Source organism: Streptomyces sp. NPDC058008 (assembly GCF_042886395.1).
Lineage (GTDB): Bacteria > Actinomycetota > Actinomycetes > Streptomycetales > Streptomycetaceae > Streptomyces.
On sequence record NZ_JBHVQX010000014.1, the window covers coordinates 57672 to 115342 of the forward strand.

Below are 57671 nucleotides of genomic sequence, written 5' to 3' on the forward strand. Positions count from 1 at the left end.
GGGCACCGTGGCCTCCGCCGCCGGCAGCCACGGAATCACCCTGAGCCTGGTCGACTCCAAGGGCGCCACGGTGAAGACCCTCACCGGCGCGTACAGCGGCACCATCGCGGCCGGTGCCACGACCGCTCCCGTCTCCCTCGGCACCTGGACGGCCGCCAACGGTTCCTACACGGTGAAGGTGGTGCTCGCCGACGACGCCAACGAACTGCCGGTGAAGCGCGCGAACAACACCAGCACCCAGTCGCTCTTCGTCGGGCGCGGCGCGAACATGCCGTACGACATGTACGAGGCCGAGGACGGCGTCACGGGCGGCGGGGCACAGGTCGTGGGCCCCAACCGGACCGTCGGTGACATCGCGGGCGAGGCGTCCGGCCGTAAGGCCGTCACCCTCAACAACACAGGAAACTACGTCGAGTTCACCACCCGGGCGGCCACCAACACCCTGGTCACCCGCTTCTCCGTCCCGGACGCGCCGGGCGGCGGCGGAATCGACTCCAAACTCAACGTCTACGTGGACGGCACCTTCCTCAAGGCCATCGACCTCACCTCGAAGTACGCCTGGCTGTACGGGAACGAGACCGGTCCGGGCAACGACCCCTCCGCCGGAGCGCCCCGGCACATCTACGACGAGGCGAACGTCATGCTGGGCCGGACCGTCCCGGCGGGGAGCAGGATACGGCTCCAGAAGGACGCGGCCAACACCAGCACCTACGCGATCGACTTCGTCAGCCTGGAGCAGGTCTCCCAGGTGGCCAACCCGGACCCGGCCACCTACACGGTGCCGGCCGGCTTCACCCACCAGGACGTCCAGAACGCCCTGGACAAGGTCCGGATGGACACCACGGGGAAGCTCGTGGGCGTCTACCTGCCGGCCGGTGACTACTCCACCTCGAGCAAGTTCCAGGTCTACGGCAAGGCCGTGAAGGTCGTCGGCGCGGGTCCCTGGTTCACCAGGTTCCGGGCCCCGTCCACGCAGGACAACACCGACATCGGGTTCCGCGCGGAGGCCAGTGCGAAGGGCTCGTCGTTCTCGGACTTCGCGTACTTCGGCAACTACACGTCCCGCATCGACGGACCGGGCAAGGTGTTCGACTTCTCGAACGTCTCCGACATCGTCATCGACAACATCTGGAACGAGCACATGGTGTGCCTGTACTGGGGCGCGAACACCGACAACGTCACGATCAGGAACTCCCGGATCCGGAACATGTTCGCCGACGGCATCAACATGACCAACGGCTCCACGGACAACCACGTGACCAACAACGAGGCACGGGCCACCGGGGACGACAGCTTCGCGCTGTTCTCGGCGATCGACTCCGGGGGCTCGGACATGAAGAACAACGTGTACGAGAACCTGACCTCCCTCCTGACCTGGAGGGCCGCGGGCGTGGCCGTGTACGGCGGCTACGACAACACCTTCCGCAACATCCTCATCGCCGACACCCTGGTGTACGCCGGGATCACGGTCAGCTCGCTCGACTTCGGCTATCCGATGAACGGGTTCGGGACCGGCCCGACAGCGATCGAGAACGTGTCGGTCCTGCGGTCCGGCGGTCACTTCTGGGGGACGCAGACCTTCCCCGGGATCTGGCTGTTCTCGGCCTCCAAGGTCTTCCAGGGCATCAGGATCTCGCACGTGGACATCGTCGACCCGACGTACAGCGGGATCATGTTCCAGACGAACTACGTGGGAGGGCAGCCGCAGTTCCCGATCAAGGACACGGTGCTCACCGACATCTCGGTGACGGGCGCGCGCAGGAGCGGCGACGCCTTCGACGCGAAGTCGGGCTTCGGGCTCTGGGCCAACGAGCTGCCGGAGGCGGGGCAGGGCCCCGCCGTGGGTGAGGTCACGTTCAACGGGCTGAAGCTCGGGGGCAACGCCCAGGACGTGAAGAACACCACCTCCACCTTCAAGATCAACATCAACCCGTAAGGGGGCGGGCGCGGTACCGGCGGGGTGTCTCCCGGGTTCCTGAAGGAGCCCGGGAGGCACCCCGCCGCGCGTAACCACTTGCACCGGGAAGTCTGTCTCTTGCATGCGGGGGGCCCGGCGATGGCGGGAAGCCGCAGGGGGCCGCCTGGGCCGTCCGCCGCCCCGACGGTCCCGCCGCGCGCCTGGATCGTCCCTGTACGGGCCGCGCAGGGGTGGTCCGTGGGGGTGCCTGGGTGGCCTTTTCGGGCGTCTCCTCGCCTGCGGAGTGCTGTCAAACATTTACCAAAACTGCGCGAGATATTGCGCTCGCTTGTTGCCGGTGGTTGAGTGTGGCCGCGCCCCGGCAGACAGTCGGCCGAGGCCTTCCATGCTCTTGCCCGAAGGGGACCACCGATGAGAAGTGCTGGGATCCGCCGTACCCGCCGTGCCTCCGCGGCCGCCGTCGTCACCGCGCTCGCCCTGACCGCCCTAGCCTCCTGCGGCACGAGCAGCAGCGGCGGCGGGAACGACGACTCCGGCAGCGGATCGTCCGATCCGTCGGCGCCGCTCGACCCGAAGGCCAAGGTGACGCTGTCGATCGACTGCATGCCGCCGGCCGCGAAGGCGGCGGAGCTGCGCGAGTGGAACGAGGACGTCAAGACGTTCAACAAGAAGTACCCGAACGTCAAGATCGACGGTAAGTCGACGCCCGGCCAGTGTCTGGAGCCGCCCCGCTTCACGGCCATGCTCAAGGGCAAGTCGCAGCCGGACGTCTTCTACGCCTACTTCACCGACCTCCAGCAGGTGCTGGACAACGACGGCGCCGAGGACATCTCCGCCTACGTCACCGACACCTCCGTCCCGTCGCTGAAGGACATCCAGCCCCAGGTGCTCGATGTCGCGCGCAAGGACGGCAAGCTCTACGCGCTGCCCACGAGCAACTACACCATGGGCCTCATCATCAACCGGAAGCTCTTCACCCAGGCCGGTCTGAACCCCGACACCCCGCCCGCGACCTGGGACGAGGTCCGCGCCGCGAGCAAGAAGATCGCGGCCCTGGGCAAGGGCATCGCCGGATTCGGCGAGTACAGCGCCGGGAACAACGGCGGCTGGCACTTCACCGCCACGCAGTACGCCCTGGGCGGCGACGTGGTGGACGCCGGCGGCAAGAAGGCCGCGTTCAACGACGACAAGGGCAAGCAGGTCCTCCAGCAGCTGCACGACATGCGCTGGGAGGACGACAGCATGGGCAAGACGCAGCTGCTGAAGTGGGGCGACCTCCAGAAGCAGATATCCACGGACAAGCTCGGCATGTTCCTGGCCGCGCCCGACGACATCGCGTACATGGTGCAGCAGCTCGGAGCGCAGTACGAGAACTTCGGGCTCGGCCCGATCCCCGGCGCCGAGGGCACCCTCTTCGGCGGGAACAACTACATGATCAAGAAGGGCAGCTCGCCCGACAAGATCAAGGCCGCCGTCGCCTGGCTGAACTTCAAGAACCTCACCCCCGGCACGGGGCAGTTCGAGTGGGCCCGCACCAAGGCGGACAAGCTTCCCGTGGGGCTGCCGCAGCCCAACTTCTTCACCGGCGAGAGCAAGACGAAGGACGACGCCGAACGCGCCGCCAACGCCACCATGCCCGTCCAGAACTTCAAGGCCTTCATGGACAACCCCGTCCAGGGCAAGGCCGAGCCGCCGAAGGCCCAGGAGATCTACAAGATCCTTGACAACGCGATGTCCGCGGTCCTGACCAACAGGAACGCCGACATCGACAAGCTGCTCGACACCGCCGAGCAGCAGGTCAACCAGGTCCTGGCCAACCAGTAACGGACGCGCGGAGGCCGGGCCGGGCGGGCCCGGCCCCGCATCCGCACCGTCCGTCTGCGAGCGACTGCACCGGCACCGAGGAGAGACCATGTCGGCCCCCACCCTGTCCACCGGGAAGGCGAGCGCACCGCCACCCGGGCACCACCCACGCCCCACCGGGCCGGACTCCGCCCGCGAGGAGTTCGTGCGCGCCCTGCGCCGCAACATCACGGCGCACGGCTTCCTGATCGGAGCCGTCCTCTGTTTCTCCTTCTTCTCCTGGTATCCGATGGTCAGGGAATTCATCCTGGCCTTCCAGAAGACCGAGGACGGCAGGACGACCTGGGCCGGCTGGTCCAACCTGAGCTACGTCTTCAACGACCCGGCGTTCTGGCAGGCCTGGCGCAACACCCTGCTCTTCACCGTCCTGGCACTCCTGCTGGGCTTCGTGGTCCCGTTCGTCGTCGCCGTCGTGCTCAACGAGTTCCGGCACGCGCAGGGCTACCTGCGCCTGCTGGTCTACCTCCCCGTCATGCTGCCGCCGGTCGCCTCCGTACTGCTCTTCAAGTACTTCTACGACCCCGGCTACGGGCTCTTCAACCGCATCCTGGAATTCCTCCATCTGCCCGCCCAGCAATGGCTCCAGGACACCAGCACCTCGATGCTCTCCGTCGTCATCGCGTCCACCTGGATGAACATGGGGGGCGCCACACTGATCTACCTCGCCGCCCTCCAGGGCATCCCGGGCGAGCTGTACGAGGCGGCCGAGCTCGACGGCGCGGGACTGCTCCGCAAGATCTGGCACGTCACCATCCCGCAGACCCGGCTCATCCTGTCGCTCCTGCTGCTCATGCAGATCATCGCGACGATGCAGGTCTTCACCGAACCGTTCCTGCTCACCAACGGCGCGGGCCCGGAAGGGTCCACCACCACCGTCGTCTACCTCATCTACCAGTACGCCTTCAACTTCAACAACTACGGCGGAGCGGCGGCCCTCGGCCTCCTCCTGCTGGTCGTCCTCGCGGGCTTCTCCGCGGTGTACGTACGCCTCAGCCGCAGCAGCGAAGACTAGGACGGGAGCACGACGATGGCATCGAACACGCTTGTCTCCCGGCGCGGAGCCGGCGGACGCAAGGCCCGCCGCCGGGAAGCGGACCTGGGCCGGCAGCGGACCCTGATCTCACCGGCCCAGCTCGGCCGGCCCCGGGGGAAGGCGGTCTACTGGATCGTCTTCGCCCTGGTGGTGGCCGGCTTCACCCTGGTGTTCCTCGGCCCGCTGTACTGGATGGTCACCGGCGGCCTCAAGACGACCCAGGAGGTCGTGCAGAGCCCGCCCACCGCCTTCCCCTCCTCGATCCACACGGAGAACTACTCCCAGGCGTGGACCGTGATGGACCTGGCCCAGCTGCTCTTCAACACCCTCTACTACGCGTTCGGGGCACTCGCCTTCCAGCTCGTCCTCGACGTGGCCGCCGCCTACTCGCTCTCCAAACTGCGGCCGGTCTTCGGCAAGGTCGTCCTCGGCATGATGCTCGCCACCCTCATGATCCCCGCGACCGTCCTGGTCGTACCGCAGTACCTCACGGTCCTCGACCTGCCGATCTTCGAGCGCAACCTGCTCAACTCGCCCTGGGCGATCTGGCTGCCCTCGGTCACCAACGCCTTCAACATCTTCCTGCTGAAGCGGTTCTTCGACTCCATCCCGGGGGAACTCCTCGACGCCGCCGCCATCGACGGTGCGTCGCCCCTGCGGACCCTGCGCTCCATCGTGCTGCCGATCTCACGGCCGATCCTCGGCGTGGTCTCCATCTTCGCGGTCGTCGGGGTCTGGAAGGACTTCCTCTGGCCGATGCTCACCCTGCCCGACCCGGCCCGGCAGACCCTCAACGTCGGTATCTACTCGCTGTCCAACGGGGTCCCGCAGAACGTCCTCATCGCCGCGCTCACCATCGCGTCCGTACCGACGCTGCTGATCTTCCTGCTCTTCCAGCGCAACATCATGAGCGGTCTCACCGCGGGCGGCCTGAAGGGCTGACCCCTTCCCCGGACCACCGCCTCCCACCAGCACTCCGCCGCCGGCCCTCCCACCGCACGCCCCGCGTCCGGGCCGGGGGCGGAGTACCACCTGCCCGAAAGGAACGTCACGTGGCAGCCAACCGTCCGACCGAGGCCACCGCACCGTGGTGGCGCGACGCCGCCATCTACCAGATCTACGTACGCAGCTTCGCCGACGGCGACGGAGACGGCACCGGGGATCTCGCGGGAGTGCGGGCCAGGCTGGCCTACCTCGTCGAACTGGGCGTCGACGCGCTGTGGTTCACCCCCTGGTACCTCTCACCGCTGGCCGACGGCGGATACGACGTGGCCGACTACCGCGTCATCGACCCGGCCTTCGGCCACCTCGCCGAGGCGGAGAAACTCATCGCCGAAGCCCGCGAGCTGGGCATCCGCACCATCATCGACATCGTCCCCAACCACGTCTCCGACCGGCACAGCTGGTTCCGGGCGGCACTGGCCGCCGCACCCGGCAGCCCCGAACGCGACCTCTTCCACTTCCGCGAGGGACGCGGCGACCACGGGGAGATCCCGCCCAACGACTGGGTCTCCGAATTCGGCGGCACCCCCTGGACCAGGATCGACGACGGCCAGTGGTACCTGCACCTGTTCGCCCCCGGGCAGCCCGACCTCAACTGGGCCCACCCCGCGGTCCGCCAGGAGCACGAAGACGTCCTGCGCTTCTGGTTCGAGCGGGGCGTCGCCGGCGTACGCATCGACTCGGCGGCCCTGCTCGCCAAGGACCCCGCCCTCCCCGACTTCACCAAGGACACCGACCCCCACCCGTACGTCGACCGCGACGAACTGCACGACATCTACCGCTCCTGGCGGGCCATCGCCGACGCGTACGACGGCATCTTCGTCGGCGAGGTCTGGCTCCCCGACTCCGAACGCTTCGCCCGCTACCTGCGCCCCGACGAACTGCACACCGCCTTCAACTTCAACTTCCTCGCCTGCCCCTGGGACGCCGGACTGCTGCGCTCCGCGATCGACGACACGCTCGCCGAGCACGCCCCGGTGGGCGCCCCCGCCACCTGGGTGCTGTGCAACCACGACGTGACCCGGACCGTCACCCGCTACGGCCGTGAGGCGACCGGCTTCGACTTCTCGGCCAAGGTCTTCGGCACGCCCACCGACCTGGAGCTCGGCACCCGCAGGGCACGCGCCGCCGCCCTGCTCTCCCTCGCACTCCCGGGCGCGGTCTACCTCTACCAGGGCGAGGAACTCGGGCTGCCGGAGGCGGACATCCCCCGGGAGCGCATCCAGGACCCGATGCACCTGCGCTCGGGCGGGATCGACCCCGGGCGGGACGGCTGCCGGGTGCCCCTGCCGTGGTCCGCCGCCGAGCCCCACGCCGGCTTCGGATCGACCGCCGAACCCTGGCTGCCGCAGCCGGAGACCTGGCCCTCCTACGCGGCCGACGAGCAGGGTGCCGACCCCGGCTCCATGCTCACCCTCTACCGTGAGGCCCTGCGGCTGCGCCGCTCCGAACCGGGCTTCGCCGCCGCCCCCGGCGAGACGGCCGACGGCCGCCTGGACTGGCTGCCGTCCGCGCCGGGCGTTCTTGCCTTCGCCCGGACCCACGGCCTGATCTGCGTCGTCAACCTGTCGGGGGGAGCGGTCCCGCTCCCCGACCACGACGAGATCCTGCTGACCAGCGGCCCGCTGGACGGCTCGGGTCTGCTGCCCGACGACACCGCGGCCTGGCTGCGCGGCAAGCGATAGCGGGGGAGAGGGGGCTGCGGCACAGTGGTCGTATGGACGATCTCAACGCCCTCGCAGACGAGCACCTGGCCGCGGCCCGGGCCAACGCGCACGGGCGCAGCGCGCATCTGCTGCTGCGCCAGGCACCCCTGCGGCAGACGGTGATCGCGCTCACCGCGGGATCCGCCCTGGACGAGCACAACGCGCCGCCCGCGGCATCGCTCCAGGTGCTGCGCGGCGCGGTGCGGCTCACGGCCGGGTCCGGGGACGTGGACCTCGCCGAGGGCGGACTGCACGCCGTCCCGCAGGAGCGCCACGGTCTCCTGGCCCTCCAGGACGCGGTGGTGCTGCTCACCGCCGTCAACGACTGAACCGGCCTGGAGTACACCCGCGGTATCGAGGCATGAGAGAAAGGGGGACAGCCGGGGCGCCGGGCACACCGGTGGCCGCGCCCCGTCCGTCCCCCTTCCTACGTCCCCCGGAGAATCCGCGTGCCCAGCAGGACCGACGACCCCGTCGCGGAACCCACCGCGCCCCCGGCAGGGTGTGCCGCGCGAAGCCGCTGGCGCACCGCACTGCGCAGGACCCCCGTGTCGCTGTGGAACGACGACGTCTCAGACTGGGCGGCGGCCCTGACCTACTACGCCATCCTCGCGCTGCTCCCCGCCCTCCTCGTCACGGTCTCCGTGATCGGTCTGGCCAACCCCGGGGCCACCAACGCCCTGATCGCCGACATCACCGCCTTCGCCCCGGCCGAGTCCGGGGCGGCGCTGCGCCGGCCGCTGGAGGCGGCGACCCAGGAGCGCGGCGCCGTCTGGCTCCTCGTCGTCACGGGCAGCGTGAGCGCCGTGTGGTCCGCCTCCAGCTATCTGGCGGTCTTCCGCAGGGCGATGCACGCCCTGCACCGGGTGAAGGACACCAGGCCCCCGCTGCGCCAGGCGCACATCATCGTGGCCTCGGCCGTCGGACTGCTCGTCCTGCTGATGGCCAGCGCCTTCGCCCTCGTGCTCACCGGCCCGCTGGCGCGCTGGCTCGGCCGCAGGCTGGGACTCGCGCAGGCGGGCGAGACGCTGTGGGCGGCCCTCAAGTGGCCCGTGCTGCTCTGCCTCGTCGCCTGCCTGATCGTGGTCCTCTTCAGCACCGGCCCCCGCTCCGCCCGGGGCCTGCGGCAGGGACTGGCCGGCGGAGTCCTCGCCGCGCTCCTCTGGCTGGTCGCCTCGGCCGGGTTCGCGCTCTACGCGACCCACATCGGCAGCTACAGCAGGCTGTACGGCTCCCTGGCGGGCCTGGTCGTCTTCCTGATCTGGATCTGGTTCACCAATCTGGCACTCCTGACCGGTGCCCAGTTCAACGTCGAACTGGCCCGCACGGACGAGCGGCACGAGAGCGAGGTTCCGTGAGGCCTCCGGGCCTTGTGGGAGCGCTCCCAAGGGAGAAGGACGGGCCGATGACCCCAACCGCGTCCGTGCGCCCCTACCGCCCCGCCGACCAGGAGGCCCTCGCGGAGATCTGCGTCCGCACGGCCGACAACGGCGGTGACAGCACGCACCTGTACCCCGACCCCGGGCTGATGCCCGCACTGTTCGCGGCCCCGTACGCCCACCTCGAACCGGAGCTCGCCTTCGTCCTGGACGACGGCGCGGGGCACGCGGTCGGCTACGTCCTGGGGACCGCGGACACCCGGCGGTTCGCCGACGCCTTCCGTCAGGTCTGGCTCCCCCTGGTGAGGGACCGCTTCCCCGAACCCGGAGGCGCGCCCGGCACGCTCACCGAGGCGATGACGTCCCTGCTGCACCGCCCCGAACGCATGGTCCTTCCGGAGCTGGAGGAGTATCCCGCACACCTGCACATCGACCTGCTGCCGCCGTGGCAGCGCCGCGGCCACGGCAGGGCGCTGATGGCGGCCTTCCTGGACGCCCTGCGCCGGAAGGGGGTCCGGGCCGTCCATCTGTCCATGCTGACGGCCAACACCCCGGCGAGGGCCTTCTACGACCGGCTCGGCTTCCAGGTGATCGGCGTACCCGACCCCGGCCCGCTCACCTATCTGGGGCGCTCCACCGAGGGTGTGGGGCCGACGGGCTGGGCAGGTAGTGGAGGGCGAGCCCGGGAGAGCGCCCGGGCCGCCGGTTCGGAAGGGTGAGCGGCATGACCGAGCAGAGCGCGTGGAGTTTCGCGGACGACCGGGGACGGCTGGCGGCGGCGGACCGCCCACCGTCCCGGGTGCTCGCGTACGTCCAGGCGGGAGCGACGCTGTGGGACTACGGCATACGGCCGGAGGGGATCTTCGGCTCCGGACACGACGGGCAGGAGCCCGACCCCGCGAAGACGGGCACCCTCCCGCTGGACGCCGTGGACTACCGGGGCGCGGGCGACGACCTGGACGTGGACACGCTGTTACGCGGCAGGCCCGACCTGGTCGTCGCCGTCAGCTACGGCCACGGCCAGCTCTACGGACTGGACGCGGACACCGCCAAGCACCTGGAGGAGCGCGTCCAGGTCGTCGTGATCGACGTGGGCCAGGCGCGCACCCTCGACCGCGTCGCCGAACGGTTCGCCGAGCTCGCCCGCTCGCTGGGCGGCGCCCCGGACGCCGAGGCGGCGGACGGCCTGCGCGCCGCCCGTGAACGCCTCCGCGCGGCGGCCCGCACCGCTTCCGGCGGCGGCAGGGTCCTCGCCCTCTCGCCCGCGAGCCAGGAGCAGGCGTACGCCGCCCGCCCCCAGATGTGGCCCGAGCTGCGGGTCCTCGCCGAGCTGGGCGTCGGCTTCGCGACCCCGCCCGCCGGTGCCGGCGTCAACTGGGCCACCGTCGACTGGGCGGACGCGGCGGCCCTGGAGCCCGGCATCGTCCTGACGGACATCCGCTCCAACGCGATCCCGCTCGACGAGGTCACCGCCCCGGCCTGGGGCCCCGCCGGGCTGCGCGCGCGCACGGTGCCGTGGAATCCGGAACCCCTGTGCAGCCCGCAGGCCCACGCGCGCTTCCTCGCCCTCGTGGCGGACGCGCTGGAAGGGCCCGCGGGCGGCTGATCCCCGCACGCCACGGGTACGCCCCCGCGCCGGGCCGGCCCGACGCGGGGGCACACCCTCCGACGGCGGCGGCCGGTCCCTCTGCTCCGTACGGACGCCCCCGGATCGCGCGGCGCCCCGCCCTTGGCGAGGCTGGCCGGAGCCGGGACACGAGATCCCCGTACCTCCAGGAGCAGAGATGCAACAGGACAAGCACCCGTCGTACCGTCCCGTGGTCTTCCGCGACCGCTCCGCCGGGTACGCCTTCCTGACCCGGTCCACCGCGTCGAGCGAGCAGACGATCGACTGGGACGACGGCAACAGCTACCCGGTCATCGACGTGGAGATCTCCGCCGAGAGCCACCCGTTCTTCACCGGCCGGGCCAGGGTCGTCGACACCGAGGGCCAGGTCGCCAAGTTCGAGCGCAGGTACGGCGACGAAGGGGGCAAGGGCACCCCCTGAGCCCCGGGCCGCCGCGCACCGGGCAGAATCGGCGGCAGGACGCCCCGTCAGAGCCGTGCTCCGCCCGGGCACCGCCCACGCCCCCAGGAGAGCGAACCGTGTCCGACAGCCCCGCCCTCCTGGTCATCGGCGAATGCGTCGCCGACATCGTCCGGCAGCCCGGCGCGCCGGACCGGATCCACCCCGGGGGCAGCCCCGCGAACGTGGCGTACGGGCTGGCCAGGCTCGGCCGGGACACCACCCTGGTCACCCAGCTCGGCCCCGACCCCGACGGGCGCCTGATCGGGGACCACCTGGCGTCGGCCGGGGTGCGGGTCCTCACGGACGGCGCCGACGCCCCCACCCCGGCCGCCACGGTGGACCTCGACGGGGAGGGCCGGGCCACCTACGGCTTCGAGATCACCTGGACGCTCGGCCCGGCGGCCCGGCCTCGGGCGGAGCCCCGGCACGTCCACACCGGTTCCCTCGCCACCGCCCTGGACCCCGGCGCCGGCACCGTCCTCGACCTCGTCCGCACGCTCCGGGCGGCGGCGACCGTCAGTTACGACCCCAACGTGCGCCCCGCACTGATGGGGGACCGCGCCCGGGCCGTGGCCCGGGCGGAGCGCTTCGTGGAGCTGAGCGACATCGTCAAGGCCAGCGACGAGGACCTGCGGTGGCTGTACCCGGACGAGGACCCGGAGGAGGCCGCCGCGCGGTGGCTGCGGTCCGGGCCGTCGCTCGTGCTGCTCACCCGCGGAGCCGGCGGCGCGACGGCGTTCCCGCACGGCCCGGCCGTGCGCACCGGAGCCCCGCCCGTGCGCGTCGTGGACACGGTGGGGGCGGGCGACGCCTTCATGTCGGGCACGCTGCACGCCCTGGCCTCGTACGGACTGCTCGGGGCGCGGGGGCGGACCCGGCTGCGCCGCCCGGACCCCGCCGTCCTGGACGACGTGCTCCGGCACGCCGTGGCGTCGGCCGCGGTGACCGTCTCACGGGCCGGCGCCCTGCCTCCCGACGCGGGGGAGCTGGAGGCCGCCCTGACCGGTCCGCCCGCCCCGGAGCGGCAGGGGCGTCCAGGGTGTCCTCGCCCGTACCCCGGTCGTTGATTTCGTTATGACCGTGACCCTTACCGATACCGTCCCACCGTCCGCGACCGAACTGCTGACCGGTGTCCTCCTCGGTCCGGAATTCCGTCGTGAACACGGGTTCTGGCAGCGGCTGATCAGCACAGAACCGTTCCGCCGCCCGGTCGGCGGAACGCCCCAGGAGCGACTGGAACTCGCCTACGACCGGTTGCGGGTCCTCAACCGGTCCCTCGACAGCGGAGCACGGCTCGCCGCCGACCCGCGGGCACTGGCCGCCCTGCACACCTGGCTGGGCCCGGTGGACCCCGCCCTGACCACCGTGGCGGGCATCCACTACAACCTCTTCCTCGGCAGCCTCCTCGACCACGAGTGCGCCGGCCGCCGCGACCTGTCGGACTACCTGACACTGCGGCGCATCGGAACCTTCCTCTGCACGGAGGTGGCGCACGGCAACAACGCGGCGGCCATGGAGACCACCGCGACGTACGACCGTGAGCGGGACGGCTTCGTCCTGCACACCCCGAACGCGGGCGCGCAGAAGTTCATGCCCAACACCAGCCCGGCGGGCGGGGCGAAGTCGGGCCTGGTCGCCGCGCGTCTGATGGCCGACGGGTCGGACCACGGGGTGCGCCTCTTCCTGGTGCCGCTCACCGACGAGGTGGAGGCGCTGCCCGGGATCCGGGTGAGGCCGCTCCCCGCCCGCATGGGCAGCCCGGTGGACCACTGCCTCACCTCGTTCGACCGGCTCTTCGTCGCGCGGGACGCCCTCCTCGGATCCGCGGTCGGCGCCCACGAGGAGTTCAGGACCGGCCCCGGGGACAGGCGGCGGCGGTTCATGACCTCGATCGGGCGGGTCACCCCCGGCCGGATCTCCATGAGCGCCTGCGCGGCCGGCTCCGCCCGCGCGACCCTGGCGGTCGCCGTGCGCTACGGCGGCCACCGCATGATCTCCGGGGGCCGGGGCACGCCGCCCGTACCCGTCAACGCCCACCGGACCCACCACGGACCGCTGGCCTCGGCCATGGCCACGGTCTTCGCGATGAGCCTCCTCTACCGCAGGGCACAGGAGCGCTGGGAGGCCTGTACGGACGAGGAGGGCCGGGCCGACGCGGCGCGGCTCGTCGACGTCGCCAAGGCGTGGATCACCTGGCGGGCCCGTGAAGTCATCGTCGAGAGCCGTGAACGCTGCGGCGCACAGGCCCTGCTGGAGAACAACGGCATGACCGAACTGGTCACGGGGGTCGAGGGGGCCATCACGGCGGAGGGCGACAACATCGCCCTGTACGCCAAGGCGGCGGGCGACATGCTCTTCGCCGCCGAGCCGGGCCGGGAGGACACCCCGGTGCCGTACACCGGTGACCTGGCCGACCCCCGCCACCTCCGCGCGCTCCTGGCCTCCGTGCAGGACATCTGGTTCGCCCGGGCCAGGGAACGCGCACTGCGGGCACCGGACGCCGACGCCCGGGGGCGGTGGAACGCGGCCGCCGGACACGCCCTGCGCGGGGTCGAGGCCTACGCCTACCGGCAGGCCGCCGAAGCCTACGCCGAGGCGCGCGCCGCGCTGCCCGAAGGGGCCGCCAGGGACCGGCTGGGAGAGCTGGAGCGGCTGTTCGCCGTCGAGTGGCTGGCCCGCAACAGCGGTGATCTGCTGGCCGCCGGCCTCCTGAACGGCGCCCAGGTCGAGGCCCTGGCGGAGACCTCCGAGGAGCTGATCGCCGCGGTCGCCGGGCACGCCCCCCAACTGGCCGACGCCTTCGCCCTGCCCGAGGCGCTGCTCGCCGACTGGCCGATCGCCGGACCCGGTTACGCGGACGCCTACGACGATCCCGAGGGCTCCTGGAACACCGCCCCGGCGGACGCCCGGTGAGCGCGCCGAGGGAACAGGCGGTGTGCGGCAGGCTGGGCGAGCGCCTGGAGATCCTGGGCCTGCGCGCGGTCCTGCTGGCCTACTGGGGTACGACGTCCGTGCTCGCCCGCCGCTGCGGGAAGCCCCGGACCGACTGCGGCGAATCGGTTCACCACAAGCGCTGAACCACCCGACGGCCGCCGCCGGTACGGCGGGGCAGGTCCCGCCCCCTCGTACCGGCGACGGCCCCGGGAGCCGCCGACACGCCGCGTGATAGCTTGCAGGCGCCAGTCACACTCCACGTGGAGTCAGGGAATCCGGTGCGAATCCGGAGCTGACGCGCAGCGGTGAGGGGGACGGGCGGGGCCACGGCCACTGGGACACCCTCGGGTGCACCGGGAAGGCGCTCCGTCCGGACGAACCCGAGTCCGAAGACCTGCTGGCACCCGCTTCCGCACCGGGAGCGGAACACCGTAGCGGGCTCCGCGCATGGGCCCAGAGACGCCGAGGGACTCCGTGCCGCCCATAGCCAGCACCGTACGCCGAACCGCCCCGCTCGTCGCGGGACTCCTCCTCCTGACCGCGTGCGGCACGGACGGGGGCACATCCGGGCGGGCCGAGGGGGCGGGGTCCGCCGCCGGCTTCCCCGTGACGCTGGAGAACTGCGGCCGCACGGTCACCGTCGACGCGCCTCCGCGCCATGCCGTCTCGCTGAACCAGGGATCGACGGAGATCCTCCTCTCCCTGGGCCTCGCCGACCGGCTCGCCGGGACCGCGACCTGGACCGACCCGGTGATGAAGGGCCTGGAGAAGGACGAGGCCGGGGTCCCCCGCATCGCGGAGAACCAGCCCTCCTCGGAGAAGGTCCTCGCCGAGGAACCCGACTTCGTCAGCGCCTCCTTCGAATCCACGCTCGGCAAGGGCGGTGTCGCGACCCGCGACCGGTTCGAGGAGCTGGGTGTCCCCACCTACCTCTCACCCACCGACTGCGCGGGCAAGGACAACACCGGCAGCAGCGACGGCTCCCGCACCGAGCGCCTGACCATGGACAGCGTCTACGGCGAAGTACGCGACCTCGCCGCGGTGTTCGGCGTACCCGAGCGCGGCGAGAAGCTCGTCACGAGCCTCCGGGACCGCGTCGACCGGGCCACCGCGGACATCGACGCGTCCGACGCCACCCTGCTCTACTGGTTCGCCAACGCGGAGGCCCCCTACCTGGCGGGATGCTGCGGCGCCCCCGGGATCATCACCGAGGAGATCGGCGCGAAGAACGTCTTCGACGACACCCACGAGGAGTGGCCCCAGATCAACTGGGAGACCGTCGCCGACCGCAACCCCGACGTGCTGGTCGTCGGCGACCTCACCCGCAAGTCGCAGACGGCCGAGAGCGCCGCCAGGAAGATCGCGTTCCTGGAGTCCAACCCCGCCACGAAGAACATGGACGCCGTCCGCGACAAGCGGTACGTGCTGCTCAGCGGCCAGGCCATGAACCCGACGATCCGGACCGTGGAGGGCGTGGAACGCGTCGCGGCGGCGCTGCGTTCGTTCGGGCTCGCGGGGTGACGCGGACCGAACAGGCCCCGGACGTACACGCGGAGCCGGTGCCCCCCGTCCAGGTGGCCGCCGGAGCCCGCATCGTGCGCGAAGGCCTCCTGTGGGGCGCCGGCCTCGCCCTGCTGCTCCTGTCCGTCGCGGTCGCCGTCACGATCGGCCCCGCCCGCATCTCCGTCCCCGACGTCTGGTCCGCGGTGGCCTCGCACCTCGGCCTCGGGGAGGGACGGCTGACCCCGATCCGCGACGGCATCATCTGGAACCTGCGCATGCCCCGCACCCTGCTGGCCGCCGTGTGCGGCGCCGGGCTCGCGGTGTGCGGCACCGTGATGCAGTCGCTGCTGCGCAACCCGCTCGCGGACCCCTTCGTCCTCGGCGTCTCGTCGGGTGCGTCCACCGGCGCCGTCGTGGTCGTCGTCCTGGGCGTCGGCGGGGGAGCGGTGTCGGTCTCCGGCGGCGCGTTCGCCGGAGCCCTGTGCTCCTTCGCCCTGGTGCTGCTGCTGAGCCACACACTCGGCGGATCCACCGACCGGGTCGTGCTCTCCGGGGTGGCGGCCATGCAGCTGTTCTCCGCGCTCACGTCCTTCGTCGTGATGACCGCCGCCGACGCCGAGCAGACCCGGGGCGTCCTCTTCTGGCTCCTCGGCTCGCTGAGCGGGGTCGGCTGGGGCGACGTGTGGATGAGCTCCGCCGTGCTGGCCGTGACCCTGCTGATCTGCCTCGGCCACGCCCGCACCCTCGACGCCTTCGCCTTCGGGCAGGACGCCGCGGCGGCCCTCGGGGTGCACGTCGCGCGCACCAGGATCGTGCTGCTCTGCACGACCGCGCTGCTCACCGCGGCCCTCGTCGCCTCGGCGGGCGCCATCGGCTTCGTCGGCCTCGTCCTGCCGCACGCCGCCAGGGCACTGGCGGGCTCGGGCCACCGCAGGCTGCTGCCGGTGACCGCGCTCGCCGGGGCCGTGTTCCTGGTCTGGGTCGACACCCTGGCCAGGACCGTCCTCGATCCGCAGGAGGTCCCGGTCGGGGTGGTCACCTCCCTCATCGGGGTGCCCGCGTTCGTCCTGGTCCTCTACCGCACCCGGAGGAGCGCATGATCCGGCCCACGTCCGCGACGGACGCCCCCGGCGACGGGCTGCGGGCCGAGCGCGTCAGCAGGGAGGCCGGCGGCAGGATCGTCCTCGACGGGGTCAGCGTCGCGCCGAGGCCCGGCAGCACGGTCGGGCTCCTGGGACCCAACGGGTCGGGCAAGACCACGCTGCTGCGGGTGATGTCGGGCGTGCTCGCCCCGGGCGCGGGCGTCGTGACCCTCGACGGCCGCACGCTCGCCGAGACCGGCCGCAGGGCTGTGGCCCGCCGCGTGGCGGTCGTCGACCAGCACGCGGCCACCCAGGTCGACCTGAGCGTCCTGGACGTCGTACGCCTCGGCCGCATCCCGCACCGGCGCGCCTGGTCCGCGTCCGGCCCCGAGGACGAGGACGCCGTGCGCGAGGCCCTCGCCCGCACCGGGCTCGCCGAGCGCGCCGCGCAGTCCTGGCACACCCTGTCCGGCGGTGAGCGCCAGCGGGTCCAGATCGCCCGCGCCCTCGCGCAGGAGCCACGTGAACTCCTCCTGGACGAGCCCACGAACCACCTCGACATCCAGCACCAGCTGGAACTGCTCTCCCTGGTCGCCGCACTGCCCGTGACCGCGGTGATCGCGCTGCACGACCTCAACCTGGCCGCCATGTTCTGCGACCGGGTGACGGTCATGAAGGAGGGCAGGGTGGTGGCCGGCGGAACGCCCTCGGAGGTCATCACCGAGGAACTCATCGCCGATGTCTACCGCGTACGCGCGGTGGTCACGCCGGACGGGCCGGGAGGGCGCCCCTCGGTGCGCTTCCTGCCCGGGCGACCCGCCCGCCCGGGACCGGCACCCGGCGGAGCGGAGGCCGTCCACGCGGCTCCGGCGGACGGCGGGAGGGCGGGCCCGTGAACCGCCCGGGTCCGCCCCTCGTCGGTGTCGCGCGGCCTCCCGCCGCTGTGTGAGGGGTCAGCGACGACGTCCCTCGCCGAACTCGCCGCCCATGTCCTTGCCGCTGCCCGTGTCCTTGCCGTCCGCGTAGTCGATCTTCTCCTTGCGGAGCTCCGCGGACACTTCCTTCTGCTCGGTGACCTTGCTGGTCTCGAGACGGACCCGCTCCACGGGGACCGCCTCCTTGCGGACGGTGGCCCGTTCGGCGTGCAGGGTGACTTCGACGTCCTGCTCGCCGAGTTCGCCGCCCCCCTTGACGCCCGCTCCCTTCTCGCCCGGCTTCAGGGGTTCGCGCACCACGCGGACCTCTTCGTGGGACACCGGCACCGTCCGGGTGACGTTCTCGGTCACCACGTACTTGTGCAGGCGGGCCCTGCCGCTCTCGTACTCCTCGGTCCCGACCTGGAGCTGCTCCTCGGACCGGACCATCTCCTCGCGGCCGGTACCCGTGGCGGACCGCTCGGCTCCGGCTCCGGCGAGCGGGCGCGACGTGGCGGAGGCGTCCGTGTCGCGGTGCCTCCCCATGCCGGCCGTGGTGCCGGCGGCCTGCGCCTGACCGGTCGTCCCGGTGCGCGCGGTGCCGGCCGCTCCCGCCGCCCCGGCCGCACCCGCGGCACCCATGGCACCCGTTCCGGTCCCGGACGTCGTGCGCGCGTCGCCGCCCGCCCCGGCGTGCCCGGTGCCCTTCCTGGTCATGCCGTAGTGCCGGTAGAGCTCCTCCTCCTCCGATACGGACAGGTGCGCGTCCGCGTCCACCCGGGGGGCTTCCTTGACGCGGTCCTTCGGGTGCGAGACGTGCAGGTCCGAGCCCACGCGGCGGGCCCCGGCCAGCGGAACGAAGCTCTCCTTCATGCCGAACATGCCGGTCTTGACCGTGATCCAGTCGGGCTTGCCGGTGTCGTCGTCGACGTACACCCGGCCCACCGTGCCGACCTTCTCGCCGTCGCTGTCGTAGACGGTCAGACCGTCGAGTTCTCCGGAATCCGTGAAACCGTCAGCGGCTCCCATGGCCGATACCTCCTCGCCCGGGCGCGTCCTGCGGTTGGGTCCAGCAGGGGAGGCGCGTCCGGCTTCCATCGCGCCTCACCCGGTTGACGGCTGCAACTTCCCGGCCCGGGCGGTGAGCGGCCGAGGAGACCGGGCCGGGGCCGTGGCCCCGTTCCACGCGGATATCGGGCCGCCACACGCGTTACGCCATTCGGGTGAGCACTCTCCCGGGTGCGCCGGGAGTGCGGTCCCGGCCCGCCCGTATGATCGACGCGCCGCTGCCGACCGTCGGCAGGCCTGTCAGGGGGTACGTCATCGGATCCGTGGGCATCCGCCTGCCCCGGCAGCGCGGCGAACTGCTCGCCAGGCGGGAGGACGGCGTCGCGCTGCACCACCTGGTCTGGCGGCTGGGACCCGGGTGGCGGGTCTGCGCCAGCGCCGTGCTCGGCGGCGGGATCGGCCCGCGGGCCTGGATCCTGAACGCCCAGGTGCCCGGCGGCTACCCCCGGCTCGACCCGGCCCTGCACCTGGCGGAGATCGCCGCGGCGGAGACGCTCGACGGCCCGGGGGCCGGGCTGATGACCGCGGCCGACGTGACCGCGTACACCGTCGCCGACGACGACGGGGTGACCGCGACCGTCACCAGCGGCCTCGGCGTGCGCGGATGGGCCGCCGTCCCCGCCGAGGGCCGCGACGGCCCGCTGCCGCCCGGCACCGTGAACATCGTCGTCACCCTCCCCGTGGCACTTTCCGACGCCGCCCTGGTCAACGCGGTCGCCACCGCCACCGAGGCGAAGGTGCAGGCGCTCCTCGACGCCGGACTCGACTGCTCCGGGACGCCGACGGACGCGGTGTGCGTCGCCGCGCCCGACCCCGGGGGGCAGCCGGGCGAACCGTTCGCCGGACCCCGCTCCCGCTGGGGCGCGCGACTCGCCAGAGCGGTGCACGGCGCCGTGCTGGAGGGTGCGCTGCGGCAGTCTTGGGACCCACCGGCCCCGCGCCCGTAGCACCCGTTCCGGGAGCGCGCCGCACCGACGAAGGGAACCTCCCCATGACCACCGCGTCCCCCGCCCCGGGCACACCGTCCGTAGCCGTCCTCGGTACCGGGATCATGGGATCCGGGATGGCCCGCAGCCTGCTCAGGGCCGGGCTGCCCGTCCGGGCCTGGAACCGCACCCGGTCCAGGGCCGAGCCGCTGGCCGCCCACGGCGCCACCGTGACGGACACCGCCGCGGAAGCGGTCGGCGGGGCCGACGTCGTCCTCACCGCCCTGAACGACGGCCCGTCCGTGGCGGAGACCCTCACCGCGGCGGCCCCCGGCCTGCGCCCCGGGCAGATCTGGCTGCAGAGCTCGACCGTCGGCCTCGACGCCACGGCCGCCCTCGCCGCCCTCGCCGCCGAACAGGGACTCGTCTACCTCGACGCCCCGGTATCCGGCACGAAGCAGCCCGCCGAGCAGGGAGCGCTCACGGTGTTCGTCTCCGGTCCCTCCGCCGCCCGGGAGACCGTACGCCCCGTCCTGGACGCCATCGGACAGCGCACCGTGTGGACCGGGGACGAACCGGGCACGGCCACCCGCCTCAAGCTCGTTGCCAACACCTGGGTGATCAACCTGGTCAACGGCGTGGCCGAATGCCTCAACCTCGCCGAGGGGCTCGGCCTCGACCCGCGGCTCTTCCTGGACGCGATGAAGGGCGGCGCACTGGACACCCCGTACCTCCACGGCAAGGCGGCGGCGGTGCTCTCCGGCGACCTCAGCCCGAGCTTCGCGCTCTCCACCGCCCTCAAGGACACGCGGCTGATCCTGGAGGCGGCCGAGGCGTCCGGGGTGACGCTCGACCTGATCGCCGCCTCCGCCGAGCGGTTCACCCGGGCGGAGGCGGCCGGACACGGCGGCCAGGACATGATCGCCACGTACTACGCGGGCCGCCCCGAGTAGGACCACGGTCACCGGGTGCCGCACCACGGCGTCGAAGGGTCAGCCACGGCGGGCCGTGCCCGGACGTCGTCGGCCCGCCGTGGCCCGAGCGGTCCGCCGCCCCCGGCGGGCGGTGACGCCCGGCCCGCGCTCCCCGGGGGCGAACCGGTCGGCGGTCGGCGGACCCGGGCCCGGTGCGCGAACGGTTCCGGCGGCAGTGGTTCCACCGTCACCCGCGAGGGACCGCCTCCCCCGGGAGGGGGACGCGGCGGCCCGCCCCGGCGGGTCACGAGGGCCGGCCCCGCCCGGCCTCGTACCGCCGCGGACCTACCGCCGCGGACCCGTCGGCCGGAGCCGCGTCCGGTCGTACCCGGCTCCGGACCCCGGTACGGAGTCCACGGGAGCTCCCGGGGAGGAGTCCGGCGGCGACGCCCCGGGCTCAGGGGGTTTCGCGAGCGGGCGGCAGCAACTCCCCCAGGAGAGCCCCCACCTGCTCGGTCTCGATGAGGAACCCGTCGTGGCCGTAGGGGGATTCGATCAGGCGCGGGGCGTCGGCGCCGGGCAGCAGCGCCGCCGTCCGGGCCTGCTGCGCCGGGGGATACAGCCGGTCGGAGTCGATGCCGGCGATCAGGGCCGGCATGTCCGCCCGGCGCAGCGCCCGCGCGACACCCCCGCGTCCCCGTCCCACGTCATGGGCGTTCATCGCCTCGGTGAGCACCACGTAGCTGCCCGCGTCGAACCGGCGCACCAGCTTGGCCGCGTGGTGGTCGAGATACGACTCCACCTCGTAACGCCCGCCCTGCGACGGCAGTTCGCCCGGCTGCGCCCGCCGGCCGAACCGCGCGCCCAGCTCGGCCTCGCTGCGGTACGTCACCTGGGCGATCCGCCGGGCCAGGCCGAGCCCCTGGTGCGGGCCCGAGCCGGGCGGGGCGTCGTGGTAGCAGCCGCCCCGCCAGTTCGGGTCGCCGCGGATCGCGGCGATCTGCGTGCTGCCCCAGGCGATCTGTTCCGCCGAGGACGCGGCGGGCGCGGCGAGCACCAGCAGCGATCCGGTCCGGCCGGGGTGGCCCACCGCCCATTCGAGGGCCCGCATGCCGCCCATCGAACCGCCGATCACCGAGGCCCACCGGCCGATCCCCAGGACGTCGGCGAGCCGGACCTCGGCCGCCACCTGGTCACGGACCGTCAGGTACGGGAAGGCGCCGCCCCAGACCGCCCCGCCGGGCCGCCGGGACGACGGGCCGGTGCTGCCCTGGCAGCCGCCCAGTACGTTCGGTGCGACCACGAACCAGCGGTCGGTGTCCAGGGCCCGGCCCGGGCCGATCACCGCGTCCCACCAGCCGGCCGACGGGTGCCCGGGCCCGGCGGGACCCGCCGCGTGGCTGTCACCGGTCAGCGCGTGCAGGACCAGTACGGCGTTCGAGCCGTCCGGTGCGAGCCGGCCCCAGGTCTCGTACGCCAGCCGCACGTCGGCCAGCCGTACGCCGGACTCGAGCCCGAGCGGGCCGTCGAGGACCGCCCACGAACGCCGGCCCGGCGGGTCCCCCTCCCGCAGGCCTCCCGCGGCCGGAGGGAGGGGGAGCGCGGCGGCCCGGGTCAGGACGCCGCCTTAGCGGCGCGGAACCCGGCCTCCAGATCCGCCTTCAGGTCGTCCACGTTCTCCAGGCCCACGGAGAGCCGCACCAGCCCCGCGGTGGCGCCCGTCGCGGCGAGCTCCTCCTCGGTGAGCTGGCTGTGCGTCGTGGACGCCGGGTGGATGATCAGGCTCCGCACGTCACCGATGTTGGCGAGGTGGCTGAACAGTTCGACGGCGTCCACGAACCGCTTGCCCGCCTCCACCCCGTCCCGCAGCTCGAAGGCGAGCACGGCCCCGGCACCGCGCGGCAGGTACCGCCGGCCGGTCTCGTACCAGGGACTCGATTCCAGGCCGGCGTAGTGCACCGCCGACACCTCGTCGCGCGCCTCAAGCCAGCGGGCGAGTTCCAGCGCGTTGGAGGTGTGCCGCTCCAGACGCAGGCTCAGCGTCTCCACACCCTGGAGGAGAAGGAACGCCGAGTGCGGGGAGAGGGCGGGCCCGAGATCGCGCAGCAGCTGGACCCGCAGCTTCGCGGCGAAGGCTCCGTGCCCGAGGTCCGGCCAGTACCGCAGGCCGTGGTAGCTGGGGTCGGGGGCGTGGAAGTCCGCGAAGCGCTCCGCGTGCGCGCCGAAGTCGAAGGTGCCGCCGTCCACGACGACGCCGCCGATCGTGGTCCCGTGACCGCCGAGGAACTTCGTCGCGGAGTGGATCACGATGTCCGCTCCGTGCTCCAGCGGCCGCAGGAGGTAGGGCGTGGGCACCGTGTTGTCGACGACGAGCGGAACCCCCGCCTCGTGCGCCACGTCCGCCACGGCCCGGATGTCGAGCACGTCGCCCCGCGGATTGCCGAGCGTCTCCGCGAACAGGGCCTTGGTGCCCGGCCGTACGGCTGCACGCCAGGCCTCGATGTCGTCGGGGTCCTCCACGAACGAGACCTCGATGCCGAACCGGGGCAGCGTGTGCCGGAACAGGTTGTACGTACCGCCGTAGAGGGAGGCCGAGGAGACGATGTGGTCCCCCGCGCCCGCCAGCGTCAGGAGCGCGAGCGTCTCGGCCGCCTGGCCCGAGGCCAGCGCGACGGCGGCGATCCCGCCTTCGAGCGCGGCCACGCGCTGTTCCAGGACGTCCTGCGTGGGGTTGTGGATCCGGGTGTAGATGTTGCCGGGTTCGGCCAGCGAGAAGAGATCGGCCGCGTGCCGGGTGTCCTTGAAGACGAAGGACGTGGACTGGTAGATCGGCACGGCCCGGGCACCGGTCGTCGGATCGGGGACCGCGCCGGAGTGGATCTGCTTCGTCTCGAAGGACCAGGCGGCCCCGGCGTCCTGCCGGTCGTGGTCCTCGGGCGTGTGTCCCGCGGTGACGGAGTCGACGGGCTGGCTCATGGCATACCTCGCACGGTCGTTCGGGGATGTCCGCGCGGGCACGGTGGCGACGCGGCGGCGTACTGGTTACGGACCGTAGAGGCCGCCCGCGCCGGGACGGAAGCGGGTCGCGCCGGTGGCCACGAAGCTGCAATGCCGCCGCAACAGACACGCCGGGCCGGCCCCGCGGTGCGCGGAGCCGGCCCGGCGTCGGCCGTGGGTCAGTCCTGGGTGAGCATCCCGTCGCGCAGCTTGTGGAGGATGCGGCTGAGCAGGCGTGAGACGTGCATCTGCGAGATGCCGAGCTCCTCGCCGATCTGAGCCTGCGTCATCTCCTGGCCGAACCGCATGTCGATGATGCGGCGCTCGCGCGGCTCCAGCTCGCCGAGCAGAGGGGCGAGCGTGTGGAGGTTCTCGACCGTCTCCATCGCCGGGTCGGACTCGCCCAGCACGTCCGCGTAGGTGCGCCCGCCCGTCGCGCGGCCGACCGGTGCCGTCGCGTCGGCCGGCACGTCGAGCGAGCCGGCCGTGTAGCCGTTGGCCGCGACGATGCCCTCGGAGATCTCCTCCTCATCGAGACCGAGGTGTTCGGCCAGTTCCCGTACCGTGGGGTCCCGGTCGAGACCGGCGGCCAGCGTCTCCTTCGCCTTGGCCAGGTCCACCCGCAACTCCTGGAGTCTCCGCGGCACATGGACGGACCAGGTGGTGTCCCGGAAGAAGCGCTTGATCTCGCCGACGATGTAGGGCATGGCGAACGACGTGAACTCGACCTCACGGGACAGGTCGAAGCGGTCGATGGCCTTGATCAGGCCGATGGTGCCGACCTGGACGATGTCCTCCATGTCGCCGCTGCCCCGGTTGCGGAAGCGCCCGGCGGCGAACCGGACGAGCGACAGATTCATCTCGATGAGGGTGTTCCGGGCGTACTGGTGATCCGGGGTGCCCTCGTCGGCCGTCCGCAGACGGTCGAGGAACAGCTTCGACAGCCTCCGCGCGTCCTGCGGGGCGATCAGCCCGGCGTCCTCGATCCAGGGGAGTCCGCCGTAGACATCTGCTCGTTCCGCACCGGCGGTCTGTGCAGTGTGCACGGTCATCCCGTCACGCTCCTCAGATGGTGGGCCGTGAGGTGAGGGCGCCTTCCCGATGGGCGGCAACTCATGCATGGATGGGCTGATTTGAGCCATACGAGTGCCGGGATTGGCCGGAAATGGTGCCGACTGCCCTTCGGGGGACGCGGAAGGGGAGTCCCGAGCGCGCGGGAGCACACAGAACCGCCCCACCGGTACGGGGGAGCCCGGTGGGGCGGCCGTATCCAGGGTGCCACAGGCCACGGTCCGTTGGGGGCGTATCCCGCGCAGTGGCGCACTATTCGACCGGACCGGCCGTCGCGCACGCCTCGGACCGCCATGGACGACGGGACGGTCGGCGGTACGCGGCCCCGCGCCGCCGACGGTCCGGTCCGGTCCTGGGCCGCCGACGGTCCGGTCTGGTCCTGGGCCGCCGGCCGCCTCGACCGGCCGCGCGCCGGCGAGTGCCCCGAGCGGTCGCGCACCCGGCGAACGCTCCGGCCCATCCCACGCCGCCGACGGTCCTGGCCGGGCCTGGGCAGCCGGCCGCCTCGACCGGTCGCGCGCCGACGGGTGCCCCGAGCGGTCCCGCACTCGGCGAACACTCCGGCCGGTCCCGTACCGCCGACCACCTGGACCGGTCCTGGACCACTGACCGCCCGACCGGCCGCGCGCCGACGGGTGCCCTGAGCGGTCGCGCACCCGGCGACTGCTCTGGCGGGTCCTGTAACACCGATCGCCTGATCCGGTCCTGGGCCGCCGGCCGCCTCGACCGGCCGCACGTCGGCGAGTGCCCCGAGCGGTCTCGCACTCGGCGAACACTCCGGCCGGTCCCATACCGCCGACCGCCTGGACCGGTCCTGGACCACTGAGCGCCCGACCGGTCCTGGACCCGGGCCGCCGGTCGCACCGCTCGTCCGCAGGCCCCGCGTCCGCAGGCCCCGCGTCCGCACCCCCCGCGTCCGCATGCTCCGACATCCTCACCTCCCGCCCGGGACGCCGGACCACGTCACGCACGATGCGCCCGCCCGCAAGGGCCGGCACCGGTCGGCACGAGGGCCGGGCGCCGCCGTGGACGCCGCCCGCGGATGCCCGTTCGCTGACCCCCGTCGCTGACCTGTGGGTCCTCCGCCCACCCTCACCCGTGGGGTCCCGGCCCGCCCCGGCGGGCGTCCCTTGATTGCGTGCTCGTGAACAGACGGGCGGTCCGGGAATAGGCGCGGGGCGGACCGGCCTTCCATCCCTGTCGCAGGACGTCCGATACCGACCGGAGTGAGAGAGTCCATGCCCGAGGCCACACCCCTGCCCACGAACCCGTCCGCCCCGCGGGCCGCATCTTCCACCGGGCCGCGGGTGCCCGGTCCCGGCGGGGGACCCGGAGCGCCCCACCCGCTGGACAACCCCGCCCGTGCCTCGCTGACCGGCCCGCACGCCCACTTCGCCGAGCGGCGCGGACGTGTCCTGCGCTACCGCCCCGACGTCACCCCCTGGCTCGCCCTGCCGGACCTGCCCGACGCCCGGGACTGGGCCGACGTCGCCGCGCTCGCGGGCCCCGGCGCCTCCGTCACCCTCACCGCCTTCCGCGAGCCGCCGCCCGCCGACTGGGAGATCGTCTTCCAGGCCGAGGGTGTACAGCTGGTGGACGCCGGCGTGGACGCGGCCCCCGACCCCGAAGCCGTACTCCTCGGCCCGGACGACGTGCCGGAGATGCTGGACCTGGTCGCGCGCACCCGTCCCGGCCCCTTCCTCCCGCGTACCGTGGAACTCGGCACCTACCTCGGCATCCGGCGCTCCGGGGCCCTCGTCGCGATGGCGGGGGAGCGGCTGCACCCGCCCGGCTGGACCGAGATCAGCGGGGTCTGCACCGACGATTCCGTACGGGGGCAGGGGCTCGCGTCGCGCCTCGTCAGGGCGGTGGCCCACGGGATCAGGGAACGGGGCGAGACACCGTTCCTGCACGCCGCCGCGTCGAACACCTCCGCTATCCGGCTCTACGAAGCCCTCGGCTTCACGCTGCGCCGCAGGACCGCCTTCCTCTCCGCGCTCGTCCCGGCGGACACGGCGGGCGCCGACACCAGGACCCAGGGCCGGGGGACGGGTAGCTTGGAACACGTGGGGAGCTAGGGACGAACAGGCGGGAGGCGTGCCGTGGTCCTGGGACTCCGGCGCCCGTCGGCGGCGCGCGAGGCGTCCGCGCCATGGGCGGACGCGGAGGAGACGACGGCGGGCGACGCCAGGATCGGAAGCCTGGCCCTCGCGCTGTGGCTGTTCCTGCTGACCGCCGGGGTCGTCCTCCTGGACGTCTTCACCGGTGACGACCTCCCGGTCATACCGCTCCTGGTCGTGCTTCCCGCGCTGGCGTCGGTCTTCTGTACGATCCGCCAGACCACCGCGGTGGCGGTATGGGTCACCCTGGTGGTCAGCGCGACCCGTTTCACCTCGACCGGTTCCTTCTGGGACGTCGTCTTCCTCATAGGGTTCACGGCCCTGGCGAGCTCCCTGGGGGTCTTCGCCTGTGCCGCGCGCATCCGGCACGCCACGGAGGTGGCGAGACTGCGCTCGGCGGCCGTGGCGCTCCAGCGCCAGATCCTGCGCCCGCTCCCCATCGTCACGAGACAGCTCTGCGCCCACGGCCTCTACGAGCCCATCGAGGAGGACCGCTTCGTCGGCGGTGACATCTACGAGGTCGTGCAGTCCCCGTACGGGACCCGCGTGATCATCGGTGACGTGCAGGGCAAGGGCCTGCCCGCGATCGGCGTCGGTTTCGCGGCGCTCGGCGCGTTCAGGGAGGCGGCCGTCCGGGAACCCGAGCTGACGTCGGTGGCCGACGCCGTCGAGGACGCCGTCGCCCGGCACAATGCCTTCTCCGCCGAGACGGGTGAGACCGAACGGTTCGTGACGGCCCTGGTCCTGGGGTTCGAGGACGGCGACCGGGTGCAGGTCGTCAACTGCGGGCACCTTCCTCCGCGGCTGCTCCACGACGGGGCCGCTTCGGTGATCAACCTGCACCGGACGTCCGTACCGCTGGGCATGGCGGATCTCGGCGGGGAGGCGCGCGCCGCGGAGTGGGTCGGCTTCCCCTCGGACGCGGCCCTGCTCGTCTTCACCGACGGCGTCACCGAGGCGCGCGACGCGACGGGTGTCTTCTACCCCTTCGACGAGCGGCTCGGCCGATGGGTGGGCCGCGAGCCGGACCAGGTCCTGAACGCGCTCCAGACCGATCTGCAGACATTCTCCGGCGGGGTACGACGTGACGACGTGGCCGTCCTCGTCCTGAGCAGACCACCCGACGGGGAGAAGGCGGATCCCCTCCCCGGCGACACCGCGCCGGACCGGCCCGAGGGGCATCGGGCCTAAGTACCGGGTGCACCACCCTTGACGCATACATGCCTCTCAGGAACGCTCATGGGAGCGCTCCCGCGCTGATGTCTGGGGGCGCTTCCGTATGTTCGCCGCCACAGAGGATGGACACCCATGCGTACCGGAGCGACCCTGTTACGAGCCCTTCCGTTCGCCTGCGCGGCAGCTCTGCTGCTGACCGTCCAGGCGGTCGCGGCCGGCCCCGCCGACACGGCGCGGGGCGACGCGGCCACCGCACGGGGCACCCGCCTCTACGTTCCCGCCGCGAACCCCGGGGCGTACAGCCAGTCCCTCGACCTCCTGCGCGACGGCCGGCTGCGTGACGCCGCGGGCATCCTGGCCATGGCCCGCACACCGCACGCGGTCTGGTTCGGCGACCAGAGCCCGTCCGTGGTCGAGAAGGAGGCCGCGCGGATCGTCCGGGAGGCGGGCCGGCAGGACGCCGTCCCGGTCATCGCCCTCTACAACGTCCCGGGCCGGGACTGCGCCAACTACTCCGGCGGGGGAGCCTCCACGACGGCGGAGTACCGGGCGTGGATCGACGCCGTCGCCCGGGGGATCGGCCGCCACGACGCGCTGGTCGTCCTGGAGCCAGACTCCCTGGCCCTGCTCCCCGCCGACTGCGGGCAGGACGACGCCGAGGGCACGAAGACCGAGGCCCGCTACACCGAGGTGAACTACGCGGTCGACACCCTGGAACCGCTCGCCCGCACCAAGGTCTACCTCGACACCGGGCACCAGGGCTGGCACTCGGTCAACAGCATCGTGCCCCGCCTCCTGGAGGGCGGCGTGGAGCGCGCCACCGGCTTCTTCACCAACGCCTCCAACTACCACACCGAGGACGCCAACACCTGGTACGGCACCCTCATCTCGTCGTGCCTCGCCTACGCGGACAAGGGCGGTGACAGCGCCGACTGCCCCAACCAGTACTGGCCCCGTACGGACGCCCAGGCCTGGCTGGACACCCATGTGGACACCGACCCCGCCCAGATGAAGCACTTCGTCACCGACTCCAGCCGCAACGGCCGGGGCACCTGGACCGCGCCCGCGGGCAAATACACCGACCCGCAGGAATGGTGCAACCCGCCGGGCCGCGGCCTGGGCGCCCGCCCCACCACCCGCACCGGCGACCCGCTCCACGACGCCCGCCTGTGGATCAAAATCCCGGGGGAGTCGGACGGGCTCTGCCTGCGCGGGACGGAGGGGCCCGAGGATCCGGAGCGCGGGACCGTGGATCCTGCCGCGGGTTCCTGGTTCCCTCAACAGGCACTGGAACTGGTCAGGTCCGCCGAGCCCCCGCTGTTCTGACGGAGCCGGGGCGGAGCCGGAACGCGGGAACCGGCTCCGCCCCGTCCGCGCGCTGATCCCGGCCCGCCTGCACGCCTCCGGCCGGCCTTCAGCTCCCGCGTCTCGCCACCGTGCGGCCCGGACGGCGCCAACCCAACCCGTGCGGCGGACGGCCGCGTGTGACCTGTGTGTGCACCGGCGGACGTCCGTGCGTGACTCGTATGTTCACGGGTGGACGGCTGCGTGTGACTCGTATGTTCACGGGTGGACGGCTGCGTGTGACCCGTGTGTTCACCGGTGGACGGCCGCGTGGGACCCCGTGTGCTCACCTGCGGCCGTCCACCGCTTCCTCTTCCCGGCAGCACCGACGGGGACCACCTCGGCCCGCGTCGCCGCCGCCCCCGGCCCGTGCCGGCGGGCCGGAGGCGAGGCCCGCCCCTCTCCGTGGCGGGCCTCGCCTGTCCCCGCGTCCCCGCGTCCCCGCGTCCCCGTGTCCCCGGGGTCGTGGCCGGTGACGGGCCTCCTCCGGCGGGCGGCCCCTCGGGAAAGGCCGGGCGCTCCCGGGGCGGCGTGGCTACACTCACCGCCATGGGTTCGTATGCGTACTACTTCTTTCTCTGACGCGCTGACAGGACGCCGCCACGCGACGTTGAACGTCGCCGCGTGACCTGCGGGTCACACCTGTGCCGCTGTCCTCCCCGTCGTCCGGTACCCCGGTCCCGTGGCGCGCTCGCGTCCATGACGCCTCCGCGCGTGCCGTCGAGGACCCGTCACCTCAGGGAAAGAACCCATGTCTCTTCAGCGCGCCCGTGCCCAACTGACCGTGAACGGCGTCTCCAAGGCGTACGGCGACCGTTCCGTCCTCGACCAGGTGTCGTTCACCGTCCGCCCCGGGGAGAAGGCGGGTGTCATCGGTGAGAACGGCTCCGGGAAGTCCACCCTGCTCCGACTGCTGGCCGGGGCGGAGGTCCCGGACAGCGGTGATCTCACCGTCAGCTTCCCCGGCCGCACCGGCCATCTCGCCCAGACCCTCACCCTCGACCTCCGCTGCACGGTCCAGGACGCCGTCGACGCGGCCCTCGTGGAACTCCGCACCCTGGAACACCTGATCCGCGAGGCGGAGGAGGAACTGTCCGCCGGGGACCCCACCGACGCCCGGCTCGCCGCCTACGGGGATCTGCTGGCGGCGTACGAGGAGCGCGACGGTTACCGGGCCGACGCCAGGACCGACGCCGCACTGCACGGCCTGGGGCTCGGCGGGCTCGCCCGGGACCGCGTGCTCGGCACACTGTCGGGCGGTGAGCGGTCCCGGCTGGCGCTGGCCTGCGTACTGGCCGCAGCCCCGGAACTCCTGCTCCTCGACGAGCCCACCAACCACCTCGACGACGCGGCCGTCAGCTGGCTGGAGGGCCATCTCCGCGCACACCGGGGCACCCTGGTGACCGTCACCCACGACCGGGCGTTCCTGGAACGCGTCACCACCGTGATCCTGGAGGTCGACCGCGACCTGCGAAGCGTCACCCGCTACGGGGACGGCTGGGACGGCTACCGCGCGGCGAAGGCCGCCGCGCGCCGTCTGTGGACGCGGCAACACCAGGAATGGCTGGACGGCCTGGCCCGCACCGAGGAACTCGCCGCCGCGGCCGGACAGCGCCTGGCGGGGACGGGCAAGGACCCGGGGCAGGGCTTCGGCAAGCACCGCAGGTCGCACGAGGCCAAGCTGTCGGGCCAGGTCAGGGCGGCCAGGACCCGGCTGGAGGCACTGCGCCGCTCGCCCGTCCCCGCCCCTCCCGAACCGCTGCGCCTCACCGTCGACCTCGGCGTCGCCCGCGCGGGGGACACCGAGGCGCAGGACGGCGCTCCCGTCGCCGAACTGGACTCGGTCCTCGTCGGCGGGCGGCTCGACCTGCCCTCCCTGAGCGTCGGGCGGGGCCGCCGACTCCTCGTCACCGGGCCCAACGGGGCCGGTAAGACCACGCTCCTGCGGGTCCTGGCCGGTGACCTCGCGCCGGACGCCGGCACGGTCCGCAGGCGGGGCGCGATCGGCTACCTCCCGCAGGAGCTCCCCGTCCGGCCCACCCGCCGCACCCTGCTCGCCACCTTCGCCGCGGGCCGGCCCGGCCTCCCCGACGCGTACGAGGAGGAACTGCTGGCGCTCGGCCTGTTCCGCCCGGACGACCTGGGCGTACCCGTGGCCGCCCTCTCCATCGGCCAGCAGCGCAGACTCGCCCTCGCGCGGCTGGTGACCCGTCCGGCGGACCTGCTGGTCCTGGACGAGCCGACGAACCACATCGCGCTCGGCCTGGCCGAGGAACTGGAGGTGGCGCTCGACCGGTACGAGGGAGCCGTGGTGGTCGTCTCGCACGACCGGAGCTTCCGCCGCCGCTTCACCGGCGAACGCCTCGCACTGCGGGCGGGCCGCGTCGTGACGGAGACCTACGCCTCCGAGGGGGCCCGCCCCTCCCGTACGTAGGCCCGCAACCGCTCGACGAACACCCGCTGGCCCGCCACCAGCCGTTCCAGGGCCAGGTCCGGTGCGCACCACGCGAACCGGTCCATCTCCGGGAACTCGCGCAGCACACCGGACCCCCTCGGCCACTCCATGGTGAAGCTGCCCGGGACCGCGCCGCCGGGGTCGATGCCGCCCTCCACCGCCCAGACGGTCACGGTCTTGCCACCGGACTGACGTGTCTCGCCCAGCGGCACCCACGCGCCGTCGGGGAGGGGGAGTCCGACCTCCTCCTCGAACTCCCGGCGCGCGGCGGCGGCCGGCCCCTCGGCGGCGTCGTACTCGCCCTTGGGGACGGACCAGGCGGCCTTCTCACGACGGGCCCAGAACGGTCCGCCCATGTGGCCGATCAGCACCTCCGCGTCGGGCCCGCCGTCCTCGCCCTCGACGACCCGGAAGAGCAGGATCCCCGCACTGCGCCTGACTGTCGACATGTCGTCAAGTGTGGGGGCGGGGCGTTCGGGGGGCCAACGGTCCCGCATGCCGGAGCGACACACGGGTGAGCGCCGCACGGCGTCCGGGAGCCCGAGGACGCGTCCGGGAAGCGGCCCAGGAGCACCGGCGGTGCGGGACCGGCACCCGCACCGCCGGGGTCACTCCTTCGCCGCGCACCGTTACGCCCGATGTCCCCGTTGCCCTCTGGTGCCGCCCACCGAGCCCGGCCATGCTGTCCGCCGACAGCGCTTTCCGCGCGCGATCCGCTTCGTACCAGGAGGATCTGTGGGCCTTGGCACTCTTCGCGGCACCCGGCGGCCACTCGTGCTGCTGGCCACCGTGGCGGCGGTGGCTGTCGCGGCCGTCGCACCCGCGGCGGCCGACTCGACTCCGGACCCCCGCCCCCACACCAGCGCCGAGATCCTCAGACCCGTCGCCCCGCCGGCCGCCGTCGGCCCCTCCGGCGGAGCGAGATCCGTCGTGGACGGCGACGGCATCGAGACCGCCCGTGCCTCCCGTCCCGTGGCGCCGGGCGTCCGCCTGAGTTCGTACGACCGTCTCGAGTCCGACAAGTGGCTGCGCGTCGACAGCCTCTCCGTCGACCTGGACGGCAGCGGGGTACGCGCCGACTACCTCTCCTCGGGCAGGGTCGGCGACCGGCGCACGGTCTCCGAGCTCGCCGCCGGGCACGACCCTGGGCGCGGCAGGCGCACCGTCGCCGCCCTCAACGCCGACTTCTTCGACATCAACCAGACCGGAGCGCCGCTGGGCCCGGGGATCAAGGACGGGCTGACGGTCCACTCCCCGGCCCCGGGTGCCCACCGCGCGGTGGGCATCGGTCCGGGGAACGCGGGCCGTGTCCTCGAGCTGTACTTCGAGGGCACGTTGACCCTCCCCTCGGGCACGCGCCCGCTGGCCGCCTACAACGCCGCCGATGTGCCGGCCCAGGGAGTGGGTGCCTACACGTCGGCCTGGGCCGGCGCCGACCGCGCGCTGACCGTCGACGGCGCGCGGCCCGTCACCGAGGTCGCCGTGCGCGACGGCAGGGTCGCCTCCGTGTCGGACAGCCCCGGGTCGGGGCCGGTGCCCGAGGGCACCGTGGTACTCGTGGGCCGGGAGGCGGGAGCCGGCCCGCTGGCCGCCCTGGAACCCGGAGACCCGGTCGGCATCGAGTACCGCGCCCGTACGGACGGCGGGGACGTCCCGCGCACGGCCGTGGGCGGCCGGGAACTGCTCGTCGTCGACGGCACGGCCCAGGACCACAGCGGTGAGAGCAACGACACCGCCGCGCCGCGCACCGCCGTCGGGTTCTCCAGGGACGGCCGGACCATGCAGGTCGTCACCGTCGACGGCCGCCAGACCGACAGCGGTGGCGTCACCCTCACCGAACTGGGCGAGATGATGCGCCGGGCCGGCTCGTACAGCGCCCTGAACCTCGACGGCGGAGGCTCCTCGACCCTGGTCGCACGCGAGCCGGGCAGCGACGCGCTCCGGGTCGAGAACAGCCCGTCGGACGGCAGCGAGCGCACCGTCGCCAACGGCCTCGCCCTGACCGCCCCCGACGGCAGCGGGCGGCTCGAAGGGTTCTGGGTCGAGACCCGTACGCCGCCCGGAGCGGCCCCCGGCGACGACCCGGTCGGCGGCGGTCACCCCGAGCGGGTCTTCCCCGGCCTGACCCGGCAGCTCACCGCCGCCGGGTACGACGAGACGTACGGTCCCGCGGCGGGCGCTCCGCGCTGGCGCACCGTCAGCCCGGCGGTCGGCAGCGTCGACGCCCGGGGCACGTTCACCGCACGCGGCGGCGGGACGACCGACGTCCGGGCGGAACGCGCCGGAGCACACGGCGAAACCCCGATCACCGTCCTCGACCGGCTGGACCGCATCCGGTCCACCACCCCGCGCGTCGGACTGGCGGACCGGGAGGCCACCGGCGGCTTCGGCATCGTCGGGTCCGACGCCCACGGCGCGAGCGCCCCCGTCGAGCCCGACGACCTCACCCTGGAGTACGACCACGCACTGTTCGCCGTCGAGGACGACGGCCGAGGGTCCTTCACCGTCAGGTCCCTGACCGGGTCCGGGGCCGGGCGGATCAAAGCCACGGTGGCGGGCGTCAGCACCACCCTCGCCGTGAGCGTCGGTCTCACCGAACGGACCGTGTCGGACTTCGAGGACGCCGGCTCCTGGACCTTCAGCCAGGCCCGCGCCGCCGGCTCGCTGGCCGCGACGCCGGACGGGCACAGCGGCACCGGCCTCCGCCTCACCTACGACTTCACCCGCTCGACGGCGACGCGCGCCGCCTACGCCGCCCCACCGCGACCCCTCGTCGTGGAGGGACGGCCGCAGGCGTACACCCTGTGGATCAAGGGGGACGGGAACGGCGCCTGGCCCACCCTGCACCTGAAGGACGCGGCGGGATCCGACCAGTTGCTGCGGGGGCCGTACCTCACGTGGACCGGCTGGCGCCAGGTCACCTTCGCCGTGCCGCCGGGCGCGGCGATGCCGCTGTCCGTGTACCGCTTCTACCTCGCGGAGACGGCAGCCGCCCGGCAGTACACCGGCGAGATCGTCGTCGACGGCCTCACCGCCCAGGTACCGCCCGCCGTCGAGCTGCCCGAACAGCCCAGGGCCGCCGACCCGCTGATCGGCACCGCGGCGGTCACCGAGGGCCGGGACTGGCGGTTCGCGGTCATGTCGGACGCCCAGTTCGTCGCGCGCGACCCCGACAGCGCCATCGTCCGGCAGGCCCGCCGGACCCTGCGCGAGATCCGGGCGGCCCGGCCCGACTTCCTGGTCGTCAACGGTGACCTCGTCGACGAGGGATCACCCGCCGACCTCGCCTTCGCCCGGCGGATCCTCGACGAGGAGCTGGGCGACGCGCTGCCCTGGTACTACGTGCCGGGCAACCACGAGGTGATGGGCGGGACGATCGACGACTTCGTCGCGGAGTTCGGCCCGGCCCGGCGGACGTTCGACCACAAGGGCACCCGGGTCATCACGCTCGACACATCGGCCCTCAGCCTGCGCGGCGGCGGGTTCGCCCAGATCCGGGAGCTGCGCGCCCAGCTGGACGCGGCGGCGAAGGACCGTTCCGTGGGCTCCGTGATGCTGATCGAACACGTTCCGCCCCGCGACCCCACCGTGCAGAAGGGGAGCCAGCTCACCGACCGCAAGGAGGCCGCGCTCGTCGAACAGTGGCTCGCCTCCTTCCGCCGTGCGACGGGCAAGGGCGCGGCCCTCGTCGCCAGCCACGTCGGGGTCTTCGACGCCTCGCGCGTGGACGGAGTGCCGTACCTGGTGAACGGGAACTCGGGCAAGGCACCGGCCGGGCCCGCGGACGAGGGCGGGTTCACCGGATGGTCCCTGATCGGCGCCGACCGCGTCACGCCCGGCGAACAGGCGGCCGCCCGCCGTCAGCCCTGGCGGGGAGGACCCGACTGGGTCTCCGCCCAGACCCGCGCCCATGTCGACGCGCTGGCCCTGGACGCCCCTCCGGTGCTCGTCCCGGGGGAGCGCACGCTGGTCCACGCGTACGTCACCCAGGGCACGCGGACCGTCCCCGCCGCCCACCCGCTGAGCGCGGACTGGACCGGCTCACCCAACGTGCGCATCGGCAGGACGGAGCACGCCCGCGCACGCCACGTCGCGACGCTGGATCCCGCCACGGGCGCCCTCACCGCGCTCAGGCCCGGCACCGCCACGCTCGCGGTGACCGTCAACGGCGTCACGCGTGAGGTACGGATCCGGATCGCGGCCGGGGCGGCGGCACCCGCCGCCTGACGCGGGGCCGCGTCCCGCACCCCGTCCCCCGGGGAGCGGGGCGACGGTCCCGGACCGAGCCCGGGTGCCCCCGCGACCACCGGGGTGCACCCGGCCCCCTCGGGGACGCGGCTACCGTCCCGGTCCGGGCCGCGCCCCGGCGCGGACGTCCTGATGACCCACAGGCACCCGGGCCCGGTCCGGGCCGTGGTTCCGGCCCCGGCACCTTCTCCGCGCCCCCGGGGAGGAGCCGCCCGGGGCCGGGGACCGGGCCGGGTGAACGCGTGGACGGCCCTCACCCGGCCGCCCTTCCCGACGAAGGCACCGGCCGGAGCGCTCAGACCTTCCGGTAGCCGTACGCGTCCGTGGCCGCCGCCTCCACGGCATCCAGATCGCCGCCCGTCGAGGCCGTCACCAGCGCGGCGACCGCACCCTCCACGAACGGGGCGTCCACCAGCCGGGCCCCCTCGGGCAGTTCGTCGCCCTCCGCCAGCATGGACTTCACCGTGAGCACCGCGCTCCCGAGATCCACCAGCAGGGCGACCCCGGCGCCCCTGTCCACCGCCCTCGCCGCGTCCCCGATCAGGTCCGAACTCGTCCCCAGCCCGCCGGCCGAGGTGCCCCCGGCCGCCGCCACCGGGGCGGTCGCCCCGCCGGCCGCCAGCTCCCTGGCCAGCTCGGCGACGGCCTCCGCCACCGGCCCGCTGTGCGAGACCAGTACGATCCCGACCTGCTTCTCCTCGCTCATGCCTCCCCTTCCCCGCTCACATCCGAAGCCTCCGCGAGCGCCCCGACCAGCAGGGCCGCCGAGGCGGCCCCCGGATCCTCGTGCCCGATGCTGCGCTCGCCGAGATAACTGGCCCTGCCCTTGCGCGCCCGGAGCGGCACGGTCGCCAGGGCCCCCGCCAGCGCCGCGTCCCGTGCCTCCTTGAACGAGGTGCCCAGCACCTCGACGGCCGGGAGCAGCGCGTCGAGCATCGTCTTGTCGCCCGCCTGCGCCCCGCCGAGCTGTGCCACCGCGGCGACACCCGCCCCCAGGGCCTCGGCCAGCTGATCCGGGGTCACCTCCGGTGCGTCGCCCAGGGTCTTCCCTGCACGGCGCAGCAGGGTCCCGTACAACGGCCCGGACGCCCCGCCGACCGTCGAGATGAGATGCCGGCCGGCCAGCGTCAGCACGGCGCCCGGCGTCGTGGGCGCCTCCTCCCCGAGGACCTCGACCACGGCGGTGAAACCGCGCCGCATGTTGCTCCCGTGATCGGCGTCCCCGATCGCGGCGTCGAGCTCGGTCAGCCGGTCCGCCTCACGGTCGACGGCAGCAGCGGTGGCGGCCATCCAGCGACGGAAGAAATCGGTGTCGAGCACAAGATCTCCTGTTCCTCGTACGGTGGAAAGTCCGTTCAACGGCCCCAGCGCAGCGCGGGCGTCTCCACCGGCGCGTCCCAGAGCCGCACCATCTCCTCGTCCACCTGGCAGACCGTCACCGAACAGCCCGCCATGTCGAGTGACGTCACGTAGTTGCCCACCAGCGTACGAGCCACCGTCACGCCCCGCTCCGACAGCACCCGCTGGACCTCGGCATTGAACCCGTACAGCTCCAGCAGCGGTGTCGCGCCCATCCCGTTGACCAGCACCAGCACGGGACCGTCGGGGCGAAGGTCCTCCAGCACCGCGTGCACCGCGACGTCGGCGATCTCCCCGGACGTCATCATGGGGCGGCGCTCCCGGCCGGGCTCGCCGTGGATGCCGATGCCCAGTTCCAGTTCGCCCGGGGGCAGGTCGAACGTCGGCGTGCCCTTCGCCGGGGTGGTGACGGAGCTGAGCGCCACCCCGAAGCTCCGCGAGGACTCGTTCACACGGCGGGCCAGGGCCTCCACGCGCTCCAGCGGGGCGCCCTCGTCGGCGAGGGCGCCGGCGATCTTCTCGACGAACAGCGTCGCCCCGGTGCCGCGACGGCCCGCCGTGAACGTGCTGTCGGACACCGCCACGTCGTCGTCGACCAGGACCCGGGCGACCTGCACGCCCTCGTCCCCGGCCAGCTCGGCCGCCATGTCGAAGTTCAGCACGTCCCCGGTGTAGTTCTTCACGATGAACAGCACACCCGCCCCGCTGTCGACCGCGGCGGCCGCCCGGACCATCTGATCGGGCACGGGCGAGGTGAAGACCTCCCCGGGACAGGCGGCGGACAGCATCCCGGGCCCGACGAACCCCGCGTGCAACGGCTCGTGCCCGGACCCGCCACCGGACACGAGCCCGACCTTCCCCGCCACCGGGGCGTCGCGCCGGACCACGACGCGTTTCTCGACGTCCACGACGAGTTCGGGGTGGGCGGCGGCCATTCCGCGGAGCCCGTCCGCGACGACGGTCTCCGGCACGTTGATGAGCATGCGCAACGGTTCCTCCTGGGGAGAGCGTGCCGACCGGTCGTCCCGACCCCGCGGCAGCGTGAATCCGATCCTGTTGTCTCAGGCGCGTACGGAACCAGTATCGAAGAGACCAGGGTGATCGGGAAGCGACGCGTCGGAGGGACACGCTCCACCTGCCGGAGAGTCACTTCGGCGGCGGTCCCCCGCCCATGGCCCGGACACCGCGGCAGGCCTGCCCCCAGGTGCGACTCCGCCGCGCGGGTCACCGGTCCCTGAGGCCCGGGCGGGCGGGTACGGGCCGGTCGGCCGAGCGGCGGAGCCCGCCGCGCCCAGGAGCCGCACGAGCACCGCCCGACGACGCTCGTGACAGGTGGCCGGCGCACCCGGCCGGACTGCCGCCCGGCCTCCGGCCTGGCGCCGTACCCGGGAGCGGTGAGCACGTCCCGGCAGGTGCCGGGCCTCCTCACGCGTGGCCACCGGCCGGGCCGGGCGGCCGTCCGCGGTACCACGGCGGTCGTCCCGCCGTTCGCGGGAGGGGGTCCGGAGCACCCCGTCCCGCCGCACGGCACCGGGGAAGTTCAGGCCGCGCCCGGTCCCCGGGACGAGGAGTCCGCCCCGGGGAAGGTGACGCCGCAGGACGTCCTCAGCCGCGCACGCAGAACTCGCGGTCGGTGAGCCACTGGCCGAACCAGTCGCTCAGCGGGACCGTGACACACCACCCGGACTCGTTCGTGTCCGGTACGGGCTCCGTGGGCTGAGGCGTGGGCTTGTCCGGCTTGGGCGGCGTGGGTGTCCCGCTCGGGTCGGCGGCGGGAGCCGAGGGCTCGGTCGCGTTCGGCAGTCCGCTCAGCGCCTCGCGGAACACCTTCGAGGACTCGGGGTTGTCGGCGCACTGCCACACTCCGTGCGGGCAGTAGTCCGTGATCGTCTGGTAGACCGGCTTGTGCAGGTCCATCCACTCCAGCATGCGGCGCATGTACTCGGGGTTGTCGCCGTTGCGGAAGAGCCCCCACTCCGGGAAGGAGATCGGCTTGCCGTGCTCGGCGGCGAAGTCGACCTGCTTCCGCAGACCGTACGGTTCGCCGACCTGCTCGTCGAAGGTGCGCGCCGGAGGCTGGTCGTAGGAGTCCATGCCGATGATGTCCACGACGTCGTCCCCCGGGTAGCACTCCGTCCACGGCACCGCGTCCCGCCCCCTGCTCGGCGCGAAGTCGAAGCGGAACTCCGCGCCGGGGACGGACCGCATCGCGGTGACGATCCGCTTCCAGTACGCCTTCCACGCGTCCGGGTCCGGGCCGCACCGGTGGGTGTACGTCGTCCCGTTCATCTCCCAGCCGAGGACGATCACCGTGTCCGGGACGCCCAGCAGGACCAGGCGCTCCGCCAGTCTGCGGAAGTGCTCGTCGAACTGCCCTTCGGCGCCCGCCCGCAGCAGGCCGCGCACCTCGGCGTCGGAGACATGGTCCTCGTTCCGTTCCAGCATGGGCGTGTTGAGAACGAACATCCGGTCCTGCCGCGCCTTGCGCCACGCCGCCCAGGAGGCGAGGAACCCGGGGCGGCCCTCGATGTTCTCCCACAGATCACCCGGCAGGTAGCTGTGGCCGACCCGCAGCTCCGTCCCGCCGAGCCAGCGGGACAGCTCGTCCATCCGCCGAACACCCTTGGGCCCGTAGTCCAGATAGGCGCCGATGGCGGTCGTCCCGCCGGGCTCCGGCGCACCCTGGGCGGCGCCCTTGTCCGCCTGGGTGTCCGCGGCGTCGCGGTCGGCGAGGACCGCGCCGCCGACGAGGAGGCAGAGGGCCGTCGCCCCGATGCCGAACTTGCTGAGACGGCGCTGTACGGGCACGGCTCCTCCTTGGATTGAGGCCTGACTCCGGCCCTGTCGACCATAAGGAGAAAGATTCAACAATGGGCTGCGGTAACTCCTTTCGATAGACCATTCGCGAAATGCGCAGGGTCAGCGCGAGCCGTTCGGGTGACACCTCCCGAAGTCGAAAGGAAGGGAACGGACGCGGTTGTCGAAATTCGAATCCACCAGAACGGGTTCGCCCGAGATCCGGACGTCCCCCAGCCTGGTCAGCATTTCCCGGAAGAGAGCCTTCATCTCCAGCTTCGCCAGATGCGCGCCCAGGCAGTGGTGGGGCCCTCCGCCGCCGTATCCGAGGTGCGGATTCGGTGACCGGGTGATGTCGAAGGCGTCGGGGTCGTCGAAGACGGACGCGTCCCGGTTCGCGGAGGCGTAGAGGAGTACGACCTTCTCGCCGGGCAGAAAGGTGCGGCCACCGAGTGAGCAGGCGGCGGCGACCGTCCGGCGGAACTGGATGATCGGCGTCGAATGGCGGACGATCTCGTCGACCGCGCCGTCGGCGTAGCGGTCGAAGTCGGACTCCAGCAGAGCACGCTGGTCCGGATGAGCGGACAGCAGGACCAGCCCGTGTGCGATCGCGTTCCGCGTGGTCTCCACGCCCGCCACGAGCAGCAGTGAGAAGAACGCGCCGAGCTGACGCGAGGACAGGCCCTGGCCGTCGACGTCCGCGCGCACGAGCGCCGAGATCACGTCGTCCGCCGGGGAGCGGCGCCGCTCACGGGCGATGCCCGCCATCTCCAGCTGCATACGGGCCAGCGAGCGCAGCCCGCGCCCGGGCACCCGCAGCCGGGCCCGGCCACGCCTGTGCACGCCCACGTACTCCGACGCGTCGTCGACGCGCGCGGCGATGGCGGCCCGGTGGCGCGCGGGAACGCCCATCAGGTCGCAGATGACCTCGAACGGCATACGGGAGGGCGCCGCCCGCATGAAGTCACCCGGGCCCTCGGCGATCATCTCGTCCACCAGCCGCCGGGCGACGGCGCCGATGTTCTCCTCGGCGGCGGCGAGGAGCCTCGGAGTGAAGGCACGGGAGACGGTCCTGCGCAGCCCCGCGTGTTCGGCGCCGTCCATGTTCACCATGGAGTTGCCGAACACCGCCTTGGCCCACGGGGCGGGTTCCGGGACCGTGGCACCGGGAGCGCTGGCGAAGTGCTGCGGACGCCGGCTCGCCGCCCTCACGTCGTCGTACCTCACCAACGCGTGGAAGGGCGTGCGTGATCCCGTACGAGGGGTGAAGCGGACGGGTGCGCCGAGCTCCCTGAGCCGGGCGAACGCGGCCAGCCGCTCGGCCCGAGGCAGCCGCCAGAACGCCGGATCGGCCAGATCGGCGCCGGCCGTCCCTCGCACACGGTCGGTGGACACCTGCGTCGGCGCGTTCATGCACAACCTCCCGGAGCTCGAAGGGCCATGCTGGCCCGGCGGGCGGCGCCCGGCAGCCGACACGGCCGGACGGCGGCGGGAAATTCCCACGGTCGCGCGATGCCCGGCGGACGGGAACGCCGCGCGCGGCGACGTCCGGCGGGGCGGAACCGTGCGCGTGGCTCCGGTGGCCGGGCAACCGTGCGCCCGGTGGTGTCCCGGGCGCGGCGGGGACACGTGCCCGTGGCGGACGGCGCATGAGAACCGTTCGCGCCCCGTCTCGTTGCCCACTGGAGCGAGACACCTCGCAGGAGCGGACGAGAGGGAGGCACACCCACCATGGATCCGACCACCGGCACCGGCGCCCCGCGCCCGGCCCGCCGCGCGGTGCTGCGCACCGCCTTCACCGTGGCCACGCTCGCCGGAACCGGCGGCGCGCTCGCCCCGGTCCTCCTCGGAGGCCATGCCCCGGGGGACCCCGCCCAGGACCGCGACGCGGTGGGGCCCGAGCGGTTCTCCGAGCTGTACAAGGGCCGCGAGATCCGGGGCACGACGACCGCCGTCGTGCCGGCCGGCGCGCAGCCGTACGCCGACGACGCCCTCGCGGCGCCCGGCATCGACGTCAGCGTCGACGGGAGGCCGCTGCACGTGATGAGGCGCGCCGACGGGACCTACCTGAGCACCGTGAACCACTACGAGTCGTTCCCGACACTGCGCGGGGCGGCCCGCGCCGCGGTCGACGAACTCGGCACCTCCCAGCTGTCAGGTGCCTCCCCGCACACCATCTGAGCCCTAAGGACGAGCACGGGTGCACAGCCGCAAGAATCAGCGCGACCTCACGCGCACCGAGAAGAAACGCCTGGTCGACGCGATCCTGGAGCTCAAACGCTCGGGCCGCTACGACGAGTTCGTCACCCTGCACCGGCGCTACTACGTGACCGACGCCGAGAGCAGGCCGCGCCCCGCCCACATGACCCCGTCCTTCTTCCCCTGGCACCGTCAGTACCTCCTGGAGTTCGAGAAGGCGCTGCGGTCCGTCGACCCCCGGGTGTCGGTCCCGTACTGGGACTGGACGCGGGACAACACGACGGGTGCCTCCCTTTGGGCGGAGGACTTCCTCGGCGGGAACGGCAGGGCGGGCGACCGGCAGGTCATGACGGGGCCGTTCGCCTACCGGCAGGGCAACTGGCGTATCCGCGCGGGAGTCACCGGTGACGCCTTCCTGCGGCGCAACTTCGGCAGGCCGTCCTCACCCGTCACACTGCCCGGCACGGCGGACGTGGAGCGGGCGCTGCGGGACCCCGTGTACGACGCCGCCCCCTGGAGCAGCGTCAGCACCACCGGCTTCCGCAACCGGATCGAGGGCTGGGGCATCAGGGGCGGCCGGGGGGTGGCCAACCACAACCAGGTGCACCGCTGGATCGGAGGGTCCATGGCGGGCGCCGGGTCGCCGGACGACCCCGTCTTCTGGCTGCACCACGCCTTCATCGACCTGCTCTGGACCCGCTGGCAGAAGGCGCATCCGCGCTCCCGCTACCTCCCGTCCCGCGCACCGGCAGCCGACGACCCGCAGAGCGACCGGATCTTCCCGCTCGACCGGCCGATGCCGCCGTGGGACGTGGCGCCCGCGCACCTCGTCGACCACACCCGGTTCTACCGGTACGTCTGAGGGGCACGGCCGCCCCGGGAACGGGCCGGGCCTCCCCTTCTCCGCGCGGAGCGGGAAGGGGAGGCCCGAGGGTGCCCGGGTGGGATCAGTGGCCGTAGCCGTAGTCGCCCTGGTCCTCGTGCCGGTCCGACACGTTGGCGCAGGTGTTGCCGAACGCCGGGTTCAGCAGGGCGATCACGTTCACCGTGTTGCCGCACACGTTGACCGGGATGTGCACGGGCACCTGGACGGCGTTGCCCGAAAGGACACCGGGGGAGTGGGCCGCGACGGCCTCCGCTCCGGAGTCGGCGGTAGCCATGCCGGCACCGCCGGCGATCAGGGCGCCGGTGCCAGCCACGACGGCGGCCACCTTCGAGATACGCGACATCAGTTCTCCTTGAGAGAGGGACGGAACCGGCTGCCTGGACTGCCGCCGGTGTGCCCTGACAACGCCAAAGGCGACAGACGGTAACGGAACGGCAGGAAAGTCATCATCTCGGCTCAACCCCGGCCGATGAGTGCGAGTCCGGCCGCCGGAAGCGCGCTCAGCCGGCCCCGCCAGTCACGCGCGGCGGGGACGCGGGCCTTCACCGTCCGTGCCGCGCCGTCCCGCACGTCCAGCTGGGTCTCGCGCATCCGCAGCAGCGGTTCCAGCGAGGAACGGGCCAGCAGCAGACGCCGGTTGACGACCGGCACGGGGCCCCAGTGGCTCTTGTACCGCTCCGAGCCGCGCAGCAGGCTCAGCACACCGCGGTCCAGGTCACCGGCCTCCCGCGCGATCTCGCGCAGCAGCATCGAGGAGACGTCCACCTTCCGCTCCCTGAGGCGGGGGTCGGCGCCGTACAGGTACCCCCCGGTCAGCCGCGCCGTCCTGTAGGACAGGTCCGCGGCCACCACCTCCCCGTCGAGCAGGAACTCCCTGACCGAGGCCTCGCCGTCGCGCACCATCCGGCGGGTGGAGCGCACCAGGTGCGCGCAGAAGCGGGGACGCAGGTGCTCCGGGTTGACCCCCCTGCCGAGCCACTGGAGCTCGTGCAGCGAGAGCAGGGTGCCGATCGCTCCCGCCACCCGGTGGACGGGTGCCGTGCGGCACTCGATGCCCAGGGTGTCGATCCTGCGGAGCTTGGCGCGCGTCCGCTGGGCGCGTGAACCGGGCATCCTCCCGATGAGGGCGTCGATCGGCTCGGCGGGCAGCTCCAGGCACGTCGAGTCCGCGCGGCTGCCCCGGGCCCCGGACCACGCCTCGAACAGCAGGTGGGCCGAGGCGTCGGGCCGTACCTCGCGCAGGTCCACGACGGTGTGCGAGGCCGCCCGGTGGAGCCCGCGCTCCAGAGCGGTGACCGCTGCCGCCGTGTCCTCGCCGTCCACCAGGATGTCGAAGAAGTCGGAGATGGCGCCGCCCATCGGCACCAGCAGGGGCATCGGGCGGTGCACGAGCATCAGGGGCGCCGCGCCGATCAGACGTCCGTCCCGGCGTGCGAGAAGGACCCGGAGCCGGCCCGGTACCCCGTAGGAGAGCCACCACGAGCGCAGCCACGCGTGGCTCTGGAACGGTGTGGCGGTGGGGCAGCGGCGGTGCAGGGCGTCCCACTCGGCGGCGAGGTCCGCGAAGTCCGCGAGGTCCCGGCAGAGGGTGACGGTGAGCCGTCCACGGCGGTCGGTGTTCATCGGACGAGCTCCCGTTCGTCGGCGGTACCGCCCTGGGCCGGGCCCGGTACCTGCGCGGTGACACCCCGGTGCCCGGGGCGGGGCCGGACGAGCAGGACGAGTCCGCCGACCAGCCCGCCCGCGCCGGCGCCCACGGCCGTGCCGAGCGGCACCGAGGGGGACACGGGCTCGGCGGGCGGCACGGCGTGCGAGAACTTGATGAGCTTCACCCCCGTGTCCTTCGCGACGTGCCCGCTGCTGACCACCACGGCCTCCGTCACCGCGTTGGCGATGTCCGCGGCCCGGTCGCGGTCGGCCGACGTGCCGGTGACCGCGATCATGGGCGAGTCGGGGGAGGTCTCGGACCGCACGTGCGTGCGCAGTTCGGGCACCGGCTCCCCGGCCGCCCCCTTGGCGTAGGCGAGGGTGGCGTCGCTGGTGGCCAGGCGGCCGTAGGACTGCGCGTACCCCAGCGCCGCCGCCGGGTCGATGTCCTTGCCCGCGGTCACCACGGCGTAGCTGGTGGCCGCGAACTCGGGCCGGGCGAGCGCGCCGTACGACAGCCCGCAGGCGGCGCCGAGCAGGAGACAGGCCGGCAGGGGCCACCAGCTGGGCCGTTCGAATGCGGGGCGGAGCCTGCGGAGCCGTCCGGGGACGGTCCGCCTCTGCTCGGGCGACTCGGTCATGGGTGTGCTCTCTCGGTCGGGGGAACGGTGGCGGTGCCGACGGCCTCTGCGTAGACGTCCATGAGGCGGCGGCTGTTGAGCCTGATGTCGTAGTGGTCCACGGCGGGAGGGGGCGGCAGTCTGCGGGCGCCGGCGGTCCTGTGGAGCCGCAGCGCGGCCGTGAGCTCGTCCGTGGGATCGGCCGCGCCGGACGCCCCGATGCGCACGGCCCCCGGCACCCGGCCCGCCGGGAGGTCCTCGATGGCGGGGCAGGCCGCGTGCACCACGGGCAGTCCGGCGGCCAGCGCCTCGACGACGGCCAGGCCGAAGGACTCCTCGCGGGACGCCGAGACGAACGCGTCGGCGGCGCTGAGCACCGCGGGGATGCCGGGAGCCGCGCCCGCGCCCCCGCACTCGCCGAGGAAGCGGACGCGGCCCGTCACACCGAGACGGGCGGCGAGCGCGCGCAGCGCCCCGGCCTCCGGCCCGTCACCCGCCAGGACGAGGCGGACACCGGGCAGGGCGGCGACGGAGCGGATCAGCACGTCGAAGCGCTTGCCGGGGACCAGCCTGCCCACGCCCGCGACCACGAACGCGTCGTCGGGCAGGTCCAGCAGCGCCCGTGTGGCGCGCCGGCGCCCGGCGTCGAAGCGGAAGGCGGCGGCGTCCACGCCGTTGGGCACGGTGTGGATCCGGGCGGCCGGCACACCCCAGTCGCGCAGCCGGTCCGCGACCGTGCGGGAGACGGCGACCGTCGCCGCCCCGAGCCGTTCGGTCCGCAGGTAGAGCTCCCGGGTGCCGCGTGTGAGCGGCCGCCCCTCGATCTCCGCGCGGCCCAGCGAGTGCTCCGTGGACACGACGGTGGTCCCGGCCAGGCGTGCCGCGACACGGCCGTAGACGCACGCCCGGTAGAGGTGGGTGTGCACGAGGTCGTAGGAGCCGCGCCGGATGAGCCGGGCCAGCCGGGGCACGGCGCCGAGGTCCCGGTTGCTCCGCATCCCCAGGTCCCGGACCCGTACGCCGTCGGCGCGCAGCCCCGCCGCGACCGCCCCCGGGTTGGTGAGCGTCACCACGTCGCAGCGCGCCGGCAGATGGCGCAGCAGCAGCCGCAACTGCTGCTCGGCCCCGCCGACGCCGAGGCCCGTGATGACGTGCAGCGCCTTCATCCGGCGTTCCCCCGCTCCCGGCCGGCGCCCGAGCGGTGCCGCAGCCGGTGCCGCACCTCCTTGGCCCGCAGACGCGCACCCCGGTCGGCGTGGCTGACATGCGTGCGGGGAAGGGCGAGCGGCCCCGACAGGGCGCCGGGGTCGAGGGCGCAGCCGTAGGCGTACCCGGCCTCGCGCACGGACCCGACCACCCGCTTGTCGGCCGTGCCGTACGGATAGCAGAAGCCGGACGGCGCCTCCCCGACGATGCGGTGCAGCGCCTCCCGGCTGCAATGGGTCTCCTGGCGCAGTTCGCCGTCGGACAGCTCCGTGAGATCCCGGTGCAGCAGCCCGTGCGAACCGACCTCCATACCCGCCGCCGCGACCGTGCGGATGCCTTCCCCGGTCAGCAGGGGTCTGCGCGGACCGAGCGGGTCCCAGACGTTGGAACCGCCGGGCCGGCCGGGCAGGACGAACACCGTCGCGGTGCAGCCGTGGGCGAGCAGGACGGGGAGTGCCTCGTCGACGAAGTCGGCGTACCCGTCGTCGAACGTGAGCCCGACCAGCCCGCGCTTGCCGGCCGCCCGCGCGCGCAGCAGCTCGGCGATCCCCACGCCGGTCAGCCCCCGCCGCCGCAGCCAGCTCAGCTGCTCGTCCAGACGGCCGGCGGACACGGTGATGCCGTACGGGTCGTCCGCCGGATCGCCCACCGAGTGGTACGTGAGGATCCACGGCTGGGACCGGAAGGGGAGGGCGCGGGCACGGGGTGGCGAGGTGTCAGTGGCCACGGGGGAACCTCCGTCGGATGAGTGCCAGCAGGTGAAGGGGCTCGGGGGCCCGCAGGGCGAGTCCGGTGAGGAGGAAGGCCAGGGGCACGAGGAGACAGCCCGCGGCCAGTCCCGCCGACGGTCCCGGCACCAGGCCCGTGGCCGCGCGGCCCGCGGCGGCCGCGACCGCCGCCGCGGCCACCGGGCGGGCCAGGGAGAGGACGACCGCCCCCGGCCGCACGGCGACCGCCCTCGTGCCCAGCCCCAGGAGCATCAGCACGGCGGCGGTGCTGATGCCCAGGGCGTTGGCCGCCGCGATGCCGTCGACGCCGTACGGACCGGTCAGGAGGAGTCCGGCGCCCGTGGTGACCAGGAGTCCGGCGCCCATGGCGCCGAGCGGGTACCAGGTCGGCCGGCCCGCCGAGAAGAACGGCCGGCACAGGGCGCCGACCAGCGTGTGGCCCAGCAGGCCGAACGCGTAGACCCGCATCACACCCGCGGTGGCGGCCGTGTCGGCGGCGTCGAAGGCACCGCGCTGGAAGAGGACTTCGACGATCTGCGGCGCGCAGCCGAGCACCGCCGCCGTGCCGAGCAGCACCACCGTCCCGGCGAGGGCGAGATCGCGCTCGACCCGGTGCCTGGCGCCCTCCCGGTCCCCGGCCGCCATGGCCCGCGCGACGACCGGGAAGGTCACCGTGCAGATCATCATGGACAGCACCATCGGCAGCTGGGCCACCTTCTGCGCGTAGTTGAGGTGGGAGATCGCCCCGTCCGGCAGGGACGAGGCGAGGAAACGCTCGACGAAGACCTGCGACTGACGGCTCACCACGAACAGGACGACCGGCGCCAGGACCGTCGCGCCGAGCAGGGCCGGACCCGGCCCCCGCGCCCCCCGCTTCCCGCCGCGCCCCGGCACCAGCCGCACGAACGTGGGCAGCAGGGTGAGGATCATCAGCAGGCTTCCGGCCGCGACCCCCGCCGCGGCCGCCCGGACGCCCCATACGGAGTGCAGGGCCAGGGTCACGCCGATGATGCCGGCGTTGTACGCGATGTAGACGCCGGCGGGTGCCAGGAACCTGCCGTGCGCCCGCAGCGCCGCGCTGAAGTACCCGGTGATGCCGAAGGTGAACACCGTGACCGCCGTCAGACGCGTGCAGTCCACCGCCAGCCGGGGATCGTCCAGCCCGGGTGCCAGGACGCCGACGGCCCACGGGGCGCCCCAGACCAGCAGCCCGCCCGCGCACGCCAGTGCGGCGGACAGCCGGGGGAGGGTGTCCGCCACCAGGGCACGGACGGGGTCCGGGGTCCGGTCGCCGGCCGCACGCCGGGTCAGTGCCAGGCTGAACGCCGGTACGAGCAGCAGTGCCATACCGTCCTCGATCAGCAGCGTCGCGGCCATCTCCGGCACCGTCCACGCGATCAGGAACGCGTCGCTGGCGTGACTGGCGCCGAAGAGCCGGGCGATGGCCTGGTCGCGGACGAGCCCCAGCAGCGCGGCGATCACGGTCAGTCCCGCGGCGCCGCCCGCGGCGCGGACCAGGAAACGTCCCGGGCGCACCTCCGCACCCGCTGCGGACGTCCCGCCGACCGCCGTTCCCGCGGCCGGATCCGTGGCGGTCCCGCTCACGCGACGGCCGCCCTCTCCGGCTCGGCCAGCGCCCACCAGGCGGCGAGGCCGAGCACGATCCCGGTCAGGACGGTGGAGGGGCCGCCGATGTCCGCGTACAGGAAGTCGACCGCCTGCCAGGTCATCAGCCCGACGGCGGCGAGACCGCAGTCGACGGCCGCGGCTCCCCGGGCCCGCGCGAGCACCAGCCTGCGCACCCCGCCTGCCAGCAGGGCCGCCCAGGAGCCGACGAGCGCGGTGAAGCCGACGAGGCCCTGCTCACCGAGCACCAGCAGGTACATGTTGTGGGGGGAGAGCAGCGGCTGCCTGCGGAACTCCTGCCCGGCCCCGGCGGTGTCGCTCCCGGCGGAGAGCCCGATCGAGGCGTGCCCGTCCCGGTGCGCGGGGAAGCCCTTGAGGCCCACCCCGGCCGTCGGGTGCTCGCGCCACATGTCCGTCGCGGCGGCCCACATGGCGTACCGGTCGTTGACCGAGCGGTCGGGCGCGCTGGTCACCTCGGTGATGCTGGTGAGGCGCTGCGAGATCATCTCGGATCCGACACCGAAACCGCCGACCAGGACCACGCCCACCGCGGCCAGCACCGCCAGGGCCCGGACCGCCTGCCGGAGCCCGGTCAGCGCGATCACGGCGAGCGCCGCCGCGGCGGTGGCGATCCAGGCACCCCGGCTGAAGGACAGCGCGAGCGGGACCACCAGCAGGGCGGCGGTCACCGCGGCCCACGGCCTCAGCCGCCGAGGTGTGCCGGCGGGCGGGCGCAGTGCCCAGGCGGCGGCGACGACCAGGCCGAAGCCGACGACCGTCGCCATCCCCATCACGTCGCCCGGGCCGAACGTGCCGACCGCGCGGATGTCCTCCCCCATGTAGGAGGCGCCGGAGCCGGTGACGTACTGGTGCACACCCGTCGCGCCCTGGACGGCCGCCAGCACCACGAGCGCTCCTGCGACGGCCCGGAACCCCTGGGCGTCCCGGACCAGGAGGAGCACGGCGGCCGGTACGAGGACGAAGATCTGCAGGTACCGCACGAACCCGGGCAGTGCCGCCACCGGGTCGCCGGCGGTGACCGTGGCCAGCGCGAGGCCCACGGCCGGCAGGCCCAGCACCACCGCCGTGGCCGGGGAGAGGGGGCGGCGCCGCAGGAACAGCAGAAGGCCCGCGCACAGCAGGACGGCCGCACCCGAGACGAGATCGGCCGCCGGTACTCCGGCCACGGACCCGGCGATGACCGCGCCGTCGGGAGGCACGGACACGAGCAGGACCGTCGCGAGCAGCGGCAGCAGCGGCCACCGGTGGCCCCGGCGGCGGGACGGGGTCCCCTCCCGGGCGGTCGTGACGGCGGGCGCCGCGGCTACGGTGAGTGTCACGTTTCAGCTGCCTCCGAGCCGGAACACCGAGCCCGCCGTGCGCGCCAGCACGCACAGGTCCTGCCACAGCGACCACGTCTCGATGTACCGGTTGTCGAAGCGGGCGCGGTCCTCGATGGAGGTGTCGCCCCGCAGACCGTGGACCTGGGCCAGTCCCGTGATGCCGACGGGCATCCGGTGCCGGGCCCGGTAACCCGGGTGCATCCGGCTGAACTGCTTGACGAAGTAGGGCCGTTCGGGGCGGGGCCCGACCAGGCTCATGTCCCCGCGCACGACGTTCCACAGCTGCGGGAGCTCGTCGAGCGAGGTTCTGCGCAGCGTCCTGCCGACGCGGCTCATGCGCCGGTCCGACGAAACGTTCCATCGGGTGGCCGACTCGTGGGCGTCGGCCGGACGCAGGGTGCGGAACTTCAGCAGGGTGAACGGGCGCCCGTACCCGCCGATCCGCTCCTGACGGAAGATCACCCCCGGTCCGTCGCAGACGCGGACGGCGAGCGCGCAGACGGCCAGCAGCGGGGACGCCGCGACCAGGGCGGTCATGGCCAGGACCGCGTCCATGGCCCGCTTCACCCGCCGGGCCAGCGGGCGGCGCGGTGCGGCGCACAGCGAGTAGGCCGCGAAGCCCCACACGTGGTCGGGCCGGGGCGCGGTCCGGCAGTGCGCGACCGCTTCCCGATCGGTGATCAGCCACACCCGGCAGCCGTGCCGCGTGAACAGGGCGAACAGTTCCGCCCCTTCGGCCAGGGCCTCCGGCGGGACGGTGAAGACGGCGTGCCGGACCGAGTTCTGCACGACCGCGCGGCCGGCGTCCTGCACCGACCCGAGAACCGGCAGCGGTACCTCGCCCGGCGCCTCGTCCACCTCGGTGCCGGAACCCACCACCTGCCCGACCGGCCGCATCCCGTACCGCCGGTGCTCCTGAAGTACGGCGACGACCCGGTCGGCGAGGGGACCGTCGCCGACCACCAGGGTGGACTCCGGACCGCGTGCGGCCGACCAGCGCCTGCACCGGTGGACGACGGCGCGCGCCCCGCAGCCCGCCAGGGTCTGGAGCCCGGCCGCGCAGCCGAGTGCCGTCCACCCGGCGGCGTACCGCGGGTCGTACGCGGACAGCGCCTCGGCGACGACGTACCACTGCACGGCGGCCAGCCCGGCCAGCGCGGGCAGTTCCGCCAGCGCCGACGGCGAGAGCCCCATCCGGTACAGGCCCCGGAGGCCGTGCAGGAGCGACTGGACGGCCGCCTGGAGGAGGACGACGGCCGGCGGCCAGGGCCAGGGGGCCACCAGGACCACGGCCAGGCCCAGCGCGAGCGCGTCGGAGGTCATGAGGGCGGCAGGGGCCCGCCGTCGGGTGACGTGCCCGGCGGGCCGTGGGGCCGGAGCGTCCTGCCCGCTGCGGGGCGGGCGGATCGCGGACGCCACGCGCCGTACGGCGGTCGCCTGGGCGGCTCGGGGGACAGGTGCACTCTCCGTGGTCATCGCTCGGTGCGCTTCCTCGTCGTGGGGCGGGACTGGCCGACAAGTTCCTCGTAGAGGTTCAGTACCGCGCCGGCGGTCCTCGCGATGTCGAACACCGACCTGGTGCGGCCCTGCGCCGTGCGGCCCAGCTCCGCCCGCAGCGCGGGGTCGTTCAGCAGCGTGGTCAGCGCCGTCGCGAGGGACGCGGGGTCATCGGGCGGTACGAGGCAGTGGGGCAGGTGTCCGGGCGGCAGGCTCTCCCTGGCCCCGTCGACATCGGTCAGCAGGACCGGTGTGCCGCACGCCATGGCTTCGAGGGGCGCCAGGGCCATCCCCTCCCAGCGTGACGGCAGGACCAGCAGGTCCGCCGCGTGGATCCAGGGCCGCACATCCGTGCTGGCCCCCGCGAACAGCACACCGGGCGGGGCGTCGCGCCGCAGTTCGCCGCGCTGGGGCCCGTCGCCGACCAGGACCAGCCGCGCGTCGCCCACCGACGCCGTCCGCCAGGCCCGCAGCAACACGTCCTGGCCCTTCTGGCGGCTCAGACGGCCCACGCACACGGCGAGCGGAACGCCGTCCGGGACCCCACCGGGCACGGGGAGCGAGGCGCGGGCCGCCGCACGGCCGGCGGCGCCGGCGGGCCGGAAGCGGTGGAGGTCGACACCGTTGTGGATCACCGACCAGGGCGCCATGATGCCCGCGCGCCGGCCGGCCCCGCACTCGGACTCGCTGACGCACAGGATGCGGTCGCTCCAGCGCGCCCCGAACCGTTCCCAGGCGACGGCCAGTGCCGCGGCCCGGCCCTCGAGGGCCTCGAACGACCAGGCGTGCGGCTGGAACACCGTCGGCACCCGGCCGCGCACGGCCAGACGGCCGGCGAGCCCCGCCTTGGCACTGTGGGCGTGGACGACGTCGGGAGCGTACGCACGGACCAGACGGCTCGCGCTCGCGACCTCGCGGCCCAGGCGGGGGCCCGGGTCGCGTACCGCCGGCCAGGCACACACCCGGGCCCCGGCGGTGGAGGCCCCGGCCGCCAGCGGCCCGTCCGGCGGGCAGGCCACGACGGGACGCAGCCCCGCACGCACCTGCGCCGCGACGAGGTCGGTCACGACCCGGGCCACGCCCCCCTCCACCGGCTGGACCAGGTGAAGGACCGTCAGTCGTTCTTCGTCGGTGCAACTCTTCTGCAGCACGCACGGCTCTCTTTCACATGCCCCCGAAGAGCCGGTTCGGATATGCACCGGCGGTAAGGAAATGGTGGCGGAGATCGAGTGGGTAAAACCGAAATGCACTGTGACAGACCATGCGTGGGAAAACACGCAGACTCGCGCTCGTGTCCACATCGATTGCCTCCGGCCGGGCCCCCGGACACCGGTCGACCGAATGGTGCGGCGTGTCAGATGACCATGAACGCCCTGCTCCGCGACCGTGTCGCATGATGACCGTGCTGAGCGCCCCCGTTCCTGTCCCGCGAGTCCCGGATACGCCCGACGGTAATGTGCGGCAATTCCCGACGAGTTGGGCGGCCGAATTCCGGAAGGCCTTGTTCCGGGAGCCCGGTCGGCATTCCCCCGGCCGTGCCGTCCTCCCGCGCGCTTTCCGCGCGAACCGGCCAACCGCGTCGAAACGGGCCCGGGATCCGCCGTGCGCCGGATCTACTGCTGGTGGGCCGTGTACCCGGGGGAGCGGCCGAAAGGGCAGTATCGGGTACGGCCCGTGGAGATCGTCCCGCCCGGTGGCGGTCCGCGACGGCCGACGAGGACAGAGGAGAAACGATGGTTCACGAACGGGCCGGTCAGCCGGCGCAGCCCGGAGACCTGGTGGACGTGGCACGGCTGGTGACGGCCTATTACACCGTGCACCCCGACCCGGCCGAGCCCGGCCAGCGCGTGGCCTTCGGGACCTCGGGGCACCGTGGATCGGCACTCGCGGCGGCGTTCAACGAGGACCACATCGCCGCCACCACCCAGGCGATCTGCGACTACCGGGAGCGGCAGGGCACCGACGGGCCGCTGTTCCTCGGCGCCGACACCCACGCCCTGTCGGAGCCCGCCCGGATCACGGCCGTGGAGGTGCTGGCCGCCAACGGGGCCACCGTCCTGATCGACAGCGACGACGGCTACACGCCCACCCCGGCGGTGTCGCACGCGATCCTGACGTACAACCGGGACCGCACGGGCGGCCTCGCCGACGGCATCGTCGTCACGCCCTCGCACAACCCGCCCGCGGACGGCGGCTTCAAGTACAACCCGCCGCACGGCGGACCCGCCGGGTCGGACGCCACCTCCTGGATCCAGGACCGTGCCAACGCCCTGATCGAAGGCGGGCTGAAGGAGGTCCGGCGGATCCCCTACGCCCGCGCGCTCGCCGCCGGCACCACCGGGCGCCACGACTTCCTGACCGGCTACGTCGACGACCTCCCGGCCGTCCTCGACCTGGACGCCGTGCGCGACGCGGGGATCCGGATCGGCGCGGACCCCCTCGGCGGCGCGTCGGTCGCCTACTGGGGGCGGATCGCCGAGCGCCACCGGCTCGACCTCACGGTGGTCAACCCGCTCGCCGACCCCACCTGGCGCTTCATGACGCTGGACTGGGACGGGAAGATCCGGATGGACTGCTCGTCGCCGTACGCCATGGCCTCGCTGATCGAACGGCGCGACGCGTACACGATCGCCACCGGCAACGACGCCGACGCCGACCGGCACGGCATCGTCACTCCGGACGGCGGACTGATGAACCCCAACCACTACCTGGCGGTGGCGATCCGCTACCTCTACTCCCACCGGGAGGGCTGGCCGGCCGGCACCGGCATCGGGAAGACGCTGGTCTCCTCCTCCATGATCGACCGGGTCGCCGCGGATCTGGGGCGGCGGCTGGTCGAGGTCCCGGTGGGCTTCAAGTGGTTCGTCGACGGACTGTTCGGCGGCACGCTGGGCTTCGGCGGCGAGGAGTCGGCAGGAGCGTCCTTCCTGCGCCGCGACGGCCGGGTGTGGACCACGGACAAGGACGGCATCCTGCTCGCCCTGCTGGCCTCGGAGATCACGGCCGTCACCGGCTCCACCCCTTCCCAGCACTACGGCGAACTCACCGCCAGGTTCGGCGACCCCGCCTACGCCCGGGTCGACGCCCCGGCCACCCGCGAGCAGAAGGCGGTGCTGGCCCGGCTCTCGCCCGAGCAGGTCACGGCGGACACACTGGCCGGTGAGCCGATCACCGCGGTGCTCACCGAGGCGCCCGGGAACGGCGCCGCCATCGGCGGCCTCAAGGTCTGCACCGACAGCGCGTGGTTCGCGGCCCGCCCGTCCGGCACGGAGGACGTGTACAAGGTGTACGCCGAGAGCTTCCAGGGCGCCGGACACCTGGCCAGGGTCCAGGAAGAGGCCCGCGCCCTGGTCTCCGACGCGCTGGGCGCCACCGGCTGATCGGCCCGGCGGGCGGGCCCGGGCCCGTCCGCCCGGTCCGTACGCGTCCGGGGCGAGTGCTCACGCGTCGGGGACGGTGTGCTGGATCCGCTGGAGGAAGGCGGCGTTGTCGGGGGTCCTGCGGAGCTTGTCCAGCAACGTCTCCAGCATGGCCTGGGAGTCCCTCGACCGCAGAGCCCGCCTGAGTGCCCTGACGGCCGCCAACTCGACAGCGGGCAGCTGGAGTTCCTCGCGGCGGGTACCGGACGAGGTGATGTCGACCGCGGGGAAGACCCGGCGGTCCGCCAGCGCCCGGTCGAGGCGGAGCTCCATGTTCCCGGTGCTCTTGAGCTCCTCGAAGAAGTAGTCGTCGGCACGGGAGCCGGTCTCCACCAGCACGGTCGCCAGGATGGTGAGCGAACCGCCCTCCTCGGCGAGGCGGGCCGCGCCGAAGAGCTTCTTGGGGCCGATGAGGGCGGCCGAGTCCACGCCGCCGCTCAGGGTGCGGCCGCCGGACCCGGCGCTGTTGTTGTGCGCGCGGCAGAGCCGGGTGAGGGAGTCGAGGAGGATCACGACGTCCCGCCCCTGCTCGACCAGCCGCTTCGCGCGCTCGACGGCGAGGTCCGCGAGAGCGATGTGCTCCTTGGCGGGCCGGTCGAACGTCGAGGAGTACACCTCGCCCCGCACGGAACGGCGCATGTCCGTGACCTCTTCGGGGCGTTCGTCCAGGAGCACCACCATCAGGTGGCACTCGGGGTGGTTGACCGCGACCGACGCGGCGATCTGCTGGAGCAGCACGGTCTTGCCGGTCTTCGGCGGCGCGACGATCAGGCCGCGCTGCCCCTTGCCGACGGGTGAGACGAGGTCGATGATCCGCGGGGCGGGGCCGCCGCCGGGCCGCTCCAGGCGCAGCCGCTCCCCGGGATGCAGCGGAGTGAGGTCGCGGAAGTGCGGACGGCCCCGGAGTTCACGCGGGGTGCGGCCGTTGACGGACGCGACGGCGGACAGCGCGCGAGGACGCTCGCAGGTCCCCTCGACGACGTCGCCCTTGCGCAGGCCGTGCTGCCGGATCAGTGCGGGCGACACCTGGATGTCGCGGGAGGAGGGATGGCCGCCGTCGGTGCGCAGGACGCCGTGCCCGTTGTTCGTGGTGTCGAGGACACCTACGGTGCGGACGGGCTGATCCTGCCGGGTGACGGGGCGTTCGAGTGTGGTGGTCATGGTGTGTCCTTTCGCGGACATGGCGAATGAGAGGTCCGGCGAAGGCAAGGCGGCGGAAACACGCCTCGTACGACGGGCGAAGAAGCCCGGACCGGACGGAAGAAGTGGTGCGAGAAGCCGGGTGGCCTGCCTCGGAGGGCGGGCCCTACAGCGGGGGAGAAGCACCGGCGCCCTGATCGGGCGTTTCACGAGTGCTGTCGGCACCGTACCATGCCGTGGTGGTCAGGGGAAGAGGTCGCCGGCCGGACCCTTGTGGGGGCCGCGCTGCGGGTGCCCGCGACGCCCGCCGCTCGGCGGCGTGCCGTGCGACCGTGCGGCCACGTGCGGGGCTTTCGGAAGTCGCCGCACCGGTCCCCGCCACCGTCCCGGCGGCGTCCGGTGCCGGGCCTCTCCTTCACAGCGGAGGTCTGTGGTGCGTCCGTGGCGCGCCCACCGGCGCCGGGTCCGGGTCGCCGTCCTCCCACCGTCCGCCGGGCCGGGCTTTCCCCTGCCCCGCCCCGAGCGCGCCCTCACGGCGTCCGCCCGTGCCGGCCCGGGACATCGGGCCCGGACGGCCTGCTCGTACGGGCGGGGGTACACAGGTCCGTCCCGTCCTGGTCGGGACAGGCACCTGTCCCGACCGCCCCGCCACCCTCCCGCTCAACGGCGTCACGGTCCGCCCGGCGCCCCTGGTCCGAAGGCGCCCGTCCCGCCGTCCGTCCACGCGGCCACGGACGGGCGGGCCCGAGCGCCCCGGACGATGCCCGACCGGCCCCGTACACCTCGGCCCCTCCGGCTCCCGAAGGCGGCGCACCGGCCGGTCGTCCGGCGCGCGTTCAGCCGTCCCCGCGGAACGCCCGCAGGATCTGCTCGGCGGCCAGCGTGGCGGTCAACTCGCCTCCGCGCACCCGCTGTTCGACCTCCGGAGTGAGCGAACGCACCGCCGGGTGGCTGCGCAGGCCGTCCAGCAGCTCGTCGCGGACCATCGCCCACGTCCAGTCCACCTGCTGCTCGCGGCGCTTGGCCGCCAGCCGGCCCGTGGACTCCAGGAGCGTCCGGTGCTGTTCCAGCCGCTCCCACAGCGCGTCCAGGCCGGTCGACTCCCTGGCGCTGCACGTCATCACCGGGGGAGTCCACGCCGCGTCCACCGGGTGCATCAGCCGCAAAGCGCCCGCCAGTTCGCGCGCCGCCGCGCGGGCGTCGCGTTCGTGCGGGCCGTCGGCCTTGTTGACCGCGATGGCGTCGGCCAGCTCCAGGACCCCCTTCTTGATGCCCTGGAGCTGGTCACCGGTCCGGGCCAGGGTGAGCAGCAGGAAGGTGTCGACCATGTTGGCGACCGCCGTCTCGGACTGCCCCACCCCGACCGTCTCCACGAGCACCACGTCGTAGCCGGCCGCCTCCATGACCACGATGGACTCGCGGGTCGCCTTGGCCACCCCGCCGAGGGTCCCGGCGGTGGGGGAGGGGCGTACGAACGCCCGGG

The 57671-nt window shown here is 73.5% G+C and carries 47 protein-coding genes and 1 riboswitch (2 of these 48 cut by a window edge); of the genes, 26 read left to right on the forward strand and 21 right to left on the reverse strand.

Annotated features, from left to right (window positions below):
• From ACFVS9_RS16090 to ACFVS9_RS16165, 16 genes are all read left to right on the forward strand, one after another.
• A protein-coding gene (locus ACFVS9_RS16090; RefSeq protein ID WP_389932720.1) for a discoidin domain-containing protein crosses the window boundary here: on the forward strand, nt 1-1936 show its end. 2354 nt of this gene lie to the left of the window's left edge; the window shows 1936 of its 4290 coding nt (coding positions 2355-4290); the start codon falls outside the window, past its left edge; its stop codon occupies nt 1934-1936.
• A gap of 393 nt (nt 1937-2329) precedes the next feature.
• Nucleotides 2330-3742 (forward strand): extracellular solute-binding protein, encoded by a 1413-nt coding sequence (locus ACFVS9_RS16095; protein WP_383112991.1) that lies wholly within the window; start codon nt 2330-2332, stop codon nt 3740-3742.
• An 88-nt stretch (nt 3743-3830) separates the two neighbouring features.
• Entirely contained in the window at nt 3831-4793 is a 963-nt protein-coding gene (locus tag ACFVS9_RS16100; RefSeq protein WP_383112992.1) for a carbohydrate ABC transporter permease, read from the forward strand.
• A gap of 15 nt (nt 4794-4808) precedes the next feature.
• Nucleotides 4809-5756, forward strand: coding sequence for a carbohydrate ABC transporter permease (locus ACFVS9_RS16105; protein WP_383112993.1), 948 nt, complete (start codon nt 4809-4811; stop codon nt 5754-5756).
• Nucleotides 5757-5866: 110 nt separating this feature from the next.
• Nucleotides 5867-7501 (forward strand): glycoside hydrolase family 13 protein, encoded by a 1635-nt coding sequence (locus ACFVS9_RS16110; RefSeq protein ID WP_389932724.1) that lies wholly within the window; start codon nt 5867-5869, stop codon nt 7499-7501.
• Between the two features lie 32 nt (nt 7502-7533).
• On the forward strand, nt 7534-7851 hold the full coding sequence (locus ACFVS9_RS16115) for a cupin (RefSeq protein ID WP_383112995.1): 318 nt from the start codon (nt 7534-7536) through the stop codon (nt 7849-7851).
• A 120-nt stretch (nt 7852-7971) separates the two neighbouring features.
• A complete protein-coding gene (locus ACFVS9_RS16120) occupies nt 7972-8880 on the forward strand; it encodes a YihY/virulence factor BrkB family protein (protein ID WP_389932727.1) in 909 nt (302 codons plus the stop codon).
• 47 nt (nt 8881-8927) lie between these two features.
• Entirely contained in the window at nt 8928-9620 is a 693-nt protein-coding gene (locus tag ACFVS9_RS16125; protein ID WP_383112997.1) for a GNAT family N-acetyltransferase, read from the forward strand.
• A 5-nt stretch (nt 9621-9625) separates the two neighbouring features.
• Nucleotides 9626-10507 carry an ABC transporter substrate-binding protein gene (locus ACFVS9_RS16130; protein WP_389932731.1) on the forward strand — a complete coding sequence of 294 codons (882 nt, stop codon included), beginning with the start codon at nt 9626-9628 and terminating at the stop codon, nt 10505-10507.
• A 178-nt stretch (nt 10508-10685) separates the two neighbouring features.
• The gene (locus tag ACFVS9_RS16135) at nt 10686-10949 is read left to right on the forward strand and encodes a type B 50S ribosomal protein L31 (RefSeq protein WP_383112999.1); all 264 of its coding nucleotides are present in this window, start codon (nt 10686-10688) and stop codon (nt 10947-10949) included.
• Nucleotides 10950-11047: 98 nt separating this feature from the next.
• Nucleotides 11048-12037: a carbohydrate kinase gene (locus tag ACFVS9_RS16140; protein WP_383113000.1), complete on the forward strand. Its 990-nt coding sequence runs from the start codon at nt 11048-11050 to the stop codon at nt 12035-12037.
• 7 nt (nt 12038-12044) lie between these two features.
• Complete coding sequence (locus tag ACFVS9_RS16145; RefSeq protein WP_389932735.1) at nt 12045-13883, forward strand: acyl-CoA dehydrogenase; 1839 nt, start codon at nt 12045-12047, stop codon at nt 13881-13883.
• Nucleotides 13880-14047: a hypothetical protein gene (locus tag ACFVS9_RS16150; protein ID WP_383113002.1), complete on the forward strand. Its 168-nt coding sequence runs from the start codon at nt 13880-13882 to the stop codon at nt 14045-14047. Before ACFVS9_RS16145 ends, ACFVS9_RS16150 begins: the two co-directional genes overlap by 4 nt.
• 86 nt (nt 14048-14133) lie before the next feature.
• A riboswitch (cobalamin riboswitch) is annotated at nt 14134-14321 on the forward strand.
• A gap of 30 nt (nt 14322-14351) precedes the next feature.
• The gene (locus ACFVS9_RS16155) at nt 14352-15425 is read left to right on the forward strand and encodes an ABC transporter substrate-binding protein (RefSeq protein WP_389932739.1); all 1074 of its coding nucleotides are present in this window, start codon (nt 14352-14354) and stop codon (nt 15423-15425) included.
• A gap of 38 nt (nt 15426-15463) precedes the next feature.
• The gene (locus ACFVS9_RS16160; protein ID WP_389932742.1) at nt 15464-16507 is read left to right on the forward strand and encodes a FecCD family ABC transporter permease; all 1044 of its coding nucleotides are present in this window, start codon (nt 15464-15466) and stop codon (nt 16505-16507) included.
• Nucleotides 16504-17385: an ABC transporter ATP-binding protein gene (locus ACFVS9_RS16165; protein WP_383113005.1), complete on the forward strand. Its 882-nt coding sequence runs from the start codon at nt 16504-16506 to the stop codon at nt 17383-17385. Before ACFVS9_RS16160 ends, ACFVS9_RS16165 begins: the two co-directional genes overlap by 4 nt.
• A 57-nt stretch (nt 17386-17442) precedes the next feature.
• Here the strand turns inward: ACFVS9_RS16165 and ACFVS9_RS16170 are convergent, their stop codons facing one another.
• Complete coding sequence (locus ACFVS9_RS16170; RefSeq protein WP_383113006.1) at nt 17443-18432, reverse strand: PRC and DUF2382 domain-containing protein; 990 nt, start codon at nt 18430-18432, stop codon at nt 17443-17445.
• A 242-nt stretch (nt 18433-18674) separates the two neighbouring features.
• On the opposite strand from ACFVS9_RS16170, the gene ACFVS9_RS16175 reads away from it, so the two are divergent.
• Together ACFVS9_RS16175 and ACFVS9_RS16180 are read left to right on the forward strand one after the other, a co-directional pair.
• Nucleotides 18675-19418, forward strand: a complete 744-nt coding sequence (locus ACFVS9_RS16175) for an adenosylcobinamide amidohydrolase (RefSeq protein ID WP_383113058.1) — start codon at nt 18675-18677, stop codon at nt 19416-19418.
• Nucleotides 19419-19462: 44 nt separating this feature from the next.
• The gene (locus ACFVS9_RS16180) at nt 19463-20350 is read left to right on the forward strand and encodes an NAD(P)-dependent oxidoreductase (RefSeq protein ID WP_389932745.1); all 888 of its coding nucleotides are present in this window, start codon (nt 19463-19465) and stop codon (nt 20348-20350) included.
• Nucleotides 20351-20768: 418 nt separating this feature from the next.
• On the opposite strand, the gene ACFVS9_RS16185 is transcribed toward ACFVS9_RS16180, so the two are convergent.
• The 3 genes from ACFVS9_RS16185 to ACFVS9_RS16195 all read right to left on the reverse strand — a co-directional run bounded on the left by ACFVS9_RS16185 (nt 20769) and on the right by ACFVS9_RS16195 (nt 24360).
• Nucleotides 20769-21929 (reverse strand): homoserine O-acetyltransferase, encoded by a 1161-nt coding sequence (locus ACFVS9_RS16185; protein WP_389932933.1) that lies wholly within the window; start codon nt 21927-21929, stop codon nt 20769-20771.
• Entirely contained in the window at nt 21926-23287 is a 1362-nt protein-coding gene (locus tag ACFVS9_RS16190; protein ID WP_383113008.1) for a bifunctional o-acetylhomoserine/o-acetylserine sulfhydrylase, read from the reverse strand. The genes ACFVS9_RS16185 and ACFVS9_RS16190 overlap by 4 nt, the downstream gene beginning before the upstream one ends.
• A gap of 200 nt (nt 23288-23487) precedes the next feature.
• Complete coding sequence (locus ACFVS9_RS16195; RefSeq protein ID WP_389932748.1) at nt 23488-24360, reverse strand: RNA polymerase sigma factor SigF; 873 nt, start codon at nt 24358-24360, stop codon at nt 23488-23490.
• Between the two features lie 1257 nt (nt 24361-25617).
• Here ACFVS9_RS16195 and ACFVS9_RS16200 point away from each other — a divergent pair.
• The 4 genes from ACFVS9_RS16200 to abc-f all read left to right on the forward strand — a co-directional run bounded on the left by ACFVS9_RS16200 (nt 25618) and on the right by abc-f (nt 31453).
• Nucleotides 25618-26457, forward strand: coding sequence for a GNAT family N-acetyltransferase (locus tag ACFVS9_RS16200; RefSeq protein ID WP_389932751.1), 840 nt, complete (start codon nt 25618-25620; stop codon nt 26455-26457).
• Nucleotides 26458-26481: 24 nt separating this feature from the next.
• Nucleotides 26482-27690 carry a PP2C family protein-serine/threonine phosphatase gene (locus ACFVS9_RS16205; protein WP_389932754.1) on the forward strand — a complete coding sequence of 403 codons (1209 nt, stop codon included), beginning with the start codon at nt 26482-26484 and terminating at the stop codon, nt 27688-27690.
• Nucleotides 27691-27807: 117 nt separating this feature from the next.
• On the forward strand, nt 27808-29001 hold the full coding sequence (locus ACFVS9_RS16210) for a glycoside hydrolase family 6 protein (RefSeq protein ID WP_389932757.1): 1194 nt from the start codon (nt 27808-27810) through the stop codon (nt 28999-29001).
• A gap of 769 nt (nt 29002-29770) precedes the next feature.
• Nucleotides 29771-31453 carry a ribosomal protection-like ABC-F family protein gene (gene abc-f / locus ACFVS9_RS16215; protein WP_389932760.1) on the forward strand — a complete coding sequence of 561 codons (1683 nt, stop codon included), beginning with the start codon at nt 29771-29773 and terminating at the stop codon, nt 31451-31453.
• Here the strand turns inward: abc-f and ACFVS9_RS16220 are convergent.
• Entirely contained in the window at nt 31417-31923 is a 507-nt protein-coding gene (locus ACFVS9_RS16220) for an NUDIX domain-containing protein (protein ID WP_389932763.1), read from the reverse strand. The two genes, abc-f and ACFVS9_RS16220, sit on opposite strands and share 37 nt — an antisense overlap.
• A 286-nt stretch (nt 31924-32209) precedes the next feature.
• Here ACFVS9_RS16220 and ACFVS9_RS16225 point away from each other — a divergent pair, with 286 nt between their 5' ends.
• Nucleotides 32210-35701, forward strand: coding sequence for a phosphodiester glycosidase family protein (locus ACFVS9_RS16225; RefSeq protein ID WP_389932766.1), 3492 nt, complete (start codon nt 32210-32212; stop codon nt 35699-35701).
• A 316-nt stretch (nt 35702-36017) separates the two neighbouring features.
• Here the strand turns inward: ACFVS9_RS16225 and ACFVS9_RS16230 are convergent, their stop codons facing one another.
• From ACFVS9_RS16230 to ACFVS9_RS16250, 5 genes are all read right to left on the reverse strand, one after another.
• Nucleotides 36018-36428 (reverse strand): PTS-dependent dihydroxyacetone kinase phosphotransferase subunit DhaM, encoded by a 411-nt coding sequence (locus ACFVS9_RS16230; RefSeq protein ID WP_383113016.1) that lies wholly within the window; start codon nt 36426-36428, stop codon nt 36018-36020.
• On the reverse strand, nt 36425-37042 hold the full coding sequence (dhaL, locus tag ACFVS9_RS16235) for a dihydroxyacetone kinase subunit DhaL (protein WP_383113017.1): 618 nt from the start codon (nt 37040-37042) through the stop codon (nt 36425-36427). Before dhaL ends, ACFVS9_RS16230 begins: the two co-directional genes overlap by 4 nt.
• 35 nt (nt 37043-37077) lie before the next feature.
• On the reverse strand, nt 37078-38070 hold the full coding sequence (dhaK, locus tag ACFVS9_RS16240; protein ID WP_383113018.1) for a dihydroxyacetone kinase subunit DhaK: 993 nt from the start codon (nt 38068-38070) through the stop codon (nt 37078-37080).
• Nucleotides 38071-38686: 616 nt separating this feature from the next.
• The gene (locus ACFVS9_RS16245) at nt 38687-39889 is read right to left on the reverse strand and encodes a glycoside hydrolase family 26 protein (RefSeq protein ID WP_389932771.1); all 1203 of its coding nucleotides are present in this window, start codon (nt 39887-39889) and stop codon (nt 38687-38689) included.
• A gap of 111 nt (nt 39890-40000) precedes the next feature.
• Nucleotides 40001-41290 (reverse strand): cytochrome P450, encoded by a 1290-nt coding sequence (locus ACFVS9_RS16250; RefSeq protein WP_383113021.1) that lies wholly within the window; start codon nt 41288-41290, stop codon nt 40001-40003.
• Nucleotides 41291-41608: 318 nt separating this feature from the next.
• Here ACFVS9_RS16250 and ACFVS9_RS16255 point away from each other — a divergent pair, with 318 nt between their 5' ends.
• Together ACFVS9_RS16255 and ACFVS9_RS16260 are read left to right on the forward strand one after the other, a co-directional pair.
• On the forward strand, nt 41609-42058 hold the full coding sequence (locus ACFVS9_RS16255) for a tyrosinase family oxidase copper chaperone (protein WP_383113022.1): 450 nt from the start codon (nt 41609-41611) through the stop codon (nt 42056-42058).
• A gap of 19 nt (nt 42059-42077) precedes the next feature.
• Nucleotides 42078-42938, forward strand: a complete 861-nt coding sequence (locus ACFVS9_RS16260) for a tyrosinase family protein (protein ID WP_383113023.1) — start codon at nt 42078-42080, stop codon at nt 42936-42938.
• 85 nt (nt 42939-43023) lie between these two features.
• On the opposite strand, the gene ACFVS9_RS16265 is transcribed toward ACFVS9_RS16260, so the two are convergent.
• The 9 genes from ACFVS9_RS16265 to ACFVS9_RS16305 form a co-directional block, all read right to left on the reverse strand.
• Nucleotides 43024-43305 (reverse strand): chaplin, encoded by a 282-nt coding sequence (locus tag ACFVS9_RS16265; RefSeq protein WP_383113024.1) that lies wholly within the window; start codon nt 43303-43305, stop codon nt 43024-43026.
• 113 nt (nt 43306-43418) lie between these two features.
• Nucleotides 43419-44585, reverse strand: a complete 1167-nt coding sequence (locus tag ACFVS9_RS16270; protein ID WP_389932777.1) for a GNAT family N-acetyltransferase — start codon at nt 44583-44585, stop codon at nt 43419-43421.
• Complete coding sequence (locus tag ACFVS9_RS16275; protein ID WP_383113026.1) at nt 44582-45250, reverse strand: lipopolysaccharide biosynthesis protein; 669 nt, start codon at nt 45248-45250, stop codon at nt 44582-44584. The genes ACFVS9_RS16270 and ACFVS9_RS16275 overlap by 4 nt, the downstream gene beginning before the upstream one ends.
• Nucleotides 45247-46395, reverse strand: a complete 1149-nt coding sequence (locus ACFVS9_RS16280) for a glycosyltransferase (RefSeq protein WP_389932780.1) — start codon at nt 46393-46395, stop codon at nt 45247-45249. The genes ACFVS9_RS16275 and ACFVS9_RS16280 overlap by 4 nt, the downstream gene beginning before the upstream one ends.
• Nucleotides 46392-47162 (reverse strand): polysaccharide deacetylase family protein, encoded by a 771-nt coding sequence (locus tag ACFVS9_RS16285; RefSeq protein ID WP_389932783.1) that lies wholly within the window; start codon nt 47160-47162, stop codon nt 46392-46394. The genes ACFVS9_RS16280 and ACFVS9_RS16285 overlap by 4 nt, the downstream gene beginning before the upstream one ends.
• Nucleotides 47152-48768 carry a lipid II flippase MurJ gene (locus ACFVS9_RS16290; RefSeq protein ID WP_389932786.1) on the reverse strand — a complete coding sequence of 539 codons (1617 nt, stop codon included), beginning with the start codon at nt 48766-48768 and terminating at the stop codon, nt 47152-47154. Before ACFVS9_RS16290 ends, ACFVS9_RS16285 begins: the two co-directional genes overlap by 11 nt.
• Nucleotides 48765-50129 (reverse strand): O-antigen ligase family protein, encoded by a 1365-nt coding sequence (locus ACFVS9_RS16295; RefSeq protein WP_389932789.1) that lies wholly within the window; start codon nt 50127-50129, stop codon nt 48765-48767. The genes ACFVS9_RS16290 and ACFVS9_RS16295 overlap by 4 nt, the downstream gene beginning before the upstream one ends.
• A gap of 3 nt (nt 50130-50132) precedes the next feature.
• Complete coding sequence (locus ACFVS9_RS16300) at nt 50133-51608, reverse strand: sugar transferase (RefSeq protein ID WP_389932792.1); 1476 nt, start codon at nt 51606-51608, stop codon at nt 50133-50135.
• Entirely contained in the window at nt 51605-52780 is a 1176-nt protein-coding gene (locus ACFVS9_RS16305) for a glycosyltransferase family 4 protein (RefSeq protein ID WP_389932795.1), read from the reverse strand. Before ACFVS9_RS16305 ends, ACFVS9_RS16300 begins: the two co-directional genes overlap by 4 nt.
• A gap of 582 nt (nt 52781-53362) precedes the next feature.
• Here ACFVS9_RS16305 and pgm point away from each other — a divergent pair.
• On the forward strand, nt 53363-55009 hold the full coding sequence (gene pgm / locus ACFVS9_RS16310; protein WP_389932798.1) for a phosphoglucomutase (alpha-D-glucose-1,6-bisphosphate-dependent): 1647 nt from the start codon (nt 53363-53365) through the stop codon (nt 55007-55009).
• 60 nt (nt 55010-55069) lie between these two features.
• Here pgm and rho read toward each other — a convergent pair whose 3' ends face one another.
• The gene (gene rho, locus ACFVS9_RS16315; RefSeq protein ID WP_389932800.1) at nt 55070-56257 is read right to left on the reverse strand and encodes a transcription termination factor Rho; all 1188 of its coding nucleotides are present in this window, start codon (nt 56255-56257) and stop codon (nt 55070-55072) included.
• Nucleotides 56258-57024: 767 nt separating this feature from the next.
• A protein-coding gene (gene meaB / locus ACFVS9_RS16320) for a methylmalonyl Co-A mutase-associated GTPase MeaB (RefSeq protein ID WP_389932803.1) crosses the window boundary here: on the reverse strand, nt 57025-57671 show its 3' portion. 343 nt of this gene lie beyond the right edge of the window; only the last 647 of its 990 coding nucleotides appear in the window; the start codon falls outside the window, past its right edge; it ends in the stop codon at nt 57025-57027.

Excerpts from the sequence above, each read along its gene's own strand:
- ACFVS9_RS16095 (WP_383112991.1), top strand. The coding sequence starts at position 2,330 with ATGAGAAGTGCTGGGATCCGCCGTACCCGCCGTGCCTCCGCGGCCGCC.
- ACFVS9_RS16100 (WP_383112992.1), top strand. The coding sequence starts at position 3,831 with ATGTCGGCCCCCACCCTGTCCACCGGGAAGGCGAGCGCACCGCCACCC.
- ACFVS9_RS16105 (WP_383112993.1), top strand. The coding sequence starts at position 4,809 with ATGGCATCGAACACGCTTGTCTCCCGGCGCGGAGCCGGCGGACGCAAG.
- ACFVS9_RS16115 (WP_383112995.1), top strand. The coding sequence starts at position 7,534 with ATGGACGATCTCAACGCCCTCGCAGACGAGCACCTGGCCGCGGCCCGG.
- ACFVS9_RS16125 (WP_383112997.1), top strand. The coding sequence starts at position 8,928 with ATGACCCCAACCGCGTCCGTGCGCCCCTACCGCCCCGCCGACCAGGAG.
- ACFVS9_RS16130 (WP_389932731.1), top strand. The coding sequence starts at position 9,626 with ATGACCGAGCAGAGCGCGTGGAGTTTCGCGGACGACCGGGGACGGCTG.
- ACFVS9_RS16135 (WP_383112999.1), top strand. The coding sequence starts at position 10,686 with ATGCAACAGGACAAGCACCCGTCGTACCGTCCCGTGGTCTTCCGCGAC.
- ACFVS9_RS16145 (WP_389932735.1), top strand. The coding sequence starts at position 12,045 with ATGACCGTGACCCTTACCGATACCGTCCCACCGTCCGCGACCGAACTG.
- ACFVS9_RS16155 (WP_389932739.1), top strand. The coding sequence starts at position 14,352 with ATGGGCCCAGAGACGCCGAGGGACTCCGTGCCGCCCATAGCCAGCACC.
- ACFVS9_RS16165 (WP_383113005.1), top strand. The coding sequence starts at position 16,504 with ATGATCCGGCCCACGTCCGCGACGGACGCCCCCGGCGACGGGCTGCGG.
- ACFVS9_RS16170 (WP_383113006.1), bottom strand. The coding sequence starts at position 18,432 with ATGGGAGCCGCTGACGGTTTCACGGATTCCGGAGAACTCGACGGTCTG.
- ACFVS9_RS16175 (WP_383113058.1), top strand. The coding sequence starts at position 18,675 with ATGATCGACGCGCCGCTGCCGACCGTCGGCAGGCCTGTCAGGGGGTAC.
- ACFVS9_RS16180 (WP_389932745.1), top strand. The coding sequence starts at position 19,463 with ATGACCACCGCGTCCCCCGCCCCGGGCACACCGTCCGTAGCCGTCCTC.
- ACFVS9_RS16190 (WP_383113008.1), bottom strand. The coding sequence starts at position 23,287 with ATGAGCCAGCCCGTCGACTCCGTCACCGCGGGACACACGCCCGAGGAC.
- ACFVS9_RS16195 (WP_389932748.1), bottom strand. The coding sequence starts at position 24,360 with ATGACCGTGCACACTGCACAGACCGCCGGTGCGGAACGAGCAGATGTC.
- ACFVS9_RS16200 (WP_389932751.1), top strand. The coding sequence starts at position 25,618 with ATGCCCGAGGCCACACCCCTGCCCACGAACCCGTCCGCCCCGCGGGCC.
- ACFVS9_RS16210 (WP_389932757.1), top strand. The coding sequence starts at position 27,808 with ATGCGTACCGGAGCGACCCTGTTACGAGCCCTTCCGTTCGCCTGCGCG.
- abc-f (WP_389932760.1), top strand. The coding sequence starts at position 29,771 with ATGTCTCTTCAGCGCGCCCGTGCCCAACTGACCGTGAACGGCGTCTCC.
- ACFVS9_RS16220 (WP_389932763.1), bottom strand. The coding sequence starts at position 31,923 with ATGTCGACAGTCAGGCGCAGTGCGGGGATCCTGCTCTTCCGGGTCGTC.
- ACFVS9_RS16230 (WP_383113016.1), bottom strand. The coding sequence starts at position 36,428 with ATGAGCGAGGAGAAGCAGGTCGGGATCGTACTGGTCTCGCACAGCGGG.
- ACFVS9_RS16250 (WP_383113021.1), bottom strand. The coding sequence starts at position 41,290 with ATGAACGCGCCGACGCAGGTGTCCACCGACCGTGTGCGAGGGACGGCC.
- ACFVS9_RS16255 (WP_383113022.1), top strand. The coding sequence starts at position 41,609 with ATGGATCCGACCACCGGCACCGGCGCCCCGCGCCCGGCCCGCCGCGCG.
- ACFVS9_RS16265 (WP_383113024.1), bottom strand. The coding sequence starts at position 43,305 with ATGTCGCGTATCTCGAAGGTGGCCGCCGTCGTGGCTGGCACCGGCGCC.
- ACFVS9_RS16270 (WP_389932777.1), bottom strand. The coding sequence starts at position 44,585 with ATGAACACCGACCGCCGTGGACGGCTCACCGTCACCCTCTGCCGGGAC.
- ACFVS9_RS16275 (WP_383113026.1), bottom strand. The coding sequence starts at position 45,250 with ATGACCGAGTCGCCCGAGCAGAGGCGGACCGTCCCCGGACGGCTCCGC.
- ACFVS9_RS16280 (WP_389932780.1), bottom strand. The coding sequence starts at position 46,395 with ATGAAGGCGCTGCACGTCATCACGGGCCTCGGCGTCGGCGGGGCCGAG.
- ACFVS9_RS16300 (WP_389932792.1), bottom strand. The coding sequence starts at position 51,608 with ATGACCACGGAGAGTGCACCTGTCCCCCGAGCCGCCCAGGCGACCGCC.
- pgm (WP_389932798.1), top strand. The coding sequence starts at position 53,363 with ATGGTTCACGAACGGGCCGGTCAGCCGGCGCAGCCCGGAGACCTGGTG.